At 67.9% G+C, this 43,789-nt stretch carries 45 protein-coding genes, 1 tRNA gene and 1 pseudogene; 19 read left to right on the forward strand and 28 right to left on the reverse strand.

The annotated features are described in order from the left end of the window. The 3 genes and pseudogenes from KHC24_RS25105 to KHC24_RS15650 all read right to left on the reverse strand — a co-directional run. Positions 1–166: pseudogene (locus tag KHC24_RS25105) on the reverse strand (Na/Pi cotransporter family protein); the annotation flags it as partial. A gap of 53 nt (positions 167–219) precedes the next feature. Further along, positions 220–729 carry a DUF2380 domain-containing protein gene (locus tag KHC24_RS15645; RefSeq protein WP_213364237.1) on the reverse strand — a complete coding sequence of 170 codons (510 nt, stop codon included), beginning with the start codon at positions 727–729 and terminating at the stop codon, positions 220–222. A gap of 142 nt (positions 730–871) precedes the next feature. Then, a tRNA-Ala gene (locus KHC24_RS15650) sits at positions 872–947 on the reverse strand. 266 nt (positions 948–1,213) lie between these two features. Here KHC24_RS15650 and KHC24_RS15655 point away from each other — a divergent pair. Both KHC24_RS15655 and KHC24_RS15660 read left to right on the forward strand, forming a co-directional pair. After that, positions 1,214–1,492 (forward strand): YggT family protein, encoded by a 279-nt coding sequence (locus KHC24_RS15655; protein WP_213364238.1) that lies wholly within the window; start codon positions 1,214–1,216, stop codon positions 1,490–1,492. A 23-nt stretch (positions 1,493–1,515) separates the two neighbouring features. After that, a complete protein-coding gene (locus KHC24_RS15660) occupies positions 1,516–1,821 on the forward strand; it encodes a DUF167 family protein (RefSeq protein WP_213364299.1) in 306 nt (101 codons plus the stop codon). A gap of 75 nt (positions 1,822–1,896) precedes the next feature. Here the strand turns inward: KHC24_RS15660 and KHC24_RS15665 are convergent, their stop codons facing one another. From KHC24_RS15665 to KHC24_RS15675, 3 genes are all read right to left on the reverse strand, one after another. Further along, positions 1,897–2,406, reverse strand: a complete 510-nt coding sequence (locus tag KHC24_RS15665) for a GNAT family N-acetyltransferase (RefSeq protein WP_213364239.1) — start codon at positions 2,404–2,406, stop codon at positions 1,897–1,899. Positions 2,407–2,564: 158 nt separating this feature from the next. Further along, the gene (gene typA / locus KHC24_RS15670; protein WP_213364240.1) at positions 2,565–4,394 is read right to left on the reverse strand and encodes a translational GTPase TypA; all 1,830 of its coding nucleotides are present in this window, start codon (positions 4,392–4,394) and stop codon (positions 2,565–2,567) included. A 145-nt stretch (positions 4,395–4,539) separates the two neighbouring features. Beyond that, the gene (locus tag KHC24_RS15675) at positions 4,540–4,794 is read right to left on the reverse strand and encodes a hypothetical protein (RefSeq protein WP_213364241.1); all 255 of its coding nucleotides are present in this window, start codon (positions 4,792–4,794) and stop codon (positions 4,540–4,542) included. Between the two features lie 223 nt (positions 4,795–5,017). On the opposite strand from KHC24_RS15675, the gene KHC24_RS25110 reads away from it, so the two are divergent. Continuing rightward, the gene (locus KHC24_RS25110) at positions 5,018–5,377 is read left to right on the forward strand and encodes a hypothetical protein (RefSeq protein ID WP_246546993.1); all 360 of its coding nucleotides are present in this window, start codon (positions 5,018–5,020) and stop codon (positions 5,375–5,377) included. Between the two features lie 42 nt (positions 5,378–5,419). Here KHC24_RS25110 and KHC24_RS15685 read toward each other — a convergent pair whose 3' ends face one another. After that, entirely contained in the window at positions 5,420–5,722 is a 303-nt protein-coding gene (locus KHC24_RS15685) for a hypothetical protein (protein ID WP_213364242.1), read from the reverse strand. Positions 5,723–5,859: 137 nt separating this feature from the next. Beyond that, on the reverse strand, positions 5,860–7,011 hold the full coding sequence (locus tag KHC24_RS15690) for a site-2 protease family protein (protein WP_213364243.1): 1,152 nt from the start codon (positions 7,009–7,011) through the stop codon (positions 5,860–5,862). A gap of 184 nt (positions 7,012–7,195) precedes the next feature. Here KHC24_RS15690 and KHC24_RS15695 point away from each other — a divergent pair, with 184 nt between their 5' ends. Further along, on the forward strand, positions 7,196–7,738 hold the full coding sequence (locus KHC24_RS15695; protein WP_246546995.1) for a pyridoxamine 5'-phosphate oxidase family protein: 543 nt from the start codon (positions 7,196–7,198) through the stop codon (positions 7,736–7,738). A 21-nt stretch (positions 7,739–7,759) separates the two neighbouring features. On the opposite strand, the gene KHC24_RS15700 is transcribed toward KHC24_RS15695, so the two are convergent. The 6 genes from KHC24_RS15700 to KHC24_RS25435 form a co-directional block, all read right to left on the reverse strand. Then, positions 7,760–8,758, reverse strand: coding sequence for a hypothetical protein (locus KHC24_RS15700; protein WP_213364244.1), 999 nt, complete (start codon positions 8,756–8,758; stop codon positions 7,760–7,762). A gap of 69 nt (positions 8,759–8,827) precedes the next feature. Beyond that, positions 8,828–10,054, reverse strand: a complete 1,227-nt coding sequence (locus KHC24_RS15705) for an argininosuccinate synthase (RefSeq protein WP_213364245.1) — start codon at positions 10,052–10,054, stop codon at positions 8,828–8,830. Positions 10,055–10,171: 117 nt separating this feature from the next. Further along, on the reverse strand, positions 10,172–10,708 hold the full coding sequence (locus tag KHC24_RS15710; RefSeq protein WP_213364246.1) for a hypothetical protein: 537 nt from the start codon (positions 10,706–10,708) through the stop codon (positions 10,172–10,174). Positions 10,709–10,713: 5 nt separating this feature from the next. After that, positions 10,714–11,124 (reverse strand): VOC family protein, encoded by a 411-nt coding sequence (locus KHC24_RS15715; RefSeq protein ID WP_213364247.1) that lies wholly within the window; start codon positions 11,122–11,124, stop codon positions 10,714–10,716. Positions 11,125–11,140: 16 nt separating this feature from the next. Beyond that, positions 11,141–12,391 carry a dual-specificity RNA methyltransferase RlmN gene (rlmN, locus tag KHC24_RS15720; RefSeq protein ID WP_213364248.1) on the reverse strand — a complete coding sequence of 417 codons (1,251 nt, stop codon included), beginning with the start codon at positions 12,389–12,391 and terminating at the stop codon, positions 11,141–11,143. Positions 12,392–12,478: 87 nt separating this feature from the next. Then, on the reverse strand, positions 12,479–13,225 hold the full coding sequence (locus KHC24_RS25435) for a GyrI-like domain-containing protein (RefSeq protein WP_213364249.1): 747 nt from the start codon (positions 13,223–13,225) through the stop codon (positions 12,479–12,481). 289 nt (positions 13,226–13,514) lie between these two features. Here KHC24_RS25435 and dapF point away from each other — a divergent pair, with 289 nt between their 5' ends. The 4 genes from dapF to KHC24_RS15745 all read left to right on the forward strand — a co-directional run bounded on the left by dapF (position 13,515) and on the right by KHC24_RS15745 (position 17,379). After that, positions 13,515–14,381, forward strand: coding sequence for a diaminopimelate epimerase (gene dapF / locus KHC24_RS15730; RefSeq protein ID WP_213364250.1), 867 nt, complete (start codon positions 13,515–13,517; stop codon positions 14,379–14,381). Positions 14,382–14,403: 22 nt separating this feature from the next. Beyond that, a complete protein-coding gene (gene mtaB, locus KHC24_RS15735) occupies positions 14,404–15,732 on the forward strand; it encodes a tRNA (N(6)-L-threonylcarbamoyladenosine(37)-C(2))-methylthiotransferase MtaB (RefSeq protein ID WP_213364251.1) in 1,329 nt (442 codons plus the stop codon). A gap of 17 nt (positions 15,733–15,749) precedes the next feature. Next, a complete protein-coding gene (ftsY, locus tag KHC24_RS15740; protein ID WP_213364252.1) occupies positions 15,750–16,688 on the forward strand; it encodes a signal recognition particle-docking protein FtsY in 939 nt (312 codons plus the stop codon). Between the two features lie 79 nt (positions 16,689–16,767). After that, positions 16,768–17,379 carry a septation protein A gene (locus tag KHC24_RS15745; RefSeq protein ID WP_213364253.1) on the forward strand — a complete coding sequence of 204 codons (612 nt, stop codon included), beginning with the start codon at positions 16,768–16,770 and terminating at the stop codon, positions 17,377–17,379. A gap of 45 nt (positions 17,380–17,424) precedes the next feature. Here KHC24_RS15745 and KHC24_RS15750 read toward each other — a convergent pair whose 3' ends face one another. Then, positions 17,425–18,483: an NADP(H)-dependent aldo-keto reductase gene (locus KHC24_RS15750; protein ID WP_213364254.1), complete on the reverse strand. Its 1,059-nt coding sequence runs from the start codon at positions 18,481–18,483 to the stop codon at positions 17,425–17,427. Between the two features lie 141 nt (positions 18,484–18,624). Continuing rightward, on the reverse strand, positions 18,625–19,236 hold the full coding sequence (locus KHC24_RS15755; RefSeq protein WP_373878571.1) for an arylesterase: 612 nt from the start codon (positions 19,234–19,236) through the stop codon (positions 18,625–18,627). Positions 19,237–19,390: 154 nt separating this feature from the next. Between KHC24_RS15755 and KHC24_RS15760 the strand changes: the two genes are divergently transcribed. The 3 genes from KHC24_RS15760 (at position 19,391) to KHC24_RS15770 (ending at position 23,654) form a co-directional block, all read left to right on the forward strand. Beyond that, on the forward strand, positions 19,391–20,125 hold the full coding sequence (locus KHC24_RS15760; protein WP_213364255.1) for an ABC transporter ATP-binding protein: 735 nt from the start codon (positions 19,391–19,393) through the stop codon (positions 20,123–20,125). After that, a complete protein-coding gene (locus KHC24_RS15765; protein ID WP_213364256.1) occupies positions 20,122–22,725 on the forward strand; it encodes an ABC transporter permease in 2,604 nt (867 codons plus the stop codon). Before KHC24_RS15760 ends, KHC24_RS15765 begins: the two co-directional genes overlap by 4 nt. 146 nt (positions 22,726–22,871) lie before the next feature. Beyond that, positions 22,872–23,654, forward strand: a complete 783-nt coding sequence (locus KHC24_RS15770) for a Bax inhibitor-1/YccA family protein (RefSeq protein WP_213364257.1) — start codon at positions 22,872–22,874, stop codon at positions 23,652–23,654. A gap of 114 nt (positions 23,655–23,768) precedes the next feature. Here the strand turns inward: KHC24_RS15770 and otnC are convergent, their stop codons facing one another. The 7 genes from otnC to KHC24_RS15805 form a co-directional block, all read right to left on the reverse strand. Continuing rightward, a complete protein-coding gene (gene otnC / locus KHC24_RS15775) occupies positions 23,769–24,419 on the reverse strand; it encodes a 3-oxo-tetronate 4-phosphate decarboxylase (RefSeq protein ID WP_213364302.1) in 651 nt (216 codons plus the stop codon). Continuing rightward, positions 24,419–25,690 (reverse strand): 3-oxo-tetronate kinase, encoded by a 1,272-nt coding sequence (gene otnK / locus KHC24_RS15780; protein WP_213364258.1) that lies wholly within the window; start codon positions 25,688–25,690, stop codon positions 24,419–24,421. Before otnK ends, otnC begins: the two co-directional genes overlap by 1 nt. Positions 25,691–25,809: 119 nt before the next feature. Then, positions 25,810–26,484: an aspartate/glutamate racemase family protein gene (locus KHC24_RS15785; RefSeq protein ID WP_213364259.1), complete on the reverse strand. Its 675-nt coding sequence runs from the start codon at positions 26,482–26,484 to the stop codon at positions 25,810–25,812. A 49-nt stretch (positions 26,485–26,533) separates the two neighbouring features. After that, positions 26,534–27,973: an NAD(P)H-dependent oxidoreductase gene (locus KHC24_RS15790; RefSeq protein WP_213364260.1), complete on the reverse strand. Its 1,440-nt coding sequence runs from the start codon at positions 27,971–27,973 to the stop codon at positions 26,534–26,536. Between the two features lie 65 nt (positions 27,974–28,038). Beyond that, positions 28,039–29,553, reverse strand: a complete 1,515-nt coding sequence (locus tag KHC24_RS15795; RefSeq protein WP_213364261.1) for a tripartite tricarboxylate transporter permease — start codon at positions 29,551–29,553, stop codon at positions 28,039–28,041. A 21-nt stretch (positions 29,554–29,574) separates the two neighbouring features. Beyond that, positions 29,575–30,033, reverse strand: coding sequence for a tripartite tricarboxylate transporter TctB family protein (locus tag KHC24_RS15800; protein WP_213364262.1), 459 nt, complete (start codon positions 30,031–30,033; stop codon positions 29,575–29,577). Positions 30,034–30,126: 93 nt separating this feature from the next. Then, positions 30,127–31,119, reverse strand: coding sequence for a Bug family tripartite tricarboxylate transporter substrate binding protein (locus tag KHC24_RS15805; RefSeq protein WP_213364263.1), 993 nt, complete (start codon positions 31,117–31,119; stop codon positions 30,127–30,129). A 236-nt stretch (positions 31,120–31,355) separates the two neighbouring features. Between KHC24_RS15805 and KHC24_RS15810 the strand changes: the two genes are divergently transcribed. From KHC24_RS15810 to KHC24_RS15830, 5 genes are all read left to right on the forward strand, one after another. Then, entirely contained in the window at positions 31,356–32,273 is a 918-nt protein-coding gene (locus tag KHC24_RS15810) for a LysR family transcriptional regulator (RefSeq protein ID WP_213364264.1), read from the forward strand. Between the two features lie 86 nt (positions 32,274–32,359). Next, positions 32,360–32,641, forward strand: a complete 282-nt coding sequence (locus KHC24_RS15815; protein WP_213364265.1) for a metal-sensing transcriptional repressor — start codon at positions 32,360–32,362, stop codon at positions 32,639–32,641. A 6-nt stretch (positions 32,642–32,647) separates the two neighbouring features. Further along, positions 32,648–33,889, forward strand: coding sequence for a nickel/cobalt efflux transporter (locus tag KHC24_RS15820; RefSeq protein ID WP_213364266.1), 1,242 nt, complete (start codon positions 32,648–32,650; stop codon positions 33,887–33,889). Between the two features lie 242 nt (positions 33,890–34,131). Continuing rightward, positions 34,132–35,394, forward strand: coding sequence for an alpha/beta hydrolase (locus KHC24_RS15825; protein WP_213364267.1), 1,263 nt, complete (start codon positions 34,132–34,134; stop codon positions 35,392–35,394). Positions 35,395–35,694: 300 nt separating this feature from the next. Continuing rightward, complete coding sequence (locus KHC24_RS15830) at positions 35,695–36,111, forward strand: DUF2177 family protein (protein ID WP_213364268.1); 417 nt, start codon at positions 35,695–35,697, stop codon at positions 36,109–36,111. A gap of 14 nt (positions 36,112–36,125) precedes the next feature. Here the strand turns inward: KHC24_RS15830 and KHC24_RS15835 are convergent, their stop codons facing one another. From KHC24_RS15835 to KHC24_RS15855, 5 genes are read right to left on the reverse strand one after another with little or no spacing between them, the layout of a single operon-like run. Then, positions 36,126–37,154 carry an SAM-dependent methyltransferase gene (locus tag KHC24_RS15835; protein WP_213364269.1) on the reverse strand — a complete coding sequence of 343 codons (1,029 nt, stop codon included), beginning with the start codon at positions 37,152–37,154 and terminating at the stop codon, positions 36,126–36,128. Further along, positions 37,151–37,987, reverse strand: coding sequence for a DUF1295 domain-containing protein (locus KHC24_RS15840; RefSeq protein WP_213364270.1), 837 nt, complete (start codon positions 37,985–37,987; stop codon positions 37,151–37,153). The genes KHC24_RS15835 and KHC24_RS15840 overlap by 4 nt, the downstream gene beginning before the upstream one ends. Beyond that, complete coding sequence (locus KHC24_RS15845) at positions 37,984–38,871, reverse strand: alpha/beta hydrolase (RefSeq protein WP_213364271.1); 888 nt, start codon at positions 38,869–38,871, stop codon at positions 37,984–37,986. Before KHC24_RS15845 ends, KHC24_RS15840 begins: the two co-directional genes overlap by 4 nt. A gap of 7 nt (positions 38,872–38,878) precedes the next feature. Continuing rightward, positions 38,879–39,562: a ChrR family anti-sigma-E factor gene (locus tag KHC24_RS15850; RefSeq protein WP_213364272.1), complete on the reverse strand. Its 684-nt coding sequence runs from the start codon at positions 39,560–39,562 to the stop codon at positions 38,879–38,881. Further along, the gene (locus KHC24_RS15855) at positions 39,559–40,137 is read right to left on the reverse strand and encodes a sigma-70 family RNA polymerase sigma factor (RefSeq protein WP_271180568.1); all 579 of its coding nucleotides are present in this window, start codon (positions 40,135–40,137) and stop codon (positions 39,559–39,561) included. The genes KHC24_RS15850 and KHC24_RS15855 overlap by 4 nt, the downstream gene beginning before the upstream one ends. Positions 40,138–40,347: 210 nt before the next feature. Here KHC24_RS15855 and KHC24_RS15860 point away from each other — a divergent pair, with 210 nt between their 5' ends. Genes KHC24_RS15860 through KHC24_RS15870 form a run of 3 tightly spaced genes read left to right on the forward strand, consistent with a single transcriptional unit; the run spans position 40,348 to position 43,724 of the window. Next, positions 40,348–41,697 (forward strand): NAD(P)/FAD-dependent oxidoreductase, encoded by a 1,350-nt coding sequence (locus KHC24_RS15860; RefSeq protein WP_213364273.1) that lies wholly within the window; start codon positions 40,348–40,350, stop codon positions 41,695–41,697. After that, positions 41,694–42,479 (forward strand): DUF1365 domain-containing protein, encoded by a 786-nt coding sequence (locus KHC24_RS15865; RefSeq protein WP_213364274.1) that lies wholly within the window; start codon positions 41,694–41,696, stop codon positions 42,477–42,479. The genes KHC24_RS15860 and KHC24_RS15865 overlap by 4 nt, the downstream gene beginning before the upstream one ends. A 12-nt stretch (positions 42,480–42,491) precedes the next feature. Then, entirely contained in the window at positions 42,492–43,724 is a 1,233-nt protein-coding gene (locus KHC24_RS15870; protein WP_213364275.1) for an SAM-dependent methyltransferase, read from the forward strand. Positions 43,725–43,789: the final 65 nt, after the last annotated feature.

The following is a 43,789-nucleotide window of genomic DNA, read 5'->3' on the forward strand; positions in this document are numbered from 1 at the left end:
CAAGCCCGGCAATGAAGGCACGAAAGCGGTCGCCCAATGCCGCGCCGAGGATGGTCTTCAATCGCGGGCCGAAGGCGCGCTGCACACCGGTCTGCACCATATGGGTGCCCCACAGCAGCAGCGCGATGTAGCCGGCAAGGTCAACAAGACTGGTGGGGAAGGTCATAAAAGCAGCAAATGCCACTTCCCGCCATGAGGCAAGTGCCCGGCAGGACCCGATTATTCATCCCCGCCACGCGGGTATAGGGAAACGATCTGCCCGGCGATAAAGCTTTCGGCGTTTCGCCATGCCTCATCATTGTCACCGCGAAAGGTGTAGAGGCGTTCGAGCACCTTTTTATCGGTCTTGAGATCGATCAGGGCCACCTTGGCCCACTGGACCAGCGTGCTCATTTTCTGGATGCCGCCGACCAGCAGGAGATCGGCGCCCGCATGCTGCGCCGCCGCGGTGAATTCGGAAACAGTCGCATCCGTCAAAACACAAGGCTGGCACGGCAGGGAAACGACGCGGAACGCCTCGCTGGCGGCAATGTCCCGCCTCAGCGCGCTCATGAAGGCCTGCAGTCGAGCCCGGTGGTCGGCCTTCTGGTCCCGCGGCTCTCCCGAAGTGTCGATGTACTGGAACTCCACGATCGCGACCGCCGCACGCGGGACCACCTCGGCAACCGCCGCCTGGTTCAGCGAAGCCAACAAGCCGATCAGAGAGACCAGAAGGGAGAAATGGCGCATGCGGGTCTGCTCCATGTTCATCCGGCAGGACAGGTCACGCGGCCCTGGGGGCGGCAAGCCCGAAACCGGCCCGTGTCACTACCACTGAGGCCGAATGTCGGGAGGAGCGTTTCGCTTGATATCAGCGGCTGCGTCGTTCCGATGGTGGAGCCGAGGGGATTTGAACCCCTGACCTCTGCAGTGCGATTGCAGCGCTCTCCCAACTGAGCTACGGCCCCTCACCATCAGGCCGCGCCTTGTACGTTCGCCCCCGACGCCCTGTCAAGCAGCCACGTCGCATCACACACAGACGAGCACGTTTTCCCGCGAAAGCGAGGCCGGCGGCACCGGGGCCGAATGAGGCATCCGCAGCGCCTGCCCTTCCCCACCGCCGGAAAGCGGGTAAGAAAGCTGGCTGGTGCGATCGGGGTTGCCGCAATGCGGCCGCGCCTTTAAGCATTCCTCAGCTCAGGCCCTGCGCCGCCCGCCCCACTTGAGGTTCGCGATGTATTCGCTGCTCTGGTTGTTCGATACGCTCATCTCGCTCTATGTCTGGATCCTTATCGCCTCGGCCATCCTGTCCTGGCTGGTGGCGTTCAACGTGGTCAATCCGCACAATCAGGTGGTGCGCAGCGTCGGCGAGTTCCTCTGGCGCATCACCGAGCCGGTGCTGGCGCCGATCCGCCGGCTGCTGCCCAATCTCGGCGGCATCGACGTTTCGCCGATCATCCTGATCATCGGCCTGTATTTCATCCGCAACCTGGTGTTCGAGCTCGTGACCTGAGCAGCGGAGGTTTCGCCGTGGCGGTGCAGGCCGCCTGGACGCCCACCGATGACGGCGTGACGGTGAGCGTGCGCGCCACCCCGCGCGGCGGGCGCGATGCCGTCGAGGGCATCGTCGAGCTGGCGGATGGTCGGCGCGCGCTGAAGGCGCGGGTCAGCGCAGCGCCGGAGGACGGCAAGGCCAATGCGGCTCTCGCCCGCCTGCTGGCCAAGCTGCTGGACGTGCCGGTCGCGAAGATCGAGCTCGCCTCGGGCGCCACCGCCCGCCTGAAGACCTTTCGCATCAGCGGCGACGCCGCGGCGATCATCGCCAAGCTCATGGCGCTGTGAGCCCGCATCGCCGTGGCCGGCAATGTGGGGACGGGAACAAGCGTTCGGGAATGGGGGCGTACCGGCTTCCGGCGCTCAGCCGGCCCAGCCGAAGGCGAGCTTCTCCAGCGTGCGGCCGCCGAAGGTCTCGGAGGAGCGGGCGATGTTGGCGCCGCCGAGCGCGCGGTAGAACGCCAGCGCCGGCTCGTTGGCGGCCAGCGCCCATACCGTCACGCCGTCAAAGCCGGCCCCGGCCAGTTCCTTGCGGGAATCGGTGAACAGCCGGCGGCCGAAGCCGAGCCCCTGATATTCCGGCCGCAGATAGAGCTCGTAGATCTCGCCCTCATAGGGCAGGCCGCGCGCGCGGTTGCGGCCGAGATTGGCATAGCCGGCGATCCGGTCGGCATGGGTAAGCACCAGCACGCGCGAGCCGCGCCGCAAGGCGGTTTCCCACCAGCCCGGCCCGCGTCGCTCGATCATCTTCTCGAGCTCGACGCCGGGGATGAGGCCGCGATAAGCCGCGCGCCACGCCGAGTCGTGGATCTCGGCGATGTCGGGAGCATCTGCCGGGCGGGCCCGGCGGGTTTCGAAGAGAAGCGTGCCCATGTCGCTTATGGGAGCAAAAGCCGGGCGCGGGATCAAGTAGCTTTGTGGCGAAATCGCGCAGCGGTCCACCACAGCCCCGCCTCGCCGGCCGGAGCGCCAAACGAAACGGCCGCCCCGAGAGGCGGCCGTTGCTTGATAGGTGGGGGCGGGAAGCGGGCTCAGACGCCTTCGGCTTCCTTGCGGCGCTCCTCGCGCTTGCGCTCGTTGGGATCGAGCCAGCGCTTGCGGATGCGGATCGACTTCGGCGTCACCTCGACCAGCTCGTCGTCCTGGATCCAGGCCAGCGAACGCTCCAGCGTCATGCGGATCGGCGGGGTGAGGCGCACCGCCTCGTCCTTGGAGGTGGTGCGGATGTTGGTGAGCTTCTTGCCCTTGAGCACGTTCACCTCGAGATCGTTCTCGCGGTTGTGCTCGCCGACGATCATGCCCTGATAGACCTTCCAGCCCGGCTCGATCATCATCGGGCCGCGATCCTCGAGGTTCCACAGCGCATAGGCCACCGCCTCGCCGGCTTCGTTGGAGATCAGCACGCCGTTGCGGCGGCCGGGGATCTCGCCCCGGTGCGGCTGATAGGCGTGGAACAGCCGGTTCATGATGGCAGTGCCGCGGGTGTCGGTCATCAGTTCGCCCTGATAGCCGATGAGGCCGCGGGTGGGAGCGTAGAACACCAGGCGCTGGCGGCTGCCGCCCGAAGGCTTCATCTCCACCATCTCGGCGCGGCGCTCGCTCATCTTCTGCACGACCACGCCGGAATATTCCTCGTCGACGTCGATCAGCACTTCCTCGATCGGCTCGAGGATTTCGCCGCTGTCGGCATCCTTGGTGAACACCACGCGCGGACGCGACACCGCGATCTCGAAGCCTTCGCGGCGCATGGTCTCGATGAGCACGGCGAGCTGGAGTTCGCCGCGGCCGGACACGAAGAACGAGTCCTTATCGGTGGATTCCTCGATCTTCAGCGCCACATTGCCTTCCGCTTCCCGCAGCAGGCGGTCGCGGATGACGCGGCTGGTCACCTTGTCGCCTTCGGTGCCGGCGAGCGGCGAGTCGTTGACGATGAAGGACATGGTGACGGTCGGCGGGTCGATCGGCTGCGCCTTCAGCGGCGCATCGACGCCGAGGTCGCAGAAGGTATCGGCAACGGTGCCCTTGGAAAGGCCGGCAATGGCGATGATGTCGCCCTGCACGCCTTCCTCGATCGGCTGGCGCTCGATGCCGCGGAAGGCGAGGATCTTGGAGACGCGGCCCTGCTCGACCACCGAGCCGTCCTGCGCCAGCACCTTGATCGACTGGTTCGGCTTGATCGAGCCGGAGGTGATGCGCCCGGTGATCATGCGGCCGAGGAACGGGTTGGCTTCGAGCAACGTGCCGATCATGCGGAACGGGCCGTCATCGACGGTCGGCTCCGGCACATGCTTGAGCACGAGGTCGAACAGCGGCGCCATGCCCTGGTCCTGCGGGCCTTCCGGCGACTCGGCCATCCAGCCATTGCGACCGGAACCGTAGAGGATCGGGAAGTCGAGCTGGTCGTCGCTGGCGTCGAGCGCCGCGAACAGGTCGAACACCTCGTTGATGACTTCCTGCGAGCGGGCGTCGGAGCGATCCACCTTGTTGATGGCGACGATGGGACGCAGGCCCACCTTCAGCGCCTTGCCGACCACGAACTTGGTCTGCGGCATCGGGCCTTCGGCGGCATCGACCAGCACGATGGCGCCGTCGACCATGTTCAGGATGCGCTCCACCTCGCCGCCGAAATCGGCGTGGCCCGGCGTGTCGACGATATTGATACGGGTATCCTTCCAGACCACCGAAGTGGCCTTGGCGAGGATGGTGATGCCGCGCTCCTTTTCGAGATCGTTCGAATCCATCACACGCTCGGCGACGCGCTGGTTCTCACGATAGGAGCCGGACTGCTTTAGCAGTTCGTCCACCAGCGTGGTCTTGCCGTGGTCGACGTGGGCGATGATGGCGATGTTGCGCAGCTTCATAAGTAAACACCAAAAAGCGGGCCCGAAGGCAATTCGGACCCGCGTGGGAATTTTGCGGCGCACTATACTCAGAAAGCCCGCAAAGGCAACGCCGGAACGGCGCAAAAGCGCCGACGCGATCTCACACCGCGCCGGCGCGGGGCACTCAGTGCGATCGGCGCAGTTCCCACAGCCGGCGAATCTGCCCGGCTTTCATGATCTCGCCCTCAGGCGTGCGCAGCCAGGCGACGTCGCGCCCGGCCGGCGATTGGGTCATGGCGAAGGCGACGGCATCTTCCACCGTCTCGAATTCGTAGCTGTCCGGCCAGTTGTCCGGCGCGTGCACATCGTGCGAGGCCGGCCAATATTGCAGCCGCACCAGCGCATGCTCAGCGCCAGCCTGCTCGGGTCTAGACTCCATGGCGATGCTCCTCCTTTTCAGAGTGGCGCGCCGCAAGCCGGCACGCCGGCAGCGCCGTGCGTTCATCCACGGCGGATTTGGGAAACGCCCGATGTCGCGAACGGTTCCTTCGGCAAAATCGTGCCGCCGCCCGATCGTCGGAGCACCACGCCACTTGAACCCCGGCGCCGCTATCCCAGTTGTCAAAAGCGATGACGCACGGGACGATATGGAGGGACCTGCGATGAACGGACGCCCCGATGCCGGCCGCCCGGCCGAGACGGAGGTCGACAAGGCGCTGGAGGAGAGCTTTCCCGCCAGCGACCCGCCGGCCTTCACCGGCATCACCGGCGCCGTGTCGATTCCCGAGAACGAGCCGGCACCGACCCCGAGCGAGGAAGACATAGACGAGGCGCTGGAGGAAAGCTTCCCCGCCAGCGACCCGCCGGCCTTCACCGGCATTACCGGCGCGGTGCCGATTCCCGAGACCAAGCCGGCGCCGACATCGAGCGAGGAAGCCATAGACGAGGCGCTGGAGGAGAGCTTTCCCGCCAGCGACCCGCCCGCCTTCACCGGGATCACCGGCGTGAGGGCGGGCAGCTAGCTGCCGCCCTCCACGCACCGGGACGGAAGGCTGGGCGGCCTTCTAGAGATATGTCTGGTCGGCGATGGCGCTCCCCAGGCCGTAGGCGAGATAGACCAGCACCGCGAACCACCACAGATGTGTCAGCAGCGGCGGGTGCCCCTGGCCTCGTTGGCGGTTGCGCCGCTGGCGCTGGTCGTACCAACCCAGTGCCCCCAGCACGGCGAGCGGCGCGGGCGCCAGCAAGCCGACGCTGAAAAATCCCATGATCGCGCCGATCACCACGCACGCCGATAGCAGGATCGGCCCCTCCAGCAGATCCCAAGGGGTCCAGGGCAAGGGCGGGGGTGGGCCGTGATAGGTCATGGGTCGCTACCATTGCTGAGCATTGAGACGCACCCGGGCGAACCGCGCGGGGTGAAGGATCGGAGAAGACCGGAAGGGATCGGGGAGCGGATCGCCGCGGCATCCCAGCCACCCGCCTCCCCTCCACTGCGAAAGGCCTAGCCGGCGCCGACCCCCGGCCCGGTGGGGCCGGCCGGCCCCGAGGGGCGCCGCGCCCAGGGCCCGAACCGCGCCTCCGGCTGGGCAGCGCGCAGCATCATCATCTCGCCGACATTCTCCGGCGACAGCAGGCCGATCAGCCGCCCGTCGGCATCGAGCGCGCCCAGCACCGGCGCCCCGCTCTGGGTGAGCAGCTGCAGCGCCTTGTCGAGCGGCGTGCGCCCCGGCAGCGTCGGGATGTCGCCCTGCATCGCCTCCAGCACCGAGGCCTCCGGCCCCTTGGCCTGCAGCGCCCGGATCATCGCGTCGCGGGTCAGCACGCCGCGCAGGTGGCCGGCGCCGTCGACGATGGGAAACTCCTTCTGGGTGGTACGGATCAGCGCCTCGGCGGCGTCGCCGACGCTGGATTGCGGCCCCAGCGTCTCGAAATGCGTGATCATCGCATCCTGCACCAGCACCCCCTGCGCCGCCTGCCGCATCTGCACGCTGCCGGCCTCGCCGGAGGCGGCGAGGAACACGAAGACGGCGATGATGATCAACATCGGGTTGCCGAAGATGCCGAGGAAGCCGAGGCCGATGGCCAGCGCCTGGCCGATCGAGGCCGCCATCTGCGTCGCCTGCGCATGGCCCATTCGCATGGCCAGCAGCGCCCGAAGCACCCGCCCGCCATCCATCGGAAAGGCCGGGATGAGGTTGAACACCACCAGGAAGATGTTCGCCCCCGCCAGCTTGGCGAGCAGGCCGATCTGCGGGTTCTCGATGTTCTCCAGATGCTCGACGCCGGTGGTGCCGCCCAGCGCCAGGATCAGCACCAGCGCGATGACCACGTTCACCGCCGGCCCGGCCAGCGCCACCACCAGTTCCTCGGACGGCTTCTCCGGAATGCGCTCCAGCCGCGCAATGCCGCCGAACGGCCAGAGCGTCACCTCCGGCGTCTTCACCCCGTAGCGGCGCGCCGCGAAGATATGGCCGAACTCGTGCAGCAGCACGCACAGGAACAGCAGCGCCACGAAGGCGACGCCCTCCCAGGCGGCGCCGGCGCCGCCGCGCTGGTAATAAGCGACCCAGATCCAGATGAGGAACAGCAGGAAGGTGACGTGGATGCGCACCGCGGTGCCGTAGATGTATCCGACGGTCAGCGACCAGGGCATGCGACTCTCCGATGCAACTCTGCCGGGAACCAGCTGCGGCACGCGAATGCCGCGACGCGAGCTTAACTGGTAGCACCTTCCTGACGAAAGCTCGGCAACAAGATTGCCGTGGATTCGCACGGCGCCGGCACATAAGGCGGCGGGGAACCGACGCGCCCGCCGGAGGTTGGCATGGGAGGGCGGCATGATCGCCGCCGCCCAGACCAGCAAGGGAGCTTTCGCGATGGACCGCACGCTGCGCACCACGACAGAAGCCATCGACCATGTGTGGAAGATGATGGACGATATTCGCACCTGCATGCTGGTGACCAAGCACGGCCTCGCCCTGCGCGGCCGGCCGATGCACGCCATGCCCTCGCGCGAGGAAGGCTGCATCTGGTTCCTCTCCGACCGGCGTGGCCACAAGGAGGAGGAGCTGGAGCGCGACCCGCAGGGAGCGCTCATCTTCGCCCATCCCGGCCGCAACGATTACCTCTCGGTCTCCGGCGAGACCGAGGTCAGCGTCGATCGCGCCAAGATCGACGAATTGTGGAATGATGCCGCCCGCGCCTTCTGGCCGGAGGGAAAGGCCGATCCCAATATCTGCGTGCTGCGCTTCCTGCCCGAGGATGCGGAATATTGGGACGGTCCGTCGAGCTCGGTGCTGATCGCCCTCAAAATGGCAACCGCCCGCATGACCGGCGAAACCCCGGACCTCGGCGAGAGCCGCAAGGTGCCGCTGGGCTGAGAGGGCCACCCGCCGGCAACGTCAGGGGCGCTGCGCCGCGAGGATCTCGCGGAGCAGCATCGTGACCGGCAGATGGCCGAGGATCTCGGTATTGGTGTGGTGACCGCTCCAGCCCGCCAGTTTGTCGACCGGAATATCCCAGCGTGAATTGAGCCGGCCCAGCGGATCGGCGCCGCCGAGCACGTCGATGACGTTGGTGAAGGCCGGCGGCACCGCAATCGTGGCGCTGAATGTGACGATCAGGCGATCGGACGGGATCGAGCGCTGTTCCGCCTCGCTCCAGCGCACAAAGGCGTACAGCGCCTCGGACATCACCAGATTGCCCTTGGAATGCCCGGTGAGCACCTGAAAATCGAAACGCTGATCGCACAGAAGCGCAAACGCCACCTGCGTGTCGCGGCTGATCGCCGGATTGCGCGTCACCTTGTCGAGGCTGGCGGCAGAGTCGGTACTGGCAGCGCTGGTACTGGCAGCGCTGGTACTGGCAGAGTCGGTGCGGGCCGTCGGCGCCGGCAGGCTGTGGGCCTCCAGCGCCTCGAAGGCATGGCGCGCCTGGTTCACCCCGCCGAACCAGAACCACCCGCCCAGAGCTTCGGCGATCAGATCGGACATGCCGTATCCCGAAACCACCGCCAGCGCCGGCTTGCCGGTGGCATCGGCGACGTTACGGGCGAAGGCGGCGCTGCCGAGGGCCGAACTGCCCACTCCCGCAATGCACAGGCTGGTCGCGGTGCCGCCGCCGGCGGCGGCGAGGGCATCCAGCGTCGGCCAGATGCTCACCTCGCCCGCGCCGGAGGGCGGAACCAGAACCAGCGAACCTTCCAGGACACCCAGCCGGCCCAGCGCCTGCGCTTCCTCCGGCGACAGCGTCTTCACATCGTAGAAGAAGCTGTCGAGCGTGGTATTACGCTTGCGGAAGCCTTCCCATGCCCAGCCGCCGCTCCCTACCGGCGGACGGCTCGGCAAGGCCGCGTTTTGTGCAAGGCTGGCGGACGTCAACGCGTCGAACGTACCAAGCATGGGCCACCTCCCGACCGGAGAATGGCGCCATGTTACCTCGACAACCTATCGTTGCACCGCGACCTTTTGTCACCCGCCGATTTTGCGGGCGCGACTGCCCAGCGTGCGCAGGCGCAGCGCGTTCAGCTTGATGAAGCCGGCGGCGTCGCGGTGGTCATAGGCGACCGCGCCTTCCTCGAAGGTGACGAGGTCCTGGTTGTAGAGCGAGTAGGGCGAGGAGCGGCCGACCACCTCGACATTGCCCTTGTAGAGCTTCAGCCGCACGTCGCCGGTCACCATTTCCTGGCTCTTGTCGATCAGCGCCTGCAGCATCTCGCGCTCGGGCGAGAACCAGAAGCCGTTATAGATCAGCTCGGCGTAGCGCGGCATGATCTCGTCCTTGAGATGCGCGGCGCCGCGATCCAGCGTGATGCTCTCGATGCCGCGATGCGCCTTGAGCAGGATGGTGCCGCCGGGGGTCTCGTAGACGCCGCGCGACTTCATGCCGACGAAGCGGTTCTCGACGAGGTCGAGCCGGCCGATGCCGTTCTCCTTGCCGAGGGCGTTCAGCCGGGTCAGCAGGCTGGCGGGCGAGAGCGCCTCGCCATCGATGGAGACCGCGTCGCCCTTCTCGAAACCCACGGTGATGTAGGCGGGCCGGTCCGGCGCATCTTCCGGCGCAATGGTGCGCTGATAGACGAATTCCGGCGCCTCGACCGCCGGGTCTTCCAGCACCTTGCCCTCGGAGGAGGAGTGCAGCAGGTTGGCGTCGACGGAGAACGGCGCTTCGCCACGCTTGTCCTTGGCGATCGGGATCTGGTGGCTCTCGGCAAAGGCGATCAGCTGCTCGCGCGAGCGCAGGTCCCATTCGCGCCAGGGGGCGATGATCTTGATCTCCGGCTCGAGCGCGTAATAGCTCAGCTCGAAGCGCACCTGGTCGTTGCCCTTGCCGGTGGCACCATGGGACACCGCGTCGCCACCGACCTTGCGGGCGATCTCGATCTGCTTCTTGGCGATCAGCGGCCGGGCGATCGAGGTGCCGAGCAGGTACAGCCCTTCATAGAGGGCGTTGGCGCGGAACATCGGGAACACATAGTCGGAGACGAATTCCTCGCGCACGTCCTCGATGAAGATGTGTTCCGGCTTGATGCCGAGCAGCTCGGCCTTCTTGCGCGCCGGCTCCAGTTCCTCGCCCTGGCCAAGATCCGCGGTGAAGGTCACCACCTCGCAACCATAGGTGGTCTGCAGCCATTTGAGGATTACCGAAGTGTCGAGACCGCCCGAATAGGCGAGGACCACGCGCTTGACGTCAGCCATGTCGAAGGATTCCGCGAGAAGAGAGGCAAAGAGGGCCGAAAGCGCGCGGACTATAGGCATGGCGCGCGGGCGTGCAACCCTCAGCGTGTGTTTTAGTACACACGCTGAGGCAGCGCGTCAGGACGTCGGGGAGGGCGGCGGCGTGCCGGATGAAGGCGCGGGCGGGGGCGGCGGTGCGGGCGGCAGCGCCGGCGGGCGCTCGGCGAACACCGGCTTCCAGAAGCCGGCGCTCCAGCCCGCCACCAGCCAATACACCAGCCCGCCGGCCAGCCCGGCGCCGAGGATGTAGAGATCGACGTCGAAGCTCGCCAGCGCCGCACCTTCGGGAAAGGGCGGGAAAAGCTGCGCCCCCAGCCAGGCGGAAATCGCCCCGTTCGCCGTATGGAACAGCCAGGAGCGCACACCGAACATCTCGGAAAACAGCACGCCGATCAGCGCCACCGCCCACATCATCAGCGCCGCGCCGGACAGAGCCAGACCGGAGATCATCGCCGCGTCGAACAGCCGGATCGCGTCGATATCGTGCGTGCCGGCGAGGATGTCGCCCACCCGCCAGGACCCGGCGATCATCACCAGGATGGAGGCGATCAGGGCGCAGACCAGCCCGAACGGCACCAGCACGAAGCGAAGCAACAGACGCAGGAGATTGTCCATGGCGCTCACGCCGGGGAGGGATGCGGCGTGTGGCAGACGGCTTCGATATTGTGCCCGTCGGGGTCGAGCACGAAGGCACCGTAATAGTTCGGGTGGTAGTGTGGGCGCAGGCCCGGCGCGCCGTTGTCGCGCGCCCCGGCCGCCAGCGCCGCCGCATAGAAGGCGTCGACCACCGCCCGGTCCGCCGCCGTGAAGCACACATGGAGATGACCGTGGCCAACTCCCGACAGCCCGCCGCCGGAGCCGATCCAGAAGAACGGCTTGCCGTTGGCACCAAAGCCGGCATGCGCCTCGCCGCCGGTCTCCTCAGCCGCGACCTCCATCACCACGGTGATGCCGAGCGGAGCGAGCGCCGCCTGGTAGAAGGCGCGTGAACGCGCGAAATCCGCCCCTGGGAAGCCGATATGATCGATCATGGCCGACCTCCCGCCGCTATTCCGCCGAGGCGGCCATGGCGCGCAGGGCCAGCCTTTCGCGGGCGCTGAGCTTCTCGGTCTCGCTCTTCAATTGCCCGCAGGCGGCGAGAATGTCGCGGCCGCGCGGCGTGCGCACCGGGCTGGAATAGCCGGCGCGGAACACGATGTCGGAGAACTGCTCGATGGTCTCCCAGTCCGAGCACTCATATTTGGTGCCCGGCCAGGGATTGAACGGGATGAGGTTGATCTTGGCCGGGATGCCGGCCAGCAGCTTCACCAGCGCCTTGGCGTCGGCCGGACTGTCATTCACGCCCTTGAGCATCACATATTCGAAGGTGATGCGCTTGGCGTTGGAGGCCGGCGGATAGTTGCGGCAGGCGTCGAGCAGCTGCTTCAGCGGGTATTTCTTGTTGATCGGCACCAGCACGTCGCGCAGTTCGTCGCGCACCGCGTGCAGCGAGATGGCGAGCATCGGCCCGACCTCGTGCCCCAGCCTCTCGATCTCCGGCACCACGCCGGAGGTGGAGACGGTGATGCGGCGCTTGCCGATGCCGAGGCCCTCGCCGTCGGCCAGCACCTCGATGGCCTTGGCCACCGAGTCATAAGCATAGAGCGGCTCGCCCATGCCCATGAACACGATGTTGGTGACGAGCCGGTCGCCCTCGGTCGGCAGGCCGGGGCCGACCGCCCGCTCCATGCCGGGGTAATCGCCCAGACGATCACGCGCCACCATCACCTGCGCGACGATCTCGGCGGCAGTCAGGTTGCGCACCAGCCGCTGGGTGCCGGTGTGGCAGAACGAACAGTTGAGCGTGCAGCCGACCTGGCTGGAGACGCACAGCGTGCCGCGGTCGCTCTCGGGGATGTAGACCATCTCGACATCGTGCGGCTTGTCGCCGGCGATGTCGGGCGGCAGCCGCAGCAGCCATTTGCGGGTGCCGTCGGCCGAGACCTGCTCGACCACCACCTCGGGCCGGTCGAGGGTGAAGGCGGCCGCGAGCTTCTCCCGCAGCCCCTTGCCGACATTGGTCATGGTGTCGAAGGAAGTGGCGCCGCGCAGATAGATCCAGTGCCAGAGCTGGGCGACGCGCATGCGCCGCTCGCGCTCGGGCAGGCCGATATCGGCGAGCGCAGCGGCAAGCCCCTCGCGATCGAGCCCGGCGAGCGAGCGGCGAGTGTCCGTCAGAGACGGCGGCGCGACCGGTGTGGCGGCAATGGCAGCGCCTGCCCCGGCGGCGGCGGCCGCAGTGGTATCGATGAGGTTCATGGCCGTTTACGAGAATGGATGTTTGCGCGCCTCATAGCACGCCTTGGCCGTGATGGCGAATGCGTGCCGCGCAGACCTCGCGTGCCGCTACTTCAGCGGCACCCAGATGTCGATGACGAGATCATCGTCCGGCGTCGTCGCCGGGTCGGCGCGGTATTCCTCGACATAGAGATCCTGCGCCTCCAGGTCCTTGGCGTCGAGCAGGTTGGCGATCTGCTCATAGGTCGGGTCCATGGCGTCATAGGGCCCGCGATGGGTGAAGCGCAGCGCCTTGCCGGCCGGCGAGGCGGAGAATTCCAGCCCCTCCCCCGGCTTCTCGGTGGTGGCGCCGGCAAACGGCACCGCCGCCTCGAAGCTGAAGCCCTCGTCATCCGTCATGGTGTAGATGATGAAGGGCGCGCCCACCCGCTTCAGCTTCAGCCGGTCGAGCTCGGCATAGACCGCCTTCAGCGTCGCGACGATGGTGGCGAAGCCATCGTCCCAATTGCTCTTGGCCGATTTCTGCAGCACCGGCACCGGCACCATGTCGGCCGGGTCGCCGAAACCGTCCGGCCGCTGCAACGGATCGCCCCCCGGCGGTACGGCGGTGGTGTCGACGCCCTTGGGATCGATCACTGGCGGCGCCACCATGTCGCCCTCCTGCGCATCGGGGGCGTCCGGGGCTTTCTCCACCGGCGCAACGGGAGCGGGAATGGCAGGAGCCGGCGTGGCGGCGGGCGCCTCGGGGGCCGGCGCGGGTGCCTGCGCCTGCACCGGCAGCGCGACATTCGCCAGCAGCGCCAGCGCGAAGGCGGATTTCAGGAGAGGATTCAGGAGCCGAAGGACAAGCTGCATGGTTCACCCGGGCACGGCATGACGCCGTGCCCTCCTTAGCATCCCACCGGTGGCGCGACGATGGCGCAAAGGCCGCGCCGACACGTTTCCCCGCCCGCGCGGCAGCGGCGCCACGGCGGCATCGCCGCAGCCCCCACCCCCATGCGCGCGCCATGGTTGCGCGCATGGTCGCGCCTTGCGCAGCGGGAACGGGCGTCCTGCGGCAAACGCACTGGCCTTCGCGCCCGGCTTCGCCATATAAGGGCTCACTCCGGCCGCATGGCACCTGGCCGGGCATTTTCGGATCATCATGGCTTCGCTGGCAGATCGTCCCTTCGTGAAGATGAACGGCCTCGGCAACGAGATCGTCGTGCTGGATCTGCGCGACGGGCCGATGCCGGTGCCGCCGGAGGAAGCGCGGGCGCTCGCCCGCCCCGACGTGCTGCCCTTCGACCAGATCATGGCGCTGTATCCCGCCGCCGTGCCCGGCATCGACGCCTATGTGCGCATCATCAATGCCGATGGCTCGGAAGCCGGCGCCTGCGGCAACGGCACCCGCTGCATCGCGCTTTATGAATATGGCCGCACCGGCCGCGCGCATATCCGCTTCGAATCCATCGCCGGCCTGCTGGATTGCAACGTCTCCTCCAGCGGCATCACCGTGGATATGGGCCCGCCGCGCTTCGGCTGGGCCGACATCCCGCTCGCCGGCCCGGTCGCCGATACCCGCGCCCTCGACATCCAGGCCGGCCCGGCCGAAGCCCCGGCGCTGGCGCACCCGGCGGTGGTGAATGTCGGCAACCCGCACGCCGTGTTCTTCGTGCCGGATGCCGCCGCCGTCGATCTCGGCCGCTACGGACCGGAGCTGGAACGTCACCCAGCTTTCCCGGATCGCGCCAATATCTCCGTCGCGCAGGTGCTCTCGCCCGACCATATCCTCCTCAAGGTATGGGAACGCGGCGCCGGCCTCACCCGCGCCTGCGGCTCGGCCGCCTGCGCCACCGCCGTCTGCGCCGCCCGCCTCGGCCTCACCTGCCGCCGGGTCACCGTCACCCTGCCCGGCGGCGACCTCACCATCGACTGGCGCGAGGCGGACGACCACATCCTGATGACCGGCCCGGCGGAGCTGGAGTTCTCCGGCCGCCTCACCCCCGACATGCTCGGCGTGACGGCCTGAAGGATCGCCCCGGGGAACGCTCATGTCCGTCGACGTCGTCACCTTTGGCTGCCGCCTCAACACGCTCGAATCCGAGGCGATGAAAAACGCGGCCGGTGCGGCGGGTCTCGACGATCTCGTGGTGGTCAACACCTGCGCCGTCACCGCCGAGGCAGTGCGTCAGGCCAAGCAGGCGATCCGCCGGCTGAAGCGCGAGCAGCCGGACACGCGCATCGTCGTCACCGGCTGCGCCGCCCAGACCGAGCCGGAAACCTTCGCCGAGATGGCGGAGGTCGAGCGCGTCATCGGCAATGCCGACAAGGCGCGGCCCGAAACCTGGATCGCCGCCCGGCAGGCGCTCGATTTCGGCATCGGCCATGAGGAAAAGGCGGTCGTCGGCGATATCATGAGCGTGCGCGAGACGGCGCTGCACCTCATCGAGGGCGTTCAGGTCGACCGGCTGGAAGGTCGCACCCGCGCCTTCGTGCAGGTGCAGAATGGCTGCGACCATCGCTGCACCTTCTGCATCATCCCCTATGGCCGCGGCAATTCCCGCTCCGTGCCGATGGGCGAAGTGGTGGCGCAGGTGCGCCGGCTGGTCGAGAACGGCTACGCCGAGGTGGTGCTCACCGGCGTCGATCTTACCTCCTATGGCGCCGGCCTGCCCGGCGCGCCGAAGCTGGGCACGCTGGTGCGCTCGATCCTGCGCCACGTGCCGGAGCTGCGGCGCCTCAGGCTGTCCTCCATCGATTCCGTCGAGGCCGATGCCGATCTCATCCGCGCCATCGCCGAGGAGGAGCGGCTGATGCCGCACCTGCACCTCTCCCTGCAAGCCGGCGACGACCTCATCCTCAAGCGGATGAAGCGCCGGCATTCGCGCCGCGACGCCATCGACTTCTGCGCCATGATCCGCCGCGCGCGGCCGGACATGGTGTTCGGCGCCGACATCATCGCCGGCTTCCCTACCGAGACCGAGGCGCATTTCCGCAACTCGCTGGCATTGGTCGACGAATGCGGGCTGACGCATCTGCACGTCTTCCCGTTCTCGCCGCGCCGCGGCACCCCGGCGGCGCGCATGCCGCAGGTGGCGCGCGACGTGGTGAAGGAGCGCGCGCGGCGCCTGCGCGAAAAGGGCGCCACCGCGCTGCTGCGCCATCTCGCGGCGGAGATCGGCGCCCGCACCGAAGTGCTCGCCGAGACCGAGGGCCTCGCCCGCACCCGCGGCTTCACCCCGGTGCGGCTCGCCACCCCCATGCCGCCCGGCAGCATCGGCGAGGTGCGCATCGCCGGCCATGACGGCACGCATCTTCTCGGCGCGCATATTCTCGGCACCGGCACGCACCGCGTCGGTGCCGGGCCGATTGCCGCCTGAACCCGAGCGCTCAACGCATGTCCGACGATACCCCCCGCCCCGGTTTCTGGAAGCGCCTGACGCAAGGGCTGACGCGCACGGCGTCGAACCTGTCGACCGGCATCACCGACCTGTTCACCAAGCGCAAGCTCGACGCCACCACGATCGAGGACCTGGAAGACGTGCTGATCCGCGCCGATCTCGGGGTGGAAACCTCGGCGCGCATCGCCGAGGTGGTCGGCAAGGGCCGCTACGACAAAGAGATCGAGCCGGAGGAGGTGCGCGGCCTCGTCGCCGCCGAGATCGAGAAGGTGCTGGCCCCGGTCGCCATGCCGCTGGTGTTTGAAAGCTATGCCAAACCCTTCGTGCTCTTGATGGTCGGGGTCAACGGCTCCGGCAAGACCACCACCATCGGCAAGCTCGCCTCGGTGCTGCGGGCGCAGCGCAAGAAGGTGGTGCTCGCCGCCGGCGACACCTTCCGCGCCGCCGCCACCGAGCAGTTGAAGGTCTGGGCCGAACGCACCGGCGCCGCCCTGGTCTCGCGCGCACCCGGTGCCGATGCCGCCGGCGTCGCCTTCGATGCGCTGGCGCAGGCAAAGGCCGACGATGCCGACGTGCTGATCATCGACACCGCCGGCCGGCTGCAGAACCGCGCCGAGCTGATGGCGGAGCTGGAAAAGATCGTCCGCGTCGTCCGCAAGCAGGACCCAACCGCCCCGCATGCAGTGGTGCTCACCCTCGATGCCACGGTGGGCCAGAACGCGCTGTCGCAGGTGGAGGCGTTCCAGCGCGTCGCCGGCGTCACCGGCCTCGTTATGACCAAGCTCGACGGCACCGCCCGCGGCGGCATCCTCGTCGCGCTCGCCGCCAAATTCGGCCTGCCGGTGCATCTCATCGGCGTCGGCGAGGGCATCGACGACCTGCAGCCCTTCGCCGCCCGCGATTTCGCCCGCGCCGTGGTGGGTTTGGACGACTGAACGCCTCTTGATCGCCCTACCCCTTGATCGCGCCGCATTGCCGGGCGACAACGCTTGGGAGTAGAGGATTTCCACCGCGATGAACGACAACCGTCCCCCCGCCCGCTCCATGAGCCCGCTCGTCAAGATCGGGCTGGAACTTGGGCCGCTGGTGATCTTCTTCATCGCCAATGGCCGCGCCGGCATCTATGCCGCCACCGGCGCCTTCATGGTGGCGACCTTCGTCGCGCTGGCGATCATGTGGCTGCTGGCCCGCAAGATCGCGGTGATGCCGCTGATCTCCGCCGCCGTGGTGCTGGTGTTCGGCACGCTCACCATCGTGCTGCAGGACGACCACTTCATCAAAATGAAGCCGACCCTGGTCAACGCGCTGTTCGGCGTCGCCCTGCTTGGCGGCATGGCGCTGAAGAAGCCGCTGCTGCCCTATGTGCTGGGCGACGTGTTCGAGCTGACGCCCGAAGGCTGGCGCGTGCTCACAATTCGCTGGGGCGTGTTCTTCATCGCCATGGCGGTGCTGAACGAGATCGTCTGGCGCAGCGTGTCGACCGACAGCTGGGTGGCGTTCAAGACCTTCGGCTATCTGCCGCTCACGCTGATCTTCGCCATGGCGCAGGTGCCGCTGATGACGCGGCACGGCGCCCCCGCCAATGCCACCCCGCCGAGCACCGGAGCGCCGAAGCCCGGCGAGTGAGCCGGCCGGCCCCCTCCGACCCGCCGGGACAAAGGGAGCCCGATCTCACGGCGCCGGATTGCCGGTGAGCTGGTGCACGGCGTCGATCTTCTCGATCACCTCCGGCGCCAGCGTCACGTCCTTCGCGCCGATATCGGCCTTCAGCTGCTCCATCGTGGTGGCGCCGAGGATCACCGAGGTCATGAAGCGGCGCGACAGCGCGAAGGCCAGCGCCATCTGCGCCGGGTCGAGCCCGTGCTCGGCGGCGATCCCGAGATAGGCGTCGATCGCCGCTTCCGTCCCCGGCTTCTGGTAGCGCTGGCCGCGATCGAACAGCGTGGTGCGCGCGCCTGCCGGCCGCGCGCCGTTCTGGTACTTGCCGGTGAGAAAGCCCTGCCCCAGCGCCGAATAGGCCAGCAGCGCCACATCCTCGCGCAGGCTCACTTCGGCGAGCGCGGTCTCGTAGGTGCGGTTGACGAGGTTGTAGGCGTTCTGCACCGAGGCCGCGCGGGGCAGGCCGTGCCGCTCCGCCTCCGCGAGGAACCGCATCGTGCCCCAGGCGCTCTCGTTGGAGAGGCCGATATGACGCACCTTGCCTTCCGTCACCAGCTCGCCGAGCGCCTCCAGCGTCTCCAGCACCGGCGTCTCGTCCGGTGTCGGCCGGCCGTCGGCATCGTCGGGCCAGCGGGTCGGGTTGGAGCCCCACGGCATCTCCCGGCCCGGCCAATGCAGCTGGTAGAGGTCGATATAGTCGGTCTGCAGCCGCGTCAGGCTGTTCTCCACCGCCTCGCGGATCTGGGTGCGGTTCGGCTTGCCGGGCGAGCCGTCGGCACGGAACCAGGTCATCTCCGACAGTCCCACCACTTTGGTGGCGAGGATCACCTTGTCGCGATTGCCGCGCGCCTTGAACCAGGAGCCGATGATGCGTTCGGTCGAGCCCTGCGTCTCCGGCTTGGGCGGGATGGAGTAGAGCTCGGCGGTATCGATGAAATTGATGCCCTCGCCGAGAGCATAGTCGAGCTGGGCGTGGCCTTCGGCCTCGGTGTTCTGCTGACCATAGGTCATGGTGCCGAGGCAAAGCTCGCTCACCTCCAGGCCGGTGCGGCCGAGCGGACGATAATGCATGGGATTTTCCGGAATGCCGGGGGGAAGGGTTACAAATGTAATACCCCCTCCCTCGACCGGGTCGCAAGTGCTGCACCGCAGCAGCAGCGTCCGCTCCCCGCGCCTCCGGCGACCGGCGCTTTCGGCGACCGGTGCTTCCGGCTAACCCGGCGTCCCGGTCTTGAGGGTGCCGAGCCACGCCTCCACCGTCGGCAGCATCTTCTCGACGATCACATCGACGCCCTCGGCGGTAGGATGCATGCCGTCGGCCTGGTTCAGCCGCGCCCCCTGCCCGGCCACGCCGTCGAGGAAGAACGGATAGAGCTGCACGCCATGGCTCGCCGCCAGCGCCGGATAGAGCGCGTCGAAGCGCGCCTTGTAGTCGGCGCCCATATTGGGCGGTGCCAGCATGCCGGCGAGCAGGACCGGGATGCCGCGCTCCTTCAGCCGCGTCAGCGCGGCGTCGAGCGCCTTCTGTGTCACCGCCGGATCGATGCCGCGCAGCGCGTCATTGGCGCCGAGTTCGAGGATCACGCCCTGCGTGCCGTCCGGCACCGACCAGTCGAGCCGCGAGGCACCGCCGCTCGCCGTGTCGCCGGAGACGCCGGCATTGTCGATCACGACATCGTGTCCGCGCGCCTTGAGCGCTGCCTGCAGCTTCACCGGAAACGCCTCGGCGCCGGGCAGCCCGTATCCCGCGGTGAGGCTGTCGCCGAGCGCGACGAGGCGCACCGGCTCCGCCCGCGCCGCCGCGAGCGGCAGCGCCAGCATCATCGCGACCACGGAAAGCCGCCGCAGCATCCCACCGGCGCGGGTCGCATTGACGACAAGGTGTTTCGCCCGGCCCTTTTCTGCGGTGCACACCGGCCCATATGCTGCGAGACGTTGAGCCGACTTCGAAAACGCATCGCGAAAACGACAGGAAAACATGCAGCCGGACTCCCGTTTCAGTACCGCCGCCCCCGCCATCGCGCTCGACAAGGTCGAGCTGTCTCTGGGATCGGGCGCGGCGCGTGTCCATATCCTCAAGGGTATTTCGCTGAATATAGGGCAAGGCGAGGCGGTCGGCCTGGTCGGCCCCTCGGGTTCCGGCAAGTCGAGCCTGCTGATGGTGCTCGCCGGGCTGGAACAGTCGGATGGCGGCAGCGTCGTCGTCGCCGGCCAGCAGCTGGCGGGGCTCGACGAGGATTCGCTCGCCCGGTTTCGCGGCCGGCATGTCGGCATCGTCTTCCAGGCCTTCCACCTCATCCCGACCATGACGGCGCTGGAGAATGTCGCGGTGCCGCTGGAGCTCGCCGGCCGGGCCGACGCCTTCGAGCGCGCCCGCGCCGAGCTCACCCAGGTCGGGCTCGGTCACCGGCTCGACCATTATCCTTCGCAGCTTTCCGGCGGCGAGCAGCAGCGCGTGGCGGTGGCGCGCGCCCTTGCACCGGAGCCGGCGATCCTCGTCGCCGACGAGCCGACCGGCAATCTCGACGAGACCACCGGCCAGCAGATCATGGAGCTGATCTTCTCCGCCCAGGCGCGGCGCGGCGCCACGCTGGTCATCGTCACCCATGACCTCGCCCTCGCCCGCCGCTGCGACCGCACGGTGCGCCTGCGCTCCGGCCAGATCGAGGAAAGCGCGCTCATCGGCGGGGACGCGGCAGGGGACGCGGCATGAGCGTGACGACCAGCGACGATGCCCCCGCCGCCACGCGGGCGCCCGATGCCGGCCGCGGCGGCTTCTCGCTCTCCCTCGCCCTGCGCTTCGCCCTGCGCGAGCTGCGCGGCGGCCTGCGTGGCTTCGGGGTTTTCCTTGCCTGCCTCGCCCTCGGCGTTGCCGCCATTGCCGGTGTCGGTTCCTTCTCGCGCGCGCTCACCGACGGGCTGGAGCGCCAGGGCACCACGCTGCTCGGCGGCGACGCCGCCTTCACGCTGGTGCAGCGCCCGGCGACGCCGGAGGAGATGCAGCTCTTCACCGCCGCCGGGCGGGTCTCCACCATCGCCACCCTGCGCGCCATGGCCCGTACCGGCGAGGGCGCCAGCCTCAACTCGACCCTCGCCGAGGTGAAGGCGGTCGATGGCGCCTATCCGCTTACCGGCACGCTCGCCCTCGACCCGCCGACGCCGCCGTCACAGGCGCTCGCCGAGACGGATGGCCGTTTCGGTGCGGTGCTGGATCCGGTCCTGGCCGAGCGCCTGGGCCTCAAGCTCGGCGACGACCTGCAACTCGGCGCCGCGCGCCTGCGGGTCACCGGCCTCATTTCCACCGAGCCCGACCTGCTGGCGACCGGCCTCGGCTTCGGGCCGCGCCTGATGGTCTCCCTCGCGGCCCTCAACGCCTCCGAATTGATCCAGCCCGGCAGCCTGGCGCGCTGGCACTACCGGGTGCAACTGAACGACCCCGGCAGCCTTTCCACCTTCCTCGACGAGGTGAAGGCAAAGGCGCCGCAGGCCGGCTTCGAGGTGCGCACCCGCGAGGCTGCCGCGCCCCGGCTGGAGGACAATGTCCGCCGCTTCACCCAGTACCTCACCCTCGTCGGACTGACCGCGCTGCTGGTCGGCGGGGTGGGCGTCGCCAATGCGGTGAAGAGCCATCTCGACGCCAAGCGCGGGGTGATCGCCACCTTCAAGTCGCTCGGCGCGCCCGGCCGGATGATCTTCGCGATTTATGTTCTCGAAGTCGTACTAATCGCACTCATCGGCCTCCTCATCGGCCTCGTCGCCGGCACGGCTTTGCCCTTCGCGCTCGACGCCGCCTTCGGCCATTTGCTGCCGATCGCCATCGAGCCGAGCGTGCAGCCGGCGGCGCTCGCCCTCGCCTTCGGCTACGGCATCCTCATCGCCCTCGCTTTCGCGCTGTGGCCGCTGGGTCTTGCCCATGACGTGCCGGTGTCGGCGCTGTTCCGCGAGTGGGACGACAACGGCCCGCGCCGCCCGCGCAAGATCTATATCGCCTTGACAGCGCTGGCGATTTTTTCGCTGTGCGCCCTCGCCGTCGCCGCCAGCGAGGAGCGCCGCATCGCCCTTTACTACCTGCTTGCCTCCGCTGGCGTGCTGGTCACGCTGCGGCTGGTGGCGACCGGCATCATGGCCATCGCCCGCCGCCTGCCGCGCCCGCGCTCGACCGGGGCACGGCTGGCGCTGGCCAATATCCACCGCCCGGCGGCGCTGACCCCGACGGTGGTGCTGTCGCTGGGGCTGGGGCTCACTTTGCTGGTCACGCTGTCGCTGATCGACCGCTCGCTCACCCGCGAGCTCACCGCCCGCCTGCCCGACCAAGCGCCGAGCTTCTTCTTTCTCGACATTCAAAGTACTGACACACAACAGTTTTCCGACTTCCTTACCCGCGAGGCTCCAGGCGGCGACGTCGAGGTGGTGCCGATGCTGCGCGGCCGGCTGATCCGCCTTGGGGACCGGCCGGTCGAGCAGATCACCCCGCCGCCGGAATTCGCCTGGGTGCTTTCCTCCGACCGCGGCGTCACCTATTCCGCCGAGCTGCCGGAAGGCTCCACGCTGGCGGAAGGCGCGTGGTGGCCGACTGAATACTCCGGCAAGCCATTGGTTTCATTGGAAAAAGAAATCGCCGACGCCTTCGGACTCAAGGTCGGCGACAGCGTCACGGTGAATGTGCTGGGGCGGCCGATTACTGCGGAAATCGCCAATCTGCGCAAGGTGGAGTGGGAGCGGCTGGCCATCAACTTCGTCATGGTGTTCTCGCCCAATACCTTCCGCGGCGCGCCGCATACCTCGCTCGCCACCCTTGCCTTCCCCCAGGGAGTGGAGGAGACCACCGAGCGGGGTATTTCGCGAGCTGTCGCAAGCTCTTATCCAGGAATCACCGCCGTGCGGGTCAAGGAGGCGCTGGCGGAAATCGGCGCTCTGGTCGCCAATCTGCTGCTGGCGATACGCGGCGCCAGCCTGGTGACGCTGGTGGCGAGCGTGCTGGTTCTCGCCGGCGCGCTGGCCGCCGGGCAGCATCATCGGGTGTACGATGCGGTTATTCTGAAGACGCTCGGCGCCACCCGGGCCCGCCTGCTGCTGGCCTATGCGCTGGAATATGCCGCGCTCGGCCTCGCCACCGCGCTGGTGGCGGTGCTGGCCGGCACCGTTGCCGCTTATGCGGTGGTGGTCGGGGTGATGAAGATCGGCTTCGCCTTCTCGCTGCCGGCGGCGCTGGGGGCGGTGGGCGTGGCCCTGCTGCTCACCGTCGCCTTCGGGCTCATCGGCACGTGGTGGGCGCTCGGCCAGAAGCCGGCCCGCATATTGCGAAGCCTGTGAGCGCACCCCTTAACGATATGTACCGCTGCGGCATTTCTTGCCGAAACTTCACTTGCGGGCGACGGCCGCTCTGCTCATATTTCCCGGAGAGTCGCCGTAGCCTCGCTCGGGGTGCGGCGGAAGGCGTCTGAAAGGGACCCGTTACCATGTCCGACAACGATCGCAACATTACCGTCCCGCGCTACGGCTCGACGGCGACGCGGACGCAGGCCGCGATCGATCAGGGCCTCCGCTCCTATATGCTGCGCGTCTACAACTATATGACGCTCGGCCTCGCCATCACCGGCGCGGCCGCGCTGGGGGTCTACATGCTCGCCGTCTCGGCCGAGCCGACCCAGTACGCGCTCGGCGCCAATGTCTACCTCACCCAGTTCGGCTATGCGCTGTTCGTCAGCCCGCTGAAGTGGCTGGTGGTGTTCGCGCCGCTCGCCGCGGTGTTCTTCCTGTCCTTCCGCGTCGACCGCATGAGCGTGGCGGCGGCGCAGACGGTGTTCTGGGTCTATGCGGCGCTGGTCGGCGTCTCGCTGTCGACGATTTTCCTCGTCTACACCCATGACAGCATCGTGCGGGTGTTCTTCATCACCGCCGCCACCTTCGGCGCGCTGAGCCTCTATGGCTACACCACGTCGCGCAGCCTGTCGGCGATGGGCTCGTTCCTGATGATGGGCCTGTTCGGCATCATCATCGCGAGCCTGGTCAACATCTTCCTCGGCTCGTCGATGCTGCAGTTCATCATCTCGGTGGTGGGCGTGCTGGTGTTCGCCGGCCTCACCGCCTACGACACCCAGCGCATCAAGGAGATGTACTTCGCCGGCGACGACGACGTGGTGGCCGGCCGCAAGGCGATCATGGGCGCGCTGACGCTCTATCTCGACTTCATCAACCTGTTCGTGATGCTGCTGCAGCTGTTCGGCAACCGCAACAACTGACGCGCATCGCCGTCCGACCGCATCGAGGCCCCGGCATCGTCCGGGGCCTTTTCGTTTGGGCGACCCCGCCGGCGCCGGCGACAGCCGCACCGGCCGGGCGCCGGCATAGCGGGCTCAGGCGGATCCCGGCGTGGCGGCACCGAATACCGTGCGAAGTTCATCCACCTGGGCAGGGGTGAGGCGCCGTGTCGGACAGGAGCGGAGCAGGAGCAGCAGCTTGGCCGTCTCCTCCAGTTCCTCGGCCGCATAGACCGCCGCTCCAAGGTCCGTGCCGGTCACCACCGGCCCGTGATTGGCGAGCAGCACCGCGGCGAAGGCGCCCTTCAGGGCGCGGATGAGATCGCCGGAGCGGGCGTCCCCCGGCCTGAAATAGGGCAGCAGCTTCACCGTGCCGACCCGCATCACCACATAGGGCGTAAGCGGCGGGATGCAGTCGTCGGGATCAATGTCGGTCAGGCAGGACAGGGCGGTGGCATAGGTCGAATGCAGATGCACCACCGCACCGGCTTGCGGCCGGGTGTCGTAGAAGGCGCGATGCAGGAACACCTCCTTCGACGGTGGGTCGCCGGCCACATGGCGGCCCTCGCGATCAAGCTTGGTGATGCGCGCCGCCTCGAGAAAGCCGAGACAGGAATTGGTGGGGGTGATGAGCAGCCCGTCCGCCAGCCTTACGCTGACATTGCCGGCCGACCCGACCGAAAACCCGCGATCGAACAGCGACTTCGATAGCCGGACGATGCCCTCGCGCAGATCGGCTTCGGTCATCATTGGCCCTCCAGCCGTTGCAGCGCCTTCTCGAAGAAGTCGGGTCCGCCGAAATTACCGGATTTGAGCGCCAGGGCCACCGGCCGCTCGCCCTGCGAGACCAGCACCGGCACGCCGGGATCGATTTCCGGCCCGATGGTCAGTGCCCCCAGATCGAGTGCCGACGCCACGGCGCCGGAAGTCTCCCCACCGGCGACGACCAGCCGGCGAACGCCCTGGGCGACGAGCTTCACCGCCACCTCGCCGAACAGCGCGTCGAGGGTGCCGGACACCCGCTCGCGGCCGTAGCGCTGCTGCAGCGACCGCACCTGCTGCGGCGTCGCCGAGGAATAGACCAGCGGCGCCCGGCCGGCTTCCGCGAGCAGGAAGGCCGCCAGCTGGTCGGCGGTGACGCCACCGGCCATCACCGCATCAACGTCGATCGGCAGCGAGGGATGGCCGCCGATGTGCCGGTCGATCTGGCCGCGGGTCGCGCCCGAGCAACTGCCGGCGAGGATCGCCTCGGGGCCGGCGACGCCCGCCACGGTTTGCGCGCCGCCACGAACGGCCCCGCGGCGAATGAAGTTCTCGGCGAGCCCCAGCGCCACGCCTGAGCCGCCGGTGATCAGCACGTCCTCGCGGCATGCCTCGGCGATGGTCACGAGGTCGGCATCGCGGATCGCATCGACGATGACCAGCCGTTCACCATGGGCTGCCGCCTGGTCGAGTGCCGCCCGCAGCGAAGCGGGACCGGCGCTCAGCGTCTGCCAGGCTACCAGACCGACCGGGTCGCGCGACTGCCGCGCCAGCCACCGGCGGATATCCGCATCGGTCATCGGCGTGATCGGATGGTGCTCCAGGCCGGATTCGTTGAGCAAACGATCCCTCACGAAGAGATGGCCCTGATAGACCGTGCGCCCCATGGTCGGGAAGGCCGGGCAGGCGACCACGCCGGCGACGCCGAGCCGGCGGGCAAGCGCCTCGCCGACCGGCCCGATATTGCCTTCTGGTGTGGAATCGAAGGTGGAGCAATATTTGAAGACGATCTGGCCGCAGCCCTGGGCGAGCAGCCAATCCAGAGCCGCCAGCGACTGCGCCACCGCCTCGCCGGCCGCGATCGAGCGGCTCTTGAGGGCCACGACGCCGGCCTCGATGTTGGCAGGCGCCGAGGCGCGGGGCACGCCGAGGAACTGCGCCGTGCGCAGCCCGCCGCGCCCTGGCAGGCCGCGTGCGAGGGTATTGGCGATGTCGCTCGCCCCAGTGAAGTCGTCGGCGATGACCCCCAGAAGCATGGCTGTCAAATACCCTGGACTGGATCGCGCTCGTCGCAGCGCATTGTCATGCCGGAACGAAGCGGATCGCGTGAACGATGGGAAACCTGCCGGCGCGGCGCGGTTGCAACGCCGGCAATTCAGGATGCCGCCCGCCGGGTCTCGATGGCCTCGCGGACGGCGGCGACCGCGCAGGCAGGGCTGGTGAGGACCGGCACGGCGCAGTCCGTCAGTCTTTCGGCCGCCGCCGCCATCGACATCTGCGCGAAGACCAGCGCCTCGAAGCCGGCGGCATGGACCCTGGCGCTGGCGGCCACCAGTTCGTCGTGACGGAGGCGGTCGCCGGTGGCCAGCGCCTCGAACGCTCCCTCGACGAGAAACGCCTCGGCGTCGCCGGGAGCGCCGATCCGCTCGGCGGCGGATCGGAACATCGCCAGCGAGGTGTCGAGCGAGGCCGGGAAGGTGCACAGTATGGCGGTGCGCCGCCGCAGCTTCGCCGCCATCTCCAGCATGGCGACATCCGCCCCGAGGATCGGCAGCGGGAAGCGCCGGCGGAACAGGTCGAGATGCGGGGAGAACACCGTGCAGGTCAGCAGCACCGCATCCGCCCGCCCCTCGACCGCCTTCTCCAGCAGCTCCGTCATGCGGGAGAGGCTCCGTTCCCTGACGCCGCCATCGGCCTGGACATTGGCCTGCAGGCCCTCGTCGAGATAGTTGGTGACGCCCCACGGGGCGCCGCCATCGGCCACGGCGAAACCGGCCATCATCGGCAGCACCGCATTCAGCGTCACGCTCACCACGGCAACCTTGTTCATGCGTCTCCCCCTGCGGCGGATATCGGCGGGTTGCGGGATGCCGGCCGGCTCAGGCCGGGAGCAGGGCGGCGGCGTGACCGAGGAAGGCCGCGTCCTGCCGCCGGCGCAGCCGCCACAGCTCCGACCCCTCCGGCTCCTCGATCATGTCGTAGGTGACGACGGTGCCGGCGGGAATGTCGACGCGGGCGCGGTTGCCGGTCAGCAAAGCGGAGATCGCCGGATTGCCGGGCGCGATCGGCGCGGCGGGCACGATGCGGGCGGTCAGCTGCGGGCTGTGGTCGTTGCCGAACACGTCGCCGGCACGGATGTCGCGCGCCGCCACCTTGATCAGGTCATAGCGCGGCAGAAAGGTGTCGGAGGCGGTGTCGAGGCCGAGCAGGCCGGCGACCAGCAGCGAGCTCGAGGTCTCCACGCCGCACAGATGGTAGGGCCGGTAGATGACCGCGGTGGTGTTGTCATAATTGGCGATCTGCCCCTTGGTGGTCAGCACGTGGTTCGAATAGGCGTTGTCGCAGCGGACGACGAGAAACACGCCGCCGCCGAGCCCGGATTCCGCCGGGGCGCGCAGGCAGGTGGCGAGGTCGATGACACCGTCCTGCCCGAAGATGCCACCCTGCTCGCGCGAGCAATAGGCCACCGGGATCTCGGTGATCCGCAGCGGCGCGTGGACCAGCGTGTCCACCGCCGGCGCCAGGCCGGTGTAGTTCGCCGCCACCGTCATCTCGCACAGATCATAGGAACCGGGCTGCGGCAGCCGGGACAGGATCTCCAGGCGGCGGGCGATGTATTCCTCCGCCCGTCCCTCCGGGATCATCTCCAGATATTTGCGGTCCTCCGGCGCGATGGCCACGGTCTCGACATAGGGGGCGTGAATGGCCTTGTCGGTCTTGATGGTGACCGTGCCGCGCGCCTCGTCGTAAATATACTCGCCATCGGTCGCCTTGCCGCCGCTCAGCACCGTCAGCCCGATCGACTTCGCCCATTCATAGAACTGGATCAGCAGCCCGTGCTGATCGCCATCGACCGGGGTGTAGACGACGCCGGCCTCGGTCGCCAGGCGCTTGAGCATCGGCCCGACGCAGGCGTCGCAGTCCTTGGTGATCATCGCGACGTGCTTGCGGTTGGCGATCGCCTCCAGCGCATAGACGGCGCTGGCTTCCGGCACGCCGGTGCTCTCGCACACGACGTCGACGGACGGGATCCGGGCGATGATCTCGCAGCGATCGGTGTAGACGCGCTTGCCCTGGGCGATCTGGTCCTCGGCTTCCGCCTCGGTGGCGCAATAGGCGATGCCGTCGGGATCGATGCCGGCCTTCACATAGGCGGCCCGCGCGGCCTCCAGCGAAATATCGGCGACGGCGACGACGCTCAGCAGCGGCGTGTATGGGTCCTGGGTGACGATGGCGGTGCCGTAATTGCCGGCGCCGATGACCCCCACGCGAACGACGTCCTTCTGGGCGAATTTCTTGTAGAGATGATGATAGATCATGGTCGGTGCTTTCGAATGAGGGCGTTGCGCGGGACGGGCGGGCGGGCGGGCCGCCCGGGGGCGGGTCAGGCGCCGGCGGCGATCACCGAGGCCGCTTTGGCCCTGGCGCGGCGTTTCAAGAGCCAGGGAACGATGAACAGCGCGAGGGTCACCGCGATGATCGCCAGCGCGATCGGGCTCTTGAAGAACACGCTGAGATCGCCCTGCGAGGCCACCAGGGTGCGGCGGATGCCGCGCTCCAGCAGCGGCCCGAGGATCATGCCCAGCACCAGCGGCACCGGCGGGTAGCCGAGCTTCGCCATCACATAGCCGACCACGCCGAAGCCGATCGCCAGGGCGACGTCGAACATCGAGTAGTTGATGGAGAAGATGCCGTAGATGACGATGGCGATGACCACCGGATACAGGTAGCCCGGCCGCAGGAAGGCGCAGGCGGCCAGCAGCGGGGTGAGGACGATGGTGATCGCCACCAGCGCCAGGTTGCCGATGTAGAAGCTGCCGAACACCGCCCAGACGAAATCCGGCTGGGTGGCGAACAGCATCGGACCCGGCTGCAGGCCGATCATCAGGAGACCGCCCATCAGTATCGCCGTCGTCCCCGAGCCTGGAATACCGAGCGCGAACATCGGGATCATCGAGCCGTAGGAAGCGGCATTGTTGGCCGCTTCAGGCGCGGCGACCCCTTCCATCGCGCCGTCGCCGAATGTCTCGGGATGCTTGGACTGCCGTTTGGCGAAGGCATAGGCGATCATCGTCGCGGCGGTGGCCCCGGCTCCCGGCAGCACGCCGACGAAGAAGCCGATCAGCGAACCCGAGACCAGCTCGCGCCAGCAGCGCAGCGTATCGCTCAGCCGGGGCAGCAGGTCGCGGAACCGCAGCTTCGTCGACACCGCCGTCTCCGACATGGCCGGTGTCGCCAGCATCTCGGCGAGGCCGAACAGGCCGACCGCGATGATGGAGAACTCGATGCCGTCGAACAGCCGGACATCGCCGAAATCGAAACGCGGCAGGCCGAGGATGGGGTCGAGCCCGATCGTGCCGATCCATACGCCGAGGAAAAGCGAGATGAAGGCCTTGATGGGATCCGAGCCGCCGAGCACGCTGACGAGAGAGAGCGAGAAGATCATCAGCGCCGTCATCTCGATCGGGCCGAAGGCGATGGCCGCCTTGGCGATGGTCGTGGCGAAGGCGGTGAGCAGGGCGAGGCCGATCAGGCCGCCGACGAAGGAGGCAGCGACGCTGATGCCCAATGCCACGCCGGCCTTGCCGCGCTTGGCCATCTGGTAGCCGTCGATCACCGTCATCGTCGCCGAGGCATCGCCGGGGATGCCGAGCAGGATCGCGGTGACGGCGCCGCCATATTGGGCGCCGTAGTAGACCGCGCCGAGCGCGGCGATGGCGGCGGTGCCGTCGAAGCTCACCGCGACCGGCAGCAGGATCGCAACACCCGCCGTCGGCCCGAGGCCCGGCAAGGCGCCGATGAACAGGCCGATAATGGCACCGACCATGATGGCGATCAGGATCGCCGGTTCGGAAGCGGCGGCAAGGCCGCCGAGGAGCAGGCCCCAGGTCTCAAGCATGTCTGTTCTCCTCTGGTCCCGTCAGATCAATGGGACGCCCAAGAGGGAGCTGAAGGTGAAATGGAGGAGGATGGCCATGGCCAGCGCCAGCACCGTCAGCACGGCGTAGAAGCCGATGGTGCGCGGGCCGAACAGCACGCCGATGGCGAGCATCAGTACGAAGATCGCCGGCGTCATGCCGATGACGAAGGACAGGCCGATGAAGCCGGCCATCAGCGCCGACGCGCCGAGAACCTTGGCGATCTCGGGGTAGGCGATCGCGTCGATGTCGCCGATGCTCAGCCCGTGGTGGCGGCAGGTGCGAAACAGATTGATGGCCGAGAACACAGCGAGGCCGACGCCCACCCACACCGGGAAGAAACCGGCGGAGGGGGTGCCACGCTCGACATAGCCATAGCCGAGACCTTGATAGGTGACGTAGACGCCGAAGCCCATCAGGAGGATGGAGACGTAAATGTCGAGATGGCGGACCTGCAGCATGCCGACCTCCCTGCGCTTGTTTGACTGATTGCGGGGTCGATCCCGGCACGCGCCCGCCAGGAGACGGCGCGCACCGGGGAGCGCTGTTTGCGCCTACTTGATGAGCTTCAGCTCTTTCATCAGCTTTTCGTAGCGGGCGCTGGTCACGTCCATCTGCTTGCCGAACTCGACGCTGTCGAGGAAGATCGGCTCTTCGTTGAAACGCTGGATGTACTGGGTCTTCCAGGCGTCACCCTCGGCAACCTTCTTCAGGATCCCCTCCCAGTAGGCGATCGCCTCAGGCGGCACGCCCTTGGGCATGACGATGCCGCGCAGCTGGGTGTGGACAATGTCGTAGCCCTGCTCCTTGAAGGTGGGGACGTTGGGCAGCGACAGCATGCGCTCGGGCGAGGACACCGCGAGCGGGCGCAGCACGCCGGCCTTCACCTGTTCGAGGATCTCGTTGGGATTGCCGTAGACGAGGTCGATATGGCCGCCGAGCATGGCGGCAAGCACCTCGCCTTCGCCGTCATAGGGCACCACGCGGATCTCGGTACCCAGTTGCTGGGAGGTCATAGTGGCGAGCAGGGCGGGATCGGACACCGCGCCGACTGTTCCGGTGGTCAGGCCGGGATGCTTCTTGATGTCCTCGACGCTCTTGATCGGCGAATCCGCCCGCACTGCCAGGATGTAGGGCGAGCGCGCGATGGCCGCCAGCGGGGTGAAATCCTTGTAGCTCACCGTCATCTTGCCAAGGAGCGGGGTGGTGAAGAAGCTGACGCCGACGCCGCCGAGCACATAGGGATTGGCCTTCTGGCCGGCGATGAAGTTATAGGCGATGGCGCCGGAACCGCCGGGGCGGTTCTCCACCAGCATGTTCACCGGAACCAGTTTCTCGTCATGCAGGATCTTGGCGAGGGTGCGCGCGAGGATGTCGCTGCCGCCGCCCACACCCGACTGCACGACATATTGGAACGTCTTGTCGGGATAGGCCGCCTGCGCGCCGGCCAGGCCCAGGCCGGCAGCGACCGCGAGGATCGCGACCGCGGTCCTGGCCACGCTGCGTCGCGTGATGCCGCCAACCGTCGAGCTGATGTGATCTTCCATCCGTTCCTCCCATATTCGTTCTTGTGCGTTGCGCCGCCGCCCATGGGCGACAGGACGCTTTCGACTCTCCCGGATTGTATTGGCGTACGTGCCGGAAGGCTTGTGCCGGATCCGCTGGCGCCCGCTTTCGGGCCTCCCGCTTCCACGGCTCCGAGAGACGATAGGCCACGGAGACTAGACACACAAAGCCGAAAATCCTACGGATTGGTCTGATTTACAAACCAATGAGAATGGGGATGGATGCGATCGCCAATGTGAACATGAAGCTGCTCCAGACCTTTCTGGCGGTGGCCGAGCAGGGCAGCTTCCGACTGGCGGCGGAAACGCTGCATCGCTCACATTCGGCGATCAGCGCCCAGATCATGCAGCTGGAAGCGCAGCTGGATGTCCGCCTGTTCGAGCGCACGACGCGCAATGTGAAGCTCACCGAGGAGGGGCTGCAGCTGCACGACAGCGCGCAGCGGGCTCTCTACGAACTCCAGCTCGGGCTGCGGCGCATCCGCGAGAGCGCCGACATCAAGCGCGGCCAGCTGTCGCTGGCGGCCTCCTCCAACCTCGCTTCCATCTATCTGCCGAAGGTGCTCGCCGAATTCGTCGAGACCCATCCGCAGATCGCCGTTACGGTGAGCGAGCTGACCTCGAGGGAATTGTTCGAGGCGGTGCGCAACAAGAAGGTCGACTTCGCCATCGGGCCGGAGACCGATGACGACACCCTCAATTTCGAGACCATCCTCATCGAGCCACTTCTCGCGCTGGTGCCGACCCGTTTCGCCGCCGCACAGCGCGATTCGATCACCCTCGGCGAACTGGTGCGATTGCCGGTGCTGCTGTCGAGCTCGGCGACCGCCATCCGTAACTGCCTGGAGGCGGCGCTTCGCGAGCAGGGACTGTCGATCGCCAGCCGCTTCCAGTTCATCCAGGCTCAGACCCTCATCGCCATGGCGGAGGCGGGGCTGGGCGTCGCCATCCTCCCGGCATCGTCGCTGACCAAGGCCCACGCGCCGACGGCACGGATCATTCCAATCGTGCCGGCGATCCGGCGCAAGATGGCGCTGATCACGCTGCCCAATCAGAAACTCTCTCCCGCCGCCGCACGGCTGGCCGACAAGATCGTGCGGGATGTGCGGGAGGCGGCGAACTACCATCCGGCCTGAACACACCGCCGGTCGCGACCGCGGCCATCTTCCATATCCCCCCTAGGGGGATTGCAATAACCCCTCTAGGGGGATAGGATATTCACATGAGCGAGCACCCTCATATCCACCACACCCACCCCGAGATCGTGAAGCGCCTCAAGCGCTCGCACGGTCATCTGCGCACGGTGATCGAGATGCTGGAGGCCGGTCGGCCCTGTCTCGACATCGCCCAGCAGCTGCACGCGGTGGAGAAGGCGATCAGCCAGGCCAAGAAGACCCTGATCCAGGACCATCTGGATCACTGCCTCGACGAGGTGGTGTCGCCCTTGCCGCACGATCAGAGGCGCTCGATCGACGATTTCAAGGACATCATCAAATATCTCTGAGGCCCCATGCCCACTTTCGCCGAGCTGATCCAGCAAAGCAGCGCCCACGCCTGGCTCTTCATCCCCAGCGCCATCCTGCTCGGAGCCCTGCACGGGCTGGAACCCGGGCACTCCAAGACGATGATGGCCGCCTTCATCGTGGCGGTGCGCGGCACCGTCACCCAGGCGGTGCTGCTGGGGCTGGCGGCCACGGTGTCGCATACGCTGGTGGTCTGGGCGATCGCGCTCGGCGGCATGTATCTGTGGCAGGGCATCGCACCGGAGACGTTCGAGCCGTATCTCCAGTTCGTCTCGGCGGTCATCATCGTCGCCATGGCCGCCTGGATGCTGTGGCGCACCTATGACGACCAGCAGCGGGCCAAGGCGGCGCAGGGGCATCATCACGGCCATCATGGGCCCGACGCCGACCACGGGCACGGCCATGCGCACGACCACACCCACGGGCATGGCCACGATCACGGCCATGCCGGCCACGCGCATCCGACCGCGGAGGTGCGGATGATCGACACCGGCCACGGCCTGCACAAGCTGGAACTGCACGACCACGGGCATGGCGACGCGCATTGGCGCTTCCGCCCCGAGCGGGGCAAGCCGTGGACCGCCGGCGAAGTGAAGCTGACCACCGAGCGGCCGGACGGGCGTGTCCAGAGCTTCGCCTTCGCCGAGCGCGACGGCTACATCGAGAGCGTCGAGGTCATCCCCGCGCCCATCGACTTCATGGTCCGCCTGGCCCTCGGCCATGGCAACCATTCGCATGATTTCGACGTGTCGTTCCTGAAGAGCGCGGAGGGGCACGACCACCTGCATGAGGAGATGCGCGGGCTCGAGGTCGGTACCGACGGCTATCAGGACGCGCATGAACTGGCCCATGCCAACGACATCCGCCGTCGCTTCGCCGACCGCAACGTGACGACCTGGCAGATCATCCTGTTCGGCCTGACCGGGGGCCTCATCCCCTGCCCCGCGGCGATCACCGTGTTGCTGCTGTGCCTCCAGCTCAAGGAATTCACCCTCGGCTTCGGCCTGGTGCTGTGTTTCTCCATCGGCCTCGCGATCACACTGGTCGCGGTAGGGGCCGCCGCGGCGCTCAGCGTGCAGCACGCCACCAAGCGCTGGAGCTGGTTCTCCACCGCGGCGCGCCGGGCGCCGTATTTCTCCGGCATCCTGCTGATCGCGGTCGGCGTCTATGTCGGCTGGCATGGCTGGAGCGGCATTGCCGCTCTTGCCGCAGGCCCGGTCGCGGGCTGAGCGGCGAACGGCCGCGCGCGACGTTTTACGCCTGTCAAACCGACGTCTTGGAACGATACGCAAATATGGCAGAGCCGAAGAGGGAGGAGCGATCGGGCGCTCTGCTTCCTCTCGGTAGCCGACGAGACATTTATTGAAAATTGAAGTATTAGGTGCGACGTTCCCGGGACCGGCGGCGGGCCCACGCGCAAATCTTGCAATTTCAACGAAATAAAGACAGGCAGTCAGGTACCGAGACCCGCATGATACTCCTGTCGAAAAGCCTCGTTTTCGCCGTGCTGGGACTGACGCTAGCCGCCTGCGCAGGCCCTCCGGATGGCGTGCTGCTGCCGGTGGCGGGCACGACGGCCGACACCAGCCAGGTCGACATGGTGGTGGCGACGACCCGCATGCCCTCCGATAATCCGGGCAACATGTATACCGGCGAGCGCGGCCGGCCGACGCTTTCCTTTGCCCGCATCACCGTCTCCATTCCGCCGGAAACCGCCCGCAAGGTCGGCGATGTGCAATGGCCGAAGCGGGTTCCGGGCAACCCGCAGACCGATTTCGTCACGACGCGCGCCGAGATGATCAACCGCGACCAGGCGCTGACCTGGTTCAGCCAGCGGCTCAAGCAGACGCCGAAGCGCCGCGTGATGGTGTTCATCCACGGCTTCAACAATCGCTTCGACGACGCCGTGTTCCGCTTCGCGCAGATCGTGCACGATTCCGGGGCGCCGGTGGTGCCGATCCTGTTCACCTGGCCCTCGCGCGGCAGCCTTCTCGCCTATGGCTATGACCGCGAGAGCACCAATTACTCGCGCGATGCGTTGGAGCGGCTGCTGTCCTATCTCGCCGCCGATCCCGAGGTCGGCGAGATCACGGTGCTGGCCCATTCCATGGGCAATTGGCTGACGGTCGAGGCGCTGCGGCAGATGGCCATCCGCAACAAGCGCATCGCTCCGAAGATCCAGAACGTCATCCTTGCGGCGCCCGATGTCGATGTCGACGTGTTCCGCACGCAAGTCTACGACATGGGCTCGCCGCGACCGAACATCACCGTCTTCGTCTCCCGCGACGACCGCGCGCTCTCGCTGTCGCGCCGGGTCTGGGGCAGCACCGATCGCCTCGGCGCCATAGACCCCGACAAGGAGCCGTACAAGACCGAATTCGAGCGTGACAACATCACCGTGGTCGATCTCACCAAGCTGCGCACCGGCGACCCGCTGAACCACGGCAAGTTCGCCGAGAGCCCCGAAGTGGTGCAATTGATCGGCCAGCGCCTGGCCGAGGGGCAGTCCATCAACGACTCGCGCGTCGGGCTCGGCGATCACATCATCGAGGCGTCGGCCGGCGCGGCGGCAGCGGTAGGCACTGCCGCCGGTGTCATCGTCGCCGCCCCGGTGGCCGTGATCGATGCCAAGACACGCGAGAACTATGACGAGCATCTCAAAAATCTCGGCCAAAACATTTCCGGCAACAGCGAGGAGCAGAAATCGCTGGCGCCGCCGCCCGCACCGGAATGAAGCCGTTCGCCGTGCAGCCAAGCGGCCGGACGGCATCGGTCTGATCTCGTCTGTCGCCGGTAGGGATCGCCGAAAGACAGCGGTCCTGGACCCGGCCCGTCATCCGTGCCCGCGTCGATGGTGGTTTTCGTCGCTTTCGCTCTTGGAGCGACTTGGCTGTTCCGCTGGGCGTCGATCCGCCTCGACCTGCCGGGAAGCGACGATGGATGAATGGCGGCAGGGATGCCGCCCGGCAGACTGATCTGGCGGCAGTTCGCGCCCGTAAGAGCGTCGAACCCACCGCAGCGGATCCGAACCGCCATGATGCACTACGCGATCAGCTATCTCGCCACCGGCCTGGTGTTTCTGGCCATCGACGCGGTCTGGCTCGGGCTCATGACCGGCCGGTTTTACCGACCGCGGCTTGGCCATCTGATGGCGGATCATCTCAACCTGCCGCCGGCGATCCTGTTCTATCTGCTCTACATCGCCGGCATCGTGGTATTCGCGGTGCAGCCGGCGCTGGCGTCCGGGCGCTGGAGCACCGCGCTGACACAGGGCGCGCTGTTCGGGCTGATCGCCTATGCCTGCTACGACCTCACCAATCACGCCACGCTGCGCGACTGGCCTGCTGTGGTCACGGTGGTCGACCTCACATGGGGCACGGTGCTCACCGCGAGCTCGGCCACCGTCGGCATGCTCGTGACCCAGGCATTGACCGCCCGGCTCCAGGGCTGATCTCGCGGCCCTCTTCAGGGACGCGGGTGCAGCAGATAGTGGCTCACGCCCCATTCCTCGCCATCGCGATGGGCGAACAATCCCGCGGTGGCGAGGTAGAAAAGTCGCCAGCGCCGCCGCCACAGGCCGGCCTCCGCGCCATAGACATCGCGCAGCACTTCGTCGATCCGGGCCCGATTGGCGTCGAAATTGGCGAGCCAGGCCTGCGCGGTGCGTGCGTAATGACGGCCGCTCCAGCGCCACTCCTGCTCCACGCCGAAACTCTCGGTCGCGCGGCGTACCAAGCCTTCGCTCGGCATGATGCCACCGGTGAAGAAGTGCTGGGCGATCCAGTCTTCCTTGTTGGTCTCGTCGAAACGATAGGGGGTGGAGCGGTGGGTGAAGACGTGGAGAAACATCCGCCCCTCCGGCGCGAGCCAGCCGCGGGCCCGCGCCAGCAGCGCTCGCCAATTGGCCATGTGCTCGAACATTTCCACCGAGACAATGCGGTCGAAGCCCGCCCCGGCGTCGAAGCCATTCATGTCGGCCGTCACCACCGCGACATTGTCGAGCCCGCGCAGGCGCGCCTCCGCCTCGATGTGCCGGCGCTGGGGAGCGGAATTCGACACCGCCACGATGCGGGCGGCAGGAAAGCGCTCGGCCATGAACAGGGTGAGCGAGCCCCAGCCGCAACCAAGCTCCAGGATGCGCTGGCCGTCGGCCAGTGCCGCATGGGCGACGGTTTCCTCCAGTGCCCGCACTTCCGCCGCCTCCAGCGTCCCGGCGCCGCGATCGAACAGGCAGCAGGAATATTTACGGCGTGGGCCAAGGGTCAACGCGAAGAACTCCGGCGGCAGCTCGTAATGCTGGTCATTGGCGCGCTGGGGATGCTCGGCAATCGGCCGTGACGCCATGCCCTCGGCGAAGCGACGTTCCTCATCCGCCGGCATCGCCGCCAGCGACCGCCGGGTGCGGCCGACCAGCATACTGATGCCAAGGCGGGTGACGGCATCGGGCAGCGGCACCCGTTCCGCGATATGGCCGGCGGTGACGATCAGGCTCATGATTTTCCAGCTCCACGGGCGGCCCGGCCGGGCGCGTGACGCGGCGGGCCAGGCCAAAACGCGTTGACCCGCCGCCGATAATCGCGGAAGGCGTCGCCCCGCGAACGCAGCATGTGCGCCTCCGTCGGCGGGATGCCAGAGAGGTGGACCAGCAGCACATAGATCAGCAGGGGAGCGACAAGCGCGGCCGCGCCCCATGGGTAGGTGCCCGTGAGATCGATGGCGATCGCCGGGTAGGCGAGCCAGCCGAGCCACTCGAAGAAATAGTTCGGGTGCCGTGTCAGGCTCCACAATCCGGTGTCGCAGACACGCCCGCGATGCGCCGGGGCGGCACGGAAGCGCGCTAACTGGCGGTCGGCGACCGCCGCGCCCAGCACGGCGACGACGAACAGCGCGAGGCCGATCATGTCTCCCACCCGCCAGCCCGGCAGCGGATTGTGCGCGGCCGCCATCACCGCGCCCGCCAGCAACAGCGCCGCCAGCGCCTGAACCTGCAAGAACAGGAACAGCCGCCGCGGCGCCGCGGCGCCCCATTCCCGGCGCAACTCGGCATAGCGCGGATCGTCATGGCCGGCGCGCGTACGCCGCAGTATGTGCAGGCCGAGCCGCAGCGACCACAGCGCCACCAGTGTCGCGACGAGCATCTGGCGCGGCAGCCACGAAGCGTTGCCCAGCGGCATGAGCGCGCCGGCCACACCGGCGAAACCGGTGGCGAACGACCAGATCGTGTCCACCCAGCCGTGATTGCCGCTGCGCTCGGCGGCACGCCACGCGCCTGCCATCGCAAGGGACAGCCCGGCCGCAAGCAGAATGAACGCCAATGGAAGGTTCATGAGCGGGCCTCCCTGCCGGTCACGTCGTGGATGAAGGCCGACGTGTCGTCGAGCACAGGCGCCAGCAGCCGCAGCGGCCGAGAAAAGGCGCCGAGTATGGTGCGGTGGCCGATGCGCTCATAAACCGTGGCGATCACCTCGCCGCCGCGGGCGCGGATGCGCGCGGCGAGGCGCGCGGTGTTGCCGGGATCGACCGTGTCGTCGACCGGCCCGGTGGCGAGGAAGGCGGGGGCCTCGCCGCCCCGCACGAAATTGATCGGCTGGCTCAGCGCTCGCCCGGGTTCCGGGCCGAAGATCTCCTCCAGCGTGCGACTGTGGAGGGGGAGAAAATCGTAGGGTCCGGCGAGGCCGACCAGCCCGGCAATGTCGCGCCCGGCATCGAGCCCGACGCCCTGCAGCCATTGCCGGTCGAAATGCAGCGCCGCGGCGATATGCGCGCCTGCCGAATGGCCGGCGAGCACCAGCCGGTGCCCATCGCCGCCGAAGCCGCCGGCATGATCACGCGCCCACCGCACCGCCTGGGCCGCGTCCTTCAGAAAATCGGGAAAGCGCACCTCGGGATAGACCCGATAATCGGGAATGACCGCGACGATGCCCCGGCTCGCCAACGCGGTGCCGACGAAGCGGTAGAGCCCGCGATCGCCCCCCTCCCAGCCGCCGCCGTAAAAGAACACCACGACGGGAAGCCGGTTGCCGCCGGTGGCCGGCACATAGACATCGACGCCGTGGCGCGCGCCCTCGGCATAGGCAAGACCGGGAATCGTCCGGACGTTCTCCATCCGCGCCAGCGTGTTGAGCGTGGCGAGCGGCGCCACCCAGGCGGCGGCAGCCGTGGCGGCACCCCCGGCGAGCACGGCGAGCGCGACAGGCCAGGCCTCGCGCATCGCCCACCTACAACCGGACGAAAGGCTGGATCAGCCGGCCGAGGAAGCCGGTAAGCCTCATCCCGCCTTCCAGTGCGGCGAGGCAGATGCACTCGCCATCCGGATCGACCACCGGCTGGTGCTCGACCTGCGAATCCATCTCGCTGAGGTCGCCGGGCAGGTAGCGCCCGTATCCATCGATGAAGGAGCCGACCAGCACCTGGGTGAACTCGGTGCCGAAATGGCCGTGCTCCGGCAGCTTTCGACCGGGACCGACCCGCAGCAAGGTGAGCCGCGCGGAAGGATCGTGCGGCAGCTTCACCGCGCTGGCACGCACCCCGAAGCCGATCCAGCGCCAGGGACCGATCTCGCAGGCGCGCAGCGGCTCGGGCAGGGGAATGCCGCCGGGCAACATTCCCGGCACGCGCCGACGAGCGAGCGACGGCGGAGCGGCGGTGAGTGGAGCGATGGCGGGCGCGGTCTCCTCCGCATCGATCACGCGCAGCGCTGCGGCGAAGGCATCCGGTGCCATCGGCACCGGCTCGGTCACCTCCAGAAGCGCGCCGCCCACGGCCTCGAACCCAGCCACACGGGCCCGGCAGACCGGGCAGCCGGCCAGATGGGTCGCGACCACCATAGCCGGGCCGGCGGGCAGCTGGCCCGCGGCGTAGCGCATGAGCGTTTCATCGGTCGCATGATGACGGATAGTCATGATTCGCCTTCCAGAAGTGCGCGCAGCCGCCCGAGGGCGAGGCGCACCCGTGATTTCACCGTGCCGAGCGGCAGGCCGAGCTCGCGGGCGATCTCGGAATGCGCCTTGTCACTGAAGAACGACAGCCGCAGCACCAGGGCCTGCTCGTCGGACAGCGCCTTCAGCGCGGCCCGCACTCTCGCCTCCTGCTCGGTGGCCAGCAGCACCGCCTCGCTGGAAGGAACGACTTCCCGCTCTTCCGGCGGCGCGTTCTCGGCGGCCGTGGCCACGCGGACCCGCCGCAAATGGTCGACCCGCAGGTTGCGGGCGATGGTGAAAATCCATGTTGCCGCCCCGGCACGGGCCGGATCGAAATAGGACGCCTTGCGCCATACGGAAAGCATGGCCTCCTGGGCGATTTCCTCGGCGGTATTGGCCGGCAGGCCGGATTTCCTCAGAAACGCCGTCACACGCGGCGCGAAATGCTGGTAGAGCCGCGCAAAGGCCTGCCGGTCGCGCTCGGCGGCGATCTTCAGGATCAGCCGCGCCAACTCGCCGCCATCCGGCATGGCATTGTCTTCCGTCAGTTGCGTCACCACCCGCCCCCGCCTCGGCAACGGGAGGCCGGCAGACCCATCAGCTCGTGCGTGGTCCAGCAAGGCATTCATGAACCCTTCTACGCGCCGGTTCCCGCGCTGGATCAATTCACGGAAGGTGATCCGGCGTGACGCCGCCTGCGTACACAATAGACAACGCCGCCGCCCGGCTCCACCTGCCTGGCTCCACCTGCGCCGAAAGCCCGCGTCATGAACATTCGTCAGGACTTCACGCCCGGCCTTCCGCTACGCATTGCCGTCATCGGCGCCGGCATCTCCGGGCTGTCGGCGGCATGGCTGCTCTCCAAGCGCCATGAGGTGACGCTGTTCGAGGCGGACGGACGGCTCGGCGGCCATGCCAACACCGTGGAGGTGGACGGCGTTCCGGTAGATACCGGGTTCATCGTCTACAACGAGCGAACCTATCCCAATCTCACGGCGCTGTTCGACCATCTCGGCGTGCCGACCCGTCTCTCCGACATGTCGTTCGCGGTATCGCTCGACGCCGGGCGGCTGGAATATTCCGGCTCGGGGCTGCGCGGCCTGTTTGCGCAACCGGGAAATCTGCTCTCGCCCCGCTTCGGCGCGATGCTGCGCGACCTCATGCGCTTCTACCGCCACGCGCCGCGCGACCTGCCCGACATGGGACTGGACTCTCTCGACGCCTATCTCGACGCCAATAACTATGGCGCCGCCTTCCGGCACGATCATCTCTACCCGATGGCGGCGGCGATCTGGTCGACCCCGGCCGCCGATGTCGGGCGCTACCCGGCGGCCGCCTTCGTGCGTTTCTGCGAAAACCACGGGCTGCTCCAGTTCGCCGGACGTCCGGCCTGGCGTACCGTCGTCGGCGGCAGCCGGCGCTATGTCGCGCGTCTGCGCGAGCAGTTCCGCGGGCGCGTCGCGACCGGCCGGGCGATAGGCGCGGTGCGCCGCGTCCAGGGAGGGGTCGTCGTCGTCGACCAGACCGGCGCCCGGAGCCATTTCGACCAGGTGGTGATCGCCGCGCATGCCGATCAGGCGCTGGCCATGCTTGAACAGCCGACCGAAGCCGAGCGCCGGCTGCTCGGCGCCTTTCGCTACAGCCAGAACGAGGCGGTGCTGCATGGCGACCGGCGCCTCATGCCCCGTCGGCGCGCCGCCTGGTCGGCCTGGAACTACCTCGCCGATCGCCGCGCCGGGGAGCGGCTGTGCGTCACCTACTGGATGAACCGGCTGCAGGACATCCCCGAAGCGAAGCCGCTCTTCGTCACGCTCAATCCCGGAGCCGAGCCCGATCCGGCGACGATCGCCTATCGCGTCAGCTATGAGCATCCGCTGTTCGACGCCGAGGCCATGGCGGCACAGGCGCGGCTGTGGTCGCTTCAGGGCGATGGCGGCCTGTGGTTCTGCGGTGCCTATTTCGGCGCCGGCTTCCACGAGGACGGATTACAGGCCGGGCTCGCCGTCGCCGAAGCCTTGGGTGGCCAGCGCAGGCCGTGGCATGTGGCGGCAGAATCCGGCCGCATCGCGCTGCCGCGCTACCGCGCCGCGCCGGCCAGCTGGGAGCTGGCGCAATGAGCGAGGAGGCCTCGGCGCTCTATGCCGGATCGGTGATCCATGTGCGGCTCAAGCCGCGCCGGCATCGCCTGCGCTACCGCATCTTCTCGCTGCTGCTGGACCTCGACGCGCTGGACGCGCTCGACCGCCGCCTGCGCCTGTTCTCGCACAACCGTTTCAACGTGTTCAGCTTTCACGACGGCGACTATGGCGAGCCGGGCGAGGGACCGCTGAAGGCGAAGGTGGAATGCCTGCTCGCCTCGGCCGGCCTGGAGCCGGATGGCGGGCCGGTGCGCCTGCTCACCATGCCGCGCCTGCTCGGCTATGCCTTCAATCCGCTGAGCATCTATTTCTGCCATCGGCAGGACGGCTCGCTGCTCGCCGTGCTCTACGAGGTGAACAACACCTTCGGCGAACGCCATTGCTATCTGATCCCCGCCGATGGCGAGGCCGGCGTCCCCCTGCGCCAGCTCGCCGACAAGCATTTCCACGTCTCGCCGTTCATGGACATGAACCTCACCTATTGCTTCCGCGTCCAGCCGCCGGGCGCGGCGCTGCGCATCGCCATCCTGGTTCGCGACGGCGAAGGGCCGGTACTGAGCACCATCCACGCCGCCACGCGGCGGCCGCTCACCGACGGTGCGCTCGCCCGCGCGCTGGTCGGCTACCCGCTGCTGACGCTGAAGGTGATCGCCGGCATTCATTGGGAAGCGCTGCGGATCTGGGCGAAAGGCATCGGGCCGCGCCCGCGTCCGCCGGCTCCCGAGCTTCCCGTCAGCATTTCACCCTCTACCCGGTCCTGAGGACAGCGCCGCATGCATATTGATGCCGACAGTACCGACCTGTTGCCCTCCTCCCACGAAGAGATGGCGCCCTGCCGCAGCCTGCGCGAGACGATGCTGGCTCGTCTGCTGCGGCAACTGGCGGTCGGCAGCCTGACGGTCGTGACCCCGGAAGGACGACGCCTGGTCGCGCGCGGTCCGCTGCCCGGGCCGGAGGCGACGCTGGTGCTGCATCGCTGGCGCGCCATGCGGCGCCTCGCCACCGGCGGCGACGTCGGCTTCTCCGAGGCCTATATCGCCGGCGACTGGTCGAGCCCGGACCTGCCGGCCTTCATCGATTGTGCAGCCCGCAACATTCCCCGGCTCGCCGCGCAGCTTGCCGCGCTGCCTCCGCTCCGACTGTGGAACCGGCTGCGCCACCTGCTGCACGCGAATTCGAAATCCGGTAGCCGGCGCAACATCTCGTTCCACTACGATCTCGGCAACGAATTCTATCGCGCGTGGCTGGATGCGAGCATGAGCTATTCCTCGGCGATCTACACCGATCCCGGCCAAAGCCTGGAAGCGGCGCAGCAGGCCAAGCTCGCCCGCATCATCGAGCTGGTCGATGCCAGACCCGGCCAAAGGGTGCTGGAAATCGGCTGCGGCTGGGGCTCCCTTGCCGCCGCGCTTGCCCGGCGCGGGATCGATGTCGTCGGCATCACCCTCTCCCGCGAACAGCTCGCCGACGGCCGGGCGCTGATAGCGGCCCAACCCATGCTGGCGGCGCATGCCGAGCTACGCCTCCAGGACTATCGCGACGTGAACGGGCGCTATGATCGCATCGTCTCCATCGAGATGCTCGAGGCGGTCGGCGAGGCCTATTGGCCGATCTATTTCACCAAGCTGCGCCAGTGCCTGAACCCCGGTGGCACCGCGGTGCTGCAGGTCATCACCATCGCCGAGGACCGCTTCGAGGACTACCGGCGCAACACCGATTTCATCCAGCGCCACATCTTTCCCGGCGGCATGTTGCCGACCAAGACGCATATCGCCGAGCAGGCGCGGCGGGCCGGGCTGGAGCTGGTGGCAACGGAGGCGTTCGGCCCCAGCTATGCGATCACCCTGGCGGAATGGCGCGCGCGCTTTCTTGCCGCGCGGGATGAACTGGAGCGCCAGGGCTTCGGCAGCGACTTTCGGCGGCTCTGGGAATACTATCTGAGCTATTGCGAGGGCGGATTCCGTGCCGGCGCCATCGATGTCGGGCTGTATACGTTGCGCGGCTGAACGGCGGTGACGGCTAGAGCGGATCGACATTCAGGATTCCCATCCGAGGTAATCGCTGATTCATA

It is taken from the genome of Ancylobacter defluvii (assembly GCF_018390605.1).
Classification (GTDB): Bacteria; Pseudomonadota; Alphaproteobacteria; order Rhizobiales; family Xanthobacteraceae; genus Ancylobacter; species Ancylobacter defluvii.

Bases quoted from the DNA above. Each gene is read 5' to 3' on its own strand.
- KHC24_RS15645 (WP_213364237.1), bottom strand. From the start codon at position 729: ATGCGCCATTTCTCCCTTCTGGTCTCTCTGATCGGCTTGTTGGCTTCG.
- KHC24_RS15655 (WP_213364238.1), top strand. From the start codon at position 1,214: ATGTATTCGCTGCTCTGGTTGTTCGATACGCTCATCTCGCTCTATGTC.
- KHC24_RS15665 (WP_213364239.1), bottom strand. From the start codon at position 2,406: ATGGGCACGCTTCTCTTCGAAACCCGCCGGGCCCGCCCGGCAGATGCT.
- typA (WP_213364240.1), bottom strand. From the start codon at position 4,394: ATGAAGCTGCGCAACATCGCCATCATCGCCCACGTCGACCACGGCAAG.
- KHC24_RS15675 (WP_213364241.1), bottom strand. From the start codon at position 4,794: ATGGAGTCTAGACCCGAGCAGGCTGGCGCTGAGCATGCGCTGGTGCGG.
- KHC24_RS25110 (WP_246546993.1), top strand. From the start codon at position 5,018: ATGAACGGACGCCCCGATGCCGGCCGCCCGGCCGAGACGGAGGTCGAC.
- KHC24_RS15685 (WP_213364242.1), bottom strand. From the start codon at position 5,722: ATGACCTATCACGGCCCACCCCCGCCCTTGCCCTGGACCCCTTGGGAT.
- KHC24_RS15690 (WP_213364243.1), bottom strand. From the start codon at position 7,011: ATGCCCTGGTCGCTGACCGTCGGATACATCTACGGCACCGCGGTGCGC.
- KHC24_RS15695 (WP_246546995.1), top strand. From the start codon at position 7,196: ATGATCGCCGCCGCCCAGACCAGCAAGGGAGCTTTCGCGATGGACCGC.
- KHC24_RS15700 (WP_213364244.1), bottom strand. From the start codon at position 8,758: ATGCTTGGTACGTTCGACGCGTTGACGTCCGCCAGCCTTGCACAAAAC.
- KHC24_RS15705 (WP_213364245.1), bottom strand. From the start codon at position 10,054: ATGGCTGACGTCAAGCGCGTGGTCCTCGCCTATTCGGGCGGTCTCGAC.
- KHC24_RS15710 (WP_213364246.1), bottom strand. From the start codon at position 10,708: ATGGACAATCTCCTGCGTCTGTTGCTTCGCTTCGTGCTGGTGCCGTTC.
- KHC24_RS15715 (WP_213364247.1), bottom strand. From the start codon at position 11,124: ATGATCGATCATATCGGCTTCCCAGGGGCGGATTTCGCGCGTTCACGC.
- rlmN (WP_213364248.1), bottom strand. From the start codon at position 12,391: ATGAACCTCATCGATACCACTGCGGCCGCCGCCGCCGGGGCAGGCGCT.
- KHC24_RS25435 (WP_213364249.1), bottom strand. From the start codon at position 13,225: ATGCAGCTTGTCCTTCGGCTCCTGAATCCTCTCCTGAAATCCGCCTTC.
- dapF (WP_213364250.1), top strand. From the start codon at position 13,515: ATGGCTTCGCTGGCAGATCGTCCCTTCGTGAAGATGAACGGCCTCGGC.
- mtaB (WP_213364251.1), top strand. From the start codon at position 14,404: ATGTCCGTCGACGTCGTCACCTTTGGCTGCCGCCTCAACACGCTCGAA.
- ftsY (WP_213364252.1), top strand. From the start codon at position 15,750: ATGTCCGACGATACCCCCCGCCCCGGTTTCTGGAAGCGCCTGACGCAA.
- KHC24_RS15745 (WP_213364253.1), top strand. From the start codon at position 16,768: ATGAACGACAACCGTCCCCCCGCCCGCTCCATGAGCCCGCTCGTCAAG.
- KHC24_RS15750 (WP_213364254.1), bottom strand. From the start codon at position 18,483: ATGCATTATCGTCCGCTCGGCCGCACCGGCCTGGAGGTGAGCGAGCTT.
- KHC24_RS15755 (WP_373878571.1), bottom strand. From the start codon at position 19,236: ATGATGCTGGCGCTGCCGCTCGCGGCGGCGCGGGCGGAGCCGGTGCGC.
- KHC24_RS15760 (WP_213364255.1), top strand. From the start codon at position 19,391: ATGCAGCCGGACTCCCGTTTCAGTACCGCCGCCCCCGCCATCGCGCTC.
- KHC24_RS15765 (WP_213364256.1), top strand. From the start codon at position 20,122: ATGAGCGTGACGACCAGCGACGATGCCCCCGCCGCCACGCGGGCGCCC.
- KHC24_RS15770 (WP_213364257.1), top strand. From the start codon at position 22,872: ATGTCCGACAACGATCGCAACATTACCGTCCCGCGCTACGGCTCGACG.
- otnC (WP_213364302.1), bottom strand. From the start codon at position 24,419: ATGACCGAAGCCGATCTGCGCGAGGGCATCGTCCGGCTATCGAAGTCG.
- otnK (WP_213364258.1), bottom strand. From the start codon at position 25,690: ATGCTTCTGGGGGTCATCGCCGACGACTTCACTGGGGCGAGCGACATC.
- KHC24_RS15785 (WP_213364259.1), bottom strand. From the start codon at position 26,484: ATGAACAAGGTTGCCGTGGTGAGCGTGACGCTGAATGCGGTGCTGCCG.
- KHC24_RS15790 (WP_213364260.1), bottom strand. From the start codon at position 27,973: ATGATCTATCATCATCTCTACAAGAAATTCGCCCAGAAGGACGTCGTT.
- KHC24_RS15795 (WP_213364261.1), bottom strand. From the start codon at position 29,553: ATGCTTGAGACCTGGGGCCTGCTCCTCGGCGGCCTTGCCGCCGCTTCC.
- KHC24_RS15800 (WP_213364262.1), bottom strand. From the start codon at position 30,033: ATGCTGCAGGTCCGCCATCTCGACATTTACGTCTCCATCCTCCTGATG.
- KHC24_RS15805 (WP_213364263.1), bottom strand. From the start codon at position 31,119: ATGGAAGATCACATCAGCTCGACGGTTGGCGGCATCACGCGACGCAGC.
- KHC24_RS15810 (WP_213364264.1), top strand. From the start codon at position 31,356: ATGGATGCGATCGCCAATGTGAACATGAAGCTGCTCCAGACCTTTCTG.
- KHC24_RS15815 (WP_213364265.1), top strand. From the start codon at position 32,360: ATGAGCGAGCACCCTCATATCCACCACACCCACCCCGAGATCGTGAAG.
- KHC24_RS15820 (WP_213364266.1), top strand. From the start codon at position 32,648: ATGCCCACTTTCGCCGAGCTGATCCAGCAAAGCAGCGCCCACGCCTGG.
- KHC24_RS15825 (WP_213364267.1), top strand. From the start codon at position 34,132: ATGATACTCCTGTCGAAAAGCCTCGTTTTCGCCGTGCTGGGACTGACG.
- KHC24_RS15830 (WP_213364268.1), top strand. From the start codon at position 35,695: ATGATGCACTACGCGATCAGCTATCTCGCCACCGGCCTGGTGTTTCTG.
- KHC24_RS15835 (WP_213364269.1), bottom strand. From the start codon at position 37,154: ATGAGCCTGATCGTCACCGCCGGCCATATCGCGGAACGGGTGCCGCTG.
- KHC24_RS15840 (WP_213364270.1), bottom strand. From the start codon at position 37,987: ATGAACCTTCCATTGGCGTTCATTCTGCTTGCGGCCGGGCTGTCCCTT.
- KHC24_RS15845 (WP_213364271.1), bottom strand. From the start codon at position 38,871: ATGCGCGAGGCCTGGCCTGTCGCGCTCGCCGTGCTCGCCGGGGGTGCC.
- KHC24_RS15850 (WP_213364272.1), bottom strand. From the start codon at position 39,562: ATGACTATCCGTCATCATGCGACCGATGAAACGCTCATGCGCTACGCC.
- KHC24_RS15860 (WP_213364273.1), top strand. From the start codon at position 40,348: ATGAACATTCGTCAGGACTTCACGCCCGGCCTTCCGCTACGCATTGCC.
- KHC24_RS15865 (WP_213364274.1), top strand. From the start codon at position 41,694: ATGAGCGAGGAGGCCTCGGCGCTCTATGCCGGATCGGTGATCCATGTG.
- KHC24_RS15870 (WP_213364275.1), top strand. From the start codon at position 42,492: ATGCATATTGATGCCGACAGTACCGACCTGTTGCCCTCCTCCCACGAA.